The organism is Acinetobacter sp. YH16051 (assembly GCF_013417135.1).
Lineage (GTDB): Bacteria > Pseudomonadota > Gammaproteobacteria > Pseudomonadales > Moraxellaceae > Acinetobacter > Acinetobacter towneri.
In genome coordinates, this window is record NZ_VPEN01000006.1 from 115,344 (window position 1) to 166,122 (window position 50,779).

Consider the following 50,779-nt stretch of genomic DNA (forward strand, 5'->3'; position numbering starts at 1 on the left):
TTGAAGCGTTGGGTTTAACGGTGAAAGCTTTGTGGCTCACTCATGGACATTTAGACCATGCGGGGGCTGTTGGTGCGTTGCAACATTACTGGAATGTTCCTGTGATTGGTCCACAGAAAGAAGATGCTTTTTGGTTAGATCAACTGCAAGAAGTGTCTGCACGTTATGGTTTTCCTATCCCTGAACAAGTCACGGTTACACAGTGGTTAGAGGGTGGTGAAGTGCTGCAATTGGGTCAAGAAAGCTTTGAAGTGCGTTATGCACCAGGGCATACCCCAGGCCATGTGATGTTTTATAATGCAAAATATGGCGTCTTGTGGACAGGCGATGTGCTATTTAAAGGCTCGATTGGACGCACCGATTTTCCACGTGGGAATCATCAACAATTATTAGATTCAATTCAGCGCGAGTGTTTTAGTTTGCCCGATGACACTCAGTTTATTTCGGGGCATGGTCCCATCAGTACCATTGGATTTGAAAAACAGAACAACCCTTTTGTGGCGGGGCAAGCAGGTTAAAAGCAGTGTGTATTTATGCTTTAAGAAAAAGTCAGCAGTCGCTGACTTTTTTATTTGCGAAAGGGATTATTCAGCATTTGTTTGCTTTCAATTGCAAACAGCATTGTGAAAATTGTCAGTAAGATGCCTATGCACAGCATGAGTAAATCATGCGCGTACAGTCCAAAGCCTAAACTGCTGGTAGAGAGTAAAATACACAGCATTACAATTCCTTTTAACATGATTTCCATGGTGAAATGTTCCTAGGTTATTTTTTGCTTTCTTTATTGTTATGTGCAGTGACGGAGTCACGAATAGTGCAAAGTATAACCTGTGCTAATTCTGCTGAAAGCAATTATAGAACAACTAAATTTTGAATAATTTTTCTAAAAATGTGAAAAATTCCATGAAACTGTGTGTAGTTTTAGGCAATATTTGGCGTGGAAATTTATTGCTTATTCCTCAGAGTTTTCTGCTTGCGGAGCATCTTGGGTGGGTAAACGATACTCGTCATTTGCCCATGCGCCTAAATCAATGAGCTTGCAACGCTCAGAACAAAAAGGACGAAATGGATTGTTTTCCCATTGCGAAGGTTCACCACAACGAGGGCAAGGAAAAGTGCGTGGCATGATCAACTCCAAATGAAAAATGCAGGATTGGATTAGGCAAATAGCACCTGACTTGATAGACTTGTGCCGAATTTTGTAAGTTTGATCTGATTATGCCAATTCGTCAATTTCAAGCACAGCGTATGCATGCCCCTCGTGATTTTCAAGCCATTGCCAATGAATCGGTTTGTGTGGAAATTGGGGCCGGAAAAGGTAAACACGCCCTATTGTTTAGCGGGCAGCATCCTGAGCACAAGTTGATTGCAATTGAGCGCACCCGTGAAAAATTTTTGGCGATGCAAAAACAGCATCAGCTTGAAGGTCAGCAGAACTTACAGATTGTGCATGCCGATGCCATTCCATGGATTGTGCATGCTTTATTTCCTGCTCAAGTTGAGCAATTCTTTATTTTATATCCGAATCCAGAACCACATAATGCCACCCAGCGTTGGTTGAATATGCCGTTTTTTGAGTTTCTATTGTCGCGTTTAAAAGCAGGCGGCAGTATTACTTTAGTAAGTAATATTCCTGAATATATTGCAGAAGCACAGCAACAGCTGATTGAAGTGTGGAAATTGCCATTTATTCAGCTGGATGTTCCAGTAGATTCAGCACGCACTCACTTTGAAATCAAATATTTAGCACGTGGTGAGCGTTGTCAGGAACTGCTGATCACCAAACCTGCGGCTTATACAACCCGTTTTGATGATTTTCAGCCTTTGCAAGGACAGCAGCCAACTTTAACACCTGCTGCAGTTGAGGCGAAAGTTTCTGCAGACTCAAGTGCAACAACTGAGTAAACAGGCATGAAACAGCGCATTGCAATTATAGGAGCAGGACCAGCAGGGCTAATGGCTGCCGAAGTGCTGAGTCAGTATGCCTATGATGTGCATGTCTATGAGCAAAAACCTTCCGCGGCACGTAAGTTTTTGATGGCGGGTAAAACAGGTCTGAATATTTCACATGCCGAACCGATTGCACAATTTGTTCAGCGTTATGATCAGACGGAATGGTTGGCGCCGTGGATTCAACAATGGGATGCGGCTTGGATTCAAAACTGGATGCAGAGTTTAGGGATTCAGTCTTATGTAGGTTCATCGGGGCGGATTTTCCCACAAGAAATGAAAGCCGCACCTTTGCTGCGCGCATGGTTAAAACGCTTGGTTGATGCAGGCGTGCAGTTTCATTATCGGCATCAGGTATGTGATTTAAATAATAATCAACTCAGTATTCAAAATCTAAGTACAGGTCACATTGAACAACAGCAATTTGCCGCCATTGTGATGGCATGTGGGGCAGTGTCGTGGTCGAAATTGGGTAGTGATGGTGCATGGCAGCGTTGGTTATCTGCCAATGAAATTCAGCCTTTCCAAGCCAGCAATGCAGGGGTGGAATGTCACTGGTCTAACTATATGCAGCCAGTTTTTGGACAACCTTTAAAACGTGTGCAAGCATGGGTGAAAGGCGCTGAAGCGAGCATGGGCGATATTGTGATTAGCCATTATGGTTTGGAAAGTGGCTTAATTTATAAGCAAGGGCGAGCATTGCGACAGTTGCAGCACGCTCAACAACCGCTGCAGTTACAACTCGATTTGCTACCCGATTTAACCGTTGAGCAACTCTACCAAAAGTTGCAACCTTCCAAAAAACAGTCTGTAAGCAATATTTGGCGTAAGGCAGGTTTGGATGCCGTGAAGTCTGCAGTCGTGCGTGAGTTGGTGGATAAAGCCCTTTGGCAGCAACCTATGCAATTGGCGCAGCAGATTAAAAATTTAACGGTGCCTTTAAAGGGTTTTCGTCCTATTGAAGAAGCAATTAGCTGTGCGGGCGGAGTCAAACGTGAGGTTTTATCTGCACAATTGCAGTTAAATTCCAATCCACACGTTTTTCTCTGTGGTGAAATGCTGGATTGGGATGCGCCAACGGGCGGCTATTTGCTGACAGCCTGTTTTGCTACAGGACGCGCTGCCGCTGAAGGAGTGCATCAGTATTTACAGCAGCGTCCGTAAAACACGTTATTCATCAAGTTGTGGATATTGCCCACGCCAATGTTCTAGTTGTTGCTGCGCCTGTAGCAAGTCTGCTAAGCCTTGCTGACGTTGTTCTTTACTGACAGGATAAGGTGCAGAAGTTGTATTTTGAGTTGCTAGATATTGCGCTTGCTGTTCCCAATAATGACTCATTAGGCCTTGAATATAACGCCCTTGCGGTGTCTTTAAATCCAGTTCTTTGAGCATACTCAAGGCAGATTGAATGTTGTCCTGCAGGCGATTTTGTGCAAATGCAGCATCGAGTTGTTGGCTTTCATGCAAGCGTTCTAACTCATCTTCCAAATCATTGCTCATTTGGTCATGGCGTTGTTCATAATCCATCAGCAATTGAATATCATGCGGGTCATCCGCAGTCATTTCAAAGGGCTGAATCGCGGCTTGCTCGACCTGAGTTTGCATGATTTGATCTTCAGGGCTGAGTTTGTCTGCATGTTCTACTTTGCTGCGCTCGCAAGCGCTGAGGGAGAACGCCAAAAAAATTGTTAAGGGAGCAATCGCGTGTTTAAAGGTTATTTGCATTTATTTGCTCCCTCTCATTCAACTTTTTGATAGACATACAAATGTGTGCAATAGGGAAATTCAATTTCATCTTGCACATGCTTATTCGTATATTCTAATACTAATTGTTCAAATTGTGTTTTGAGTTGTTGTTGCTGTTCAGTTGGCATTGCAGCAATGAAACTGGTCGAAAGCAAACGCTTAGACACGACTTGTTCAACTGTACCAACATGCGTGTGATGAAATTTCTGCTCGTGAGTAAGTTGGAATAAATCTGTATCGGCAAATACCTGACGCCAGTCCTGATTGTGAAAACGCGGTGTATCGCCCTCAAAAGGCAAAATCATCTTTGCCAGTGCATTGACCCAATTGACTGAAATATCACGTTGATTCCAAATTAACAGCAAATGACCTTGCGGTTTTAAGATTCGGTGAATTTCCTTTAAACTTTGCAGATTGGCAAACCAATGAAAAGATTGCGCACAGCTCACCAAATCTGCACATTGATCGTGCAGTGGTAATTGCTCACTTCGTGCTTGAATTGTCTTAACTTGTGGGTAAAGTTGTTCTAATTCGGCTAACATGCTGGCAATCGGATCTACCGCTATAAGCTGAGTTGTCAGTTTGAGCAAATGTGGCAGGAACTTTCCTGTGCCAGAACCCAAGTCTACAATATTGCTATTAAGTGGAACTTGGAGCTGATCTTGCAGGAAAACATCGACTTCTTGCGGGTAACTGGGACGAACTTGTTGATATAGGTTTGCCCCTAAAGCAAAACCTTGTTGTGCGGCAGGATGTAGAGATTGTGTCATATTTTGCGATTTTTAATCTGCTGTGCATCTATAAAATAACATATTCACTTTTGAACTTGCGTAACGTGTATTCAAGTTTAAAGTAACGGTTTAATTCAGCGCCTTGGCGCCGGTGTGGGAATGGACAAACACATAATTTTTGAAGACGGACATATCCGCGCTATTTTCATGAAAGGCTCATCTCAGGAGCTGATTTTTTCTTTTGGCGATTTAATCACTCGTGCCAAAGGAACGTCTATTAACGCCGAAAAATCACTGGAAAAGTTTCATTTTAATGTGATTGGGGTGATGCCAAAGGAAAAATCATGGTTTCCTGAAGCGTCTATGCGTGCCATGTTGGCAGCCATTCAAGAGCTGATTGCCCCGTTTAAAGTCCGTGTGGGCTATGGCGGCTCTATGGGGGGCTATGCGGCAATTAAATATTCCAATTTACTGGATTTAAGCCGCATTGTGGCTTTGGTGCCGCAATATTCAATTGACCCTGAAGATATTCATGACCCACGCTACAACATGTTTTACCATGCCGATGTGAATGCCAATATGCGTATTCAAGCGCAGGATGTATCGGCACAGCGTGAATATATTGTGGTTTATGACCAATACTATCCAGAAGATCGTGGGCATTATTTAAAAATACAGCCATTAATTCCGCATTTACATACCTTGCATTTGCCATTTACAGGGCATGATGCGATTGCGATTTTGGCTAACTCAGAATTATTAAATGACTTTTTGACCCATCCTTTTGATGCGCCGTTTTTTTACCAAAAAATTCGCAAGGTGAAAAAGAACAGTAAGTTTTACTACCGTAAAGTGATTGAAAATGTCTTACCGAATCACCGTTGGTCTTTAGGTCGTATTTTAAAATACAATAACTTACAGCTAGACAGTAACTTTTTTGATGCCAAGTTGAAACAAAACCTGATTCGCTCCTTGCTTAGCAATAAACAGGTCGATCAGCACGATTTAAACAAACTTGGCTTACAAATTCAGTTACCGTATGAAAATCGTAATGTCTTGCTCGACCATTTTGGTCATGGTTTGGTGTTTAACATCATCAGCCAAAAAATTGAGAGCTATGCCGCACATGCAATTGCCTTAAACCATAAATTCCTGATTCCGATTTATGCAAAGGGCAGTGGTTTGGTGCAAATTTATCTGAATGATGAACGCTATTTAATTAGTATGAATGATCGTCATGTCATGAAACTATGCAAAGAACAAGATGCACTTGCTGCAGGCATGCACCCATTAATATTGAAAAAATATAGCGACTATTTTGTGTTGAGCTATAAAGATTTGAACCTGAGCAGTGATGAGTTTGGCGGCAACGACTTTGTGGAAGATTTGCCAGATACTGCCAAATTTACCCTAGAACTGGAACAGTAAGCTGCAAAGTTTGATCCATTATTTAGAAGGTTTAAATTTTAGACACTTGTATTGTTTTGCCATTGGGCTAAGATGATCTTAAAACATGGTTTTGTTGATCATTCCAAGGGTAGTATGTATGACCAAGTTGTTGATGCCTGCTGTGCTTGTTTTGCTGTCCAGTTTCATTTTATCTGCGACTTTGTTTGCAGATGCGCCTGAGCCGAAGGCTTATCTATTTTTTGCTTTAGGTTTGTTGGTATTGTTGGGATTAGGCGCTTATGTATTCCGACAAATTCAAAAATCGATACGCTATCACATGAATAAGCCTGCAGATTAAATGCAGGCTTTTTTATTTGCACTGAGTTGTTTTTATAATTTTGAGCAAACCAATAAATCAAAAAAATTATAGCTTAATCACTTTAATTTCTTCTTCAGTATCTGTACTTGGTGGAGTCTGAGTCTGTGCTTCTTGAGTAGGTGCGGCAATGGTGGCTGCAGGGGCGATATTCTGCGAAGGCGCGCTTAATGGTGCTTGATAGATAGGCACGGCATGATCACTTTGTCCTGTAATCACTTCTTTGGTTTCCTGAATTTTAGTATTTACATTGTTGGCAAGTTGCTGCCCAGTATGTTTGGCTTGAGCCGCACCCTGACTGCCCAATTGTTTGGCGTTGTCTAAAGCTTGATGTGCCGAAGGGCGAATTTTTTCAATACCTTTTTCGGTTACTTCACCGACTTTTTGTGCTGCCTGAATCACACCTTCCTGAGTTTTATATGCCCAAACATGTAAGAGGTTTGGATTGTCTGCATAAGGCTGAATTGGTTTATTACTTTGAGTTTGTGCAGCACTACTTTGTGCCCACACCGAAGCACTACTGAACAATAGTCCAATACAAATGCTGATATTGATCTTTTTCATTGTGCTGTGCCTCTTAGGATGCCGAATACTGGTCGTTGAAAGGTTTTGAATGGAATGTACTGCATTGTATAAAGCCTAGATGATCTGCAGTGTTTATTTTTCGCAAGTATGATGTGTTTTTAGGTGAAATTTACAGTGTTTGAGACTTTAAAGTGCTTGAAACTATGGCAGAGTTTCAGACTTAAAGAAGAAGACCCACATAAAATTGTGGGTCTTGTTACTCTGGAGAGTTGTTAAAGCAGGGCAGCAATGGCTACACTGCTTTTATCATCTTAGTTTGAAATATCAAGCGATGCTGTATTTATATTGAAAGTCCAACAATCTTGCTACATCAAGATACATTCAAAGCTGTTTTTAGCTTAGTTGCATTGTGCAAGCGCATCTTTATGAAAATGGTTGCGTAAGGTGATGAAGTTCTTTTGCACAGTTGCATCATGCAAGTCAAAGTGAGTTGCTATGCTAGTCCCATCTTGTGCAAATGTTGCAGAACCAGCTGAAATTAATGCATTGCCTTTAAATGCCCATTGTTCAATAGAACGACCTGCTTGCAGTGTGCCTGTAAATTCGATCACGCATTTATCAATAAATTTTGTGAGTTTGGCGCTGTTATTGACAGTGTCTGGGTAAACTTCAATATTTTTCACTTCTTGTAAAACACCTGCAGTAAGCTGCGGAATAACAGGTGCAGAAGTACACGCACTAAGAGAAAGGCAAGTTAAACCCGATAAAATGAGTGTTTTAAGTTTCATAAGCTCGTTTTCTTGTTGAGTGTTGTTAGGTTGAGTATAGGGAATCTGAAGTGAAATGCCTATAGATTAATGATTCCAATCTTGTGAACGAATACGTCCAGTTTGATAGTAGATAGAAACCAACTCTATAAAGTTTTTAAAATCCAAGTTTTCAGTCAAAATTCGATTTATTGATTGCCAATCCACCTCTGAACGTCGTCGAGCTGGCAAAAGGATTTCACTTTCTGTTGGATTTTCTGGGTTGAGTAAAATTACACCTATACCATGTAAAGCTGAAAGCATACGCAGTTCTTCTTCAACTTCATTTGTTGAAATAGAGGTTGCTACTAGGTAGCCCTCATTTGCCCAACTGGAATTACTGACTGCTTGGAAAAAGCTACTTCGGATATTTGAGCCTGTTAATTCTTTTTTTACTTCAAATGACCATAAACGCACATTTTGTCCAGAACCATGTTTAACACAAGTTCTTATTAATTCATGCCATTTTTTATCAATGGGTTGCATCGCAACAATATCGGGGTGTAACCATTGATTACCGTTTTGACCACGATTATTTGAAGACTTTTTTTCATCAATTCTCAGGCTATAGAGGTTTAGCTCTTTAGACAAATATTCGATGAGAATAGGGTATAAGTCGTACTCTGAAAATATTTTTTCTTGAATTGGTGGTGGATTATTGTCTTCTGCATCAATAATTAATGAATTATGGAAGTCAATTCCTGTTGTTGGTGAAAGATTTGAAGGGGGGTCATACCAATATTGGCGTGGACGTGGTCTTTCTTGATATTTTACACAAGGATTATTTTGAATTAAGTCTGGGAAAATACTATATAACTCTCGAATAACTTGTTGTTTAAAAGCACCCTCATTGTTTTCAAATTTAATATTATTTCTTTTCTCGATATAATCTTGAGGATATGTAGCAATTAATTTATCAGCAATAAATCTAGCTGTAAATTTTTGATTAGGATTAGATTTTAAAAATTCTAATGCTTTTTGAGCTTGTGATAATTTCATTTTCATCAATATGTAAAAACCCCACTATCAAAATAGCGGGGTTTCTTTTAATTTACAAGTAATTAAGACTTTAGTGCTGCAACACACTTACATCTGCAACACGTGTAAATAAATCACGTAACTGCGCAAGTAAACGTAAGCGGTTGGCTTTCAACTCAGCATCATCTGCCATCACCATGACACTGTCAAAGAAGGCATCAATAGGCGCACGTAATGCAGCCAATTGAGAAAGTGCAGTGGTGTAGTCTTTTGCTGCCAATAATGGCTCAACCACAGGTGTGATTTTTGCAAGTTCAGCGAATAATGCTTTTTCTGCATCTTCTACCAAGTTTACTTCAACGACAGTACCTTCAGGCGCGGTTTCTTTGGCTAAAATGTTGGCAACACGCTTGTTTGCAGCAGCCAATGCAGCCGCTTCAGGCAAGGCACGGAAGTGATTTACCGCATTCACACGCTTATCAAAATCTAGTGGAGATTTTGGTGATAACGCTTGAACGGCTTGAATCACATCTACCGCAACACCTTGATCTTCGTACTTCGCACGGTAACGACCTTCAAGGAATGCGACTGCATCTGCCAAAGTCTTGTCGTGGTCTTTCAAGACATCACCATAAGCAGCCAAGGCTAGTTTAATTAAGTCTTCAATTGAAACATCTAAACCGTTTTCTGTTACAAGGCGCAAAATACCAATCGCAGAACGACGCAATGCAAATGGGTCTTTAGAACCTGTCGGTGCTTGACCAATACCAAAAATACCTGTGAGCGTGTCTAAACGGTCTGCAAGGGCAATCGTCGTGCCTGTTTTGGTTTTAGGAAGCACATCACCCGCAAATTTAGGTAAGTATTGTTCACCCAGTGCTTCTGCAACTTCGTCATTTTCACCTTCAAGACGTGCGTAGTAAGTTCCCGCAATCCCTTGAAGTTCTGGGAATTCACCCACCAATTCAGAGGTTAAGTCGCATTTTGCAAGTAAAGCAGCTTTTTCTGCATCTTGCGGATTTGCACCCGTAATTGGCGCCAAAGCAACAGCCAGTTTGGCAATGCGTTCAGACTTGTTCCACAAAGTACCCAGTTGTGCCTGGAATACCATGTTGGCCAGTTTCTCTTTACGAGAAGCTAATGGCTGTTTTTGGTCTTGCAAGAAGAAGAATTCAGCATCAGACAAACGTGGGCGCACCACTTTTTCATTACCTTCAATAATTTGAGTCGGGTCTTTAGACTCAATGTTTGAAACGGTAATGAAGTAAGGCTGTAATTTGTTTTCAGCATTCACCAGACAGAAATACTTCTGGTTATCCTGCATGGTAGTGATCAGGGCTTCTTGAGGAACGGCAAGGAAGCGTTCTTCAAAGCTGGCACGTAAAGCTACCGGCCATTCAACCAGTGCAGTGACTTCGTCACGTAGATCCGCAGGAACAATTGCAATCGCATTCACTTCATCCGCTAATGCTTTTACTTGCTGATCAATGATCGCTTGACGCTCTTCAAAAGAAGCGACAACGTGCGCTGCTTTTAACTTCTCAAGGTATTCATCTGCATGTGCAAGGGTGATTGCTTCAGGTGCATGGAAACGATGTCCATAAGTGACATTACCTGCCTGATGGTCTTGAATCGTTGCTTCAATTACTTGATGATCTTTAAGTAAAACGACCCATTTTACTGGGCGCACAAATTCAGTACGGCTTGCAGCAGAACGCATACGTTTTGCAATTGGCAGGTTGTCCAATGCTGTTTGTAAAATGTGTGGCAATAACGCATCAAGGCTTTGACCTTTCACGTCTTTTAAGTAGCACACTTTTTCAACTTTACCTGCTTGGAATGTAGATACTTGATCTACAGTAATGCCTTGACCGCGCATAAAGCCTTCAAGGGCTTTGGTTGGTTTGCCTTCGGCATCGTAAGCAGCTTGAACAGCAGGGCCGTCAAAGCGTTTTTGTGTGTCTGCTTGTGCGGCATCAACATTAGCAATTTTAAGTGCCAAGCGACGTGGTGCTGCATAGGCTTCAATTGCATCAAAAGCCAAGCCTGCATCTTTTAAACCTTTTTCAGTTTCTGCAAGTAGTGCATCACGTAAGGTTTTTAAGCTTTTCGGTGGGAGTTCTTCGCAACCGAGTTCAAATAAAACTGTATGTTTAGACATTATTTGCTTTCCTCAGTATTTTGCGCTTTGGCTTCCGCTTCAACCTGTGCTTTTAATTGTGCCAAGACTTCATCACGTAAATGTGGTTCAGCCATTGGGAAGCCTAATTTTGCACGTGCAGCCACATAACTTTGTGCAATAGAACGCGCCAAAGTACGGACACGTAAAATATAACGCTGACGCTCAGTCACAGAAATTGCACCGCGCGCATCCAAGAGGTTAAAGCAGTGAGATGCTTTAATCACTTGCTCATAAGCAGGTAGCGGTAATTCTGCTGCAATTAAACGGCTCGCTTCTACTTCATAGAAGTCAAACAGTTCAAACATTTTTTCTACAGGTGCGTATTCAAAGTTATAGGTCGATTGTTCAACTTCGTTTTGATGGAACACATCGCCATACGTTACAGTACCAAACTGTCCTTTAGTCCAAACCAAGTCGTAAACTGAGTCTACACCTTGCAAGTACATTGCCAGACGTTCAAGACCGTAGGTGATTTCGCCTGTTACAGGGTAGCACTCAACACCACCGACTTGCTGGAAGTAAGTAAACTGAGTCACTTCCATGCCGTTTAGCCATACTTCCCAACCCAAGCCCCAAGCGCCAAGAGTTGGAGATTCCCAGTTATCTTCTACAAAGCGAATGTCATGCACCAATGGGTCAATTCCAATTGCTTTTAAAGAATCTAAATACAACTGTTGAATGTTGTCTGGGTTTGGTTTCAGCACCACCTGAAATTGATAGTAGTGTTGTAAGCGGTTCGGGTTTTCGCCATAACGACCATCTTTAGGACGACGAGATGGTTGTACATACGCCGCGTTCCATGTTTCTGGACCTAAAGCACGTAGGAAAGTGGCAGTGTGGAATGTCCCTGCACCCATTTCCATATCGTAAGGTTGTAAAACGACGCAGCCCTGCTCCGCCCAGTAGTTTTGTAAGGCAAGAATTAAGCCTTGAAAGGTATCAATATGCGATATGGCGCGACTCATGGTCATCCACTTAAAATTAGAGAAAAATTGTGCTCAATTATAAGGATTTTGCGGGGTGCTGGCAAAGGTTAAAGCACAACTAGCGGTTGGTTGTTTGGGGTTTTACAAATTCACTGATAAATGAAAGATATAAAACAAATACATCATTACTAAATGATTGCCTTATAATCTTGTCCAATTGTCACCACTGGATTGCCTGCCCGTGTTTCATTCACAACTTGATTGGCTGAATACGCTGAAACCCAATTTTAAAGTATTGCCGTTAAAAGAACGCCTACTTTGTGGTTTGGGCGCATTATTGGGTTTGGCATTATCTTCCCTGATCAGTTGGTGGGTGTTGGGCGATATTAACGCATGGTATATCGCGCCAATGGGTGCATCTTCGGTATTGTTGTTTGCTGTGCCTGCCAGTCCTTTGGCGCAGCCGTGGAATATTGTAGTTGGGAACAGTATTGCAGCAATTATGGGCGTGAGCTGTGCTTTATATATTCCAAATTTAACCGAAGCCTTTAGTGTGGCTGTGGCTTTATCTATTTTCTTGATGATGACCACCGATTCGCTGCATCCACCGAGTGGGGCAGTGGCTATTACTGCAGTGCTTGGTGGAGATGCTGTGCGTGAGTTGGGTTATCACTTTATTTTTTATCCTGTACTGCTCAATTCAGTTTTGCTGATGGTGATTGCAATTGTATTTAACCGTATGATTGGTAAGCCTTATCCTCAAACGCCACAGTTGAATCAACGTACCCAAGACCCAACGCCTACTCAAAAAGCCACTATTCAGCCGCAAGATATTCAAGATGTTTTAGATGCACAAACACAGTTGCTAGATATTAGTGAATACGACTTACAAAAAATCATTTTAGAAGCGCAACACAAAGCCAGTGAACGACAAACTCAAGCACTGACTTGTGCCGATATTATGAGTAAAGATGTGGTTAGTTTGCAGCAAGATGAGGATATTCACAGTGCTTTAGAAAAATTCAAACACATGAATTTAATGAGTTTACCAGTCATTGATACTGAACAACATTTGGTGGGAACTTTGGCGCTGTATGAAGTGGTGGAATGGTTTAAACACGCAACAGATTTACCTTATAGCTGGAAACATCAAGTAAAACATATCATGTTGCGCCAAGTGGTCACGGTGCAACCGCAACAAAGTATTCAAGACCTTGTACCGTACTTTGTCGAGCGTTCTTTTAACTACATTCCTGTGGTAGAGCAGCAGCTTTTGGTGGGGATTATTAGCCGTGCCGATATGATTGCCGTCTTAAATCAACAGCTTGCTGTAAAGACCAATTGATTGACTTGTATTGTCGATGCGTATTCAACACGACTCAATCCTGAAATGCTGTGACTTTTAAAATATATTGCAGGTTGAAAGGCAAAAAAAAGCTACGATGCTTGGGGGAGCAATCGTAGCGAAAAAGAAGAAAGTTGTGTGAATAGGGTGGTGTCTACGAGTGAATCGGTAAACGATTCAAGCCTATGAATCTTTAAATATGGTCAGTCTTTCAAATTTCAATACCGTTTATCGGTCTTGATCAGGATTGACTGTGCGCACAGGTCTTGTGTAGCCCTGAGTATAGTTTGCTGTATTCGACTGGTTTTGTTTAGGAATCACCAACCACAACACCAAATACACCAAAATGCCAGGAAAGGCAGCGCTCATCACGGAAACAATCACAAAAATTAAGCGCAGTAAATTTGCGTTCCAACCAAAACGTTCAGCAATACCACCCATAACCCCAGCAATCATATTTGAGCGGTTTGAGCGATATAAACCAACATTGGCCATCTAATTCTCCTTAAGAGATCTAAAATTCAAAATAAATACAGGCTGATGTTTAGCTTCACAGCACATCATCTATATATAAAATAAAAATGGTGATGCACTTGGGTTTTTAAAGGGCGGTAAGCAAGGCAATTAGTAAAGTTATGTAACATTTGGTGTTGCTTAAACCAGCATCCACCTAAAATATCCTAAAGAAGCGATGGGCAGAGTAAGCGCTTGACCACAAAGGATTGAGGAAAAGCATGGCTTACATCGAGCTGCCTATTCAGTGGTTTGAATAGGACTGAGTATTCAGTCTGGTCACTCTATATGAGGGATAGTGTGTCAGCTAAATCAAATATTTGCGCAGTTTCAATATGGAGTGCAGTGGCATTGCTTGGATGCGATGATTCACAACTTGAGCAAGCTGCCGTGCAAAAATATACACAACAGGCAGAAACCAAAAGACTGACTGAGGTGGCAGGGCAGGCAATCGCACCCATACAAACGGCTGCAACGGAACATCATATTCCCGAGAATCATCTGACTTATGTGGGACGCTATACCATTCAGATTAGCTGTGAAGATAAGTTTGTTATGTGCGAAAGCGGAAAAGTCGATTATATTCTGACCTTATTGCCTGATGGGACAGCGCATCGTATTTTTGTCAATGCGGGGCAAATCAGTTACGACAATAAAAAAAAATACCGCAAAGATTTATGGTTCTATGATGAAGACGCGCATCAAATTGTGGTGGCACGCGCCTCTGGGGTGAACTTTTACTATAATGTTGATCAAGACCATAATTTAATTATGGATAAAAACAAAATTGCGATTGCAACAGAAAATAATCGTGAATACTTTAAAAGCAATCCCTTACCTTCGCAAAACTATCATTTAATCAGAGCAAGTTAATTATTCGCTCATTCAATTCTTAGCCCATTCGTGAAAAACTTTTGGGCTTTTGTTTTTTTACATCAAGTTTTTATTTGGGATGTGTAAAGTATGATTTATCAATGATGGCACATCGTCTACAACTGAATTGAGCAAGGTGTAGTGGATAAAAGTGTTAGTCAAACAGGGCAGAATACGGGAATTGTATAGTAAATTACGAAACTGCACGATCCACAGAATAGTGCTGTGATGACTGGTAATTTAAAGATTTTTTAGAAGGAATGGTGGGTCGTCCGCGATTCGAACGCGGGACCAACGGATTAAAAGTCCGCTGCTCTACCGACTGAGCTAACGACCCAGAGGAGTAAAAATGATGATGATCATTTTTAGAATATCAACCTTGAAGAAGATGGTGGGTCGTCCGCGATTCGAACGCGGGACCAACGGATTAAAAGTCCGCTGCTCTACCGACTGAGCTAACGACCCATCTAAGGTTGATCAAGGAAATGGTGGGTCGTCCGCGATTCGAACGCGGGACCAACGGATTAAAAGTCCGCTGCTCTACCGACTGAGCTAACGACCCTGAACCAGCAATCAAGCAGGCTTGATTGTGAAGTGCAAGAAAAACCAGAGGGTTTTAAGCACCACTTCGTTTGATGGAGCGTATTGTAGCAAGATATGAAGCGAGCGCAAGTAAAAAATAAAAAAGTTGCCTATGTTTGATTATAAATGCAACAAATTTGTCGTATCTAATCAAAAAATAGGCAACCTGGTGGCTTAGAAGCGATATTGATACTGTTGAATATTGTCGTAAATTTCTTGGGTCAGTTCGCAATAAGCAGATTGGTTTGGCAATAATACCAGAATTTTTTCATCACACTGTTTTAAATCAAAACCTTGAGTTTTCAGGGTGTTCTTCTGATATTTAAATGTACCTGTAGTTTGCATTTGCTTTTGAATGCGTAAAAAAACGGGTACTGCATAAGCGGGCATTGCTTTTTTAAACTCCACCAGCATTTGACGCAAGTCTTGTTCATCTAACTGGCAGCCTTCGTTTAAGGTAATCGCAGCCATACCTGCACGACCATTGGTATGTGGGATTTCAACGCCATACACGACAGCTTCAGCAATTTTTTCATAGTCACTGACAATGTTTTCTACTTCTGTGGTGGATACGTTCTCACCTTTCCAGCGGAAGGTATCACCTAAACGATCAACAAACTGGGCGTGACGGAAGCCAATGTCGCGGACTAAATCGCCCGTGTTAAAATAGGCATCGCCTTGTTTAAACACGTTTTGCATCATCACCGCCTTGTTTTTTTCAGGGTCGGTGTAGCCATCAAACGGTGAGCGACGGGTGATTTTTCCAATCAATAAGCCGACTTCGCCTTTTTTGACTTTCATGCATTTGCCTTTGGCATCGCGTACGGGTTCATTTTTTTCTTTATCAAACTGAATGACCGCATAAGGTGTCGGTGAAAAACCAACCGTGTTGTCAAAGTTAAACACATTGCTAAAGCCGACGTTGCCTTCGCTAGACGCATACAGTTCCAGAATTTCCTGAACACCAAAGCGTGTTTTGAATTTGCTCCAAATATTAGGACGCATGCCATTGCCAATCATTTTGGTCACACGATGCCCACGCTCTAAATCAGAAGCAGGCGCATCCATTAAATAACGGCACAATTCGCCCACATAGCCAATCGCAGAGGCATTGAATTTGTGTACATCTTGCCAGAAGCATGAAGTGGAGTATTTTCTACGGATGGCAAAGGTGGCACTGCCTGCAATTACGCCACACCAGCACACCACAATGCCTGTGGCGTGGTACAGCGGCAGAGTGCAGTACATCACATCATCCTGATTTAAACCCAAGACATGACCATAGGTACCATAAGCCAACGTCCAACGGCTATTGGTGAAAATCACCGCTTTAGGTAAGCCTGTTGTACCTGAGGTATAGATATAAAACAGCCCATCTTTGCCCTGTACTGACTGTGTGGTGGCAGGGTTAAAGCTTGGGAATGATGCAATGCATTGCGCTAAATTTTGAAAACCTTCAGGGGCAGTGCCAGCATCGGTACGGGTATTTTGATCTGCAAACCAATACAGTCGATTTTCTGTAAGCTCAAGTTCTTGGCGAATATCGGCAACGGCTTGACGACATTCTTCCCCCACAATCACGGCAATTGGTTTGACTAAATTGATGCTGTGCGCCAAAACTTTGGCAACTTGTGCGGTATTGACCAAAGCCACGGTAACGCCAATTTTTGCTAAGCCAATGACACTGGCAATTAATTCAGGGCGATTTTCCAACATCACCGCAATGACATCACCTTTACGTGCACCTATGCTTAAATAGTAATGGGCAATTTGGTTGGCCCAAGCATTGAGCTGTAAATAGCTGTACTGCTGATCTTCAAACACTAGTGCACAGCCATGCGGGTTACGATGCACGGCTTTTTCAAATGCTAGACCTAAGCCTGCAGGCGTGTTGGGTGTGCGTAAATAGGCTTGCTTTAACCCTGTGATCAGGTGAGGCACTTTAGTCATAAACTGCGGAATTTTTGCCGCAACATCCGTTAAGCCAATTAAATCGCTTTTTGTCATCTGGTTCATAAGAATCCTGTTTTTGTCATCATCCGTTGCATCTGCACAGCATCACGTCTTGTTGTTTTGTAATCCCTAAGTCCTAGTGCAATCAACCTAATTTTTCAGCTTTGTTAGGTGTTTTTAGAAAAGCTGTTAAAAATCAAAAACACCTAAGTTCAAATTAGCTCGCTTAAATTTAAGTCAGCACCGCGTTGGCTCTAAAGTAGCAAAAAAAATCCAGCCATTAAAATGACTGGATTTTTTTATTCCGCTGCAAAAGTGCGAATTACGACTCAGTTGGCGGAGTTACTTTTTTAGGTGGACGGCCACGTGGACGACGCGGACGCGCAGTTTTCTCTTTCTCTGCTTTGTCCTGTTCAGATTCAGCAGTTTCGACTGGGTCGTCTACAGCCAATTCCGCTTGTACAGGTGCGACCACTTCAACGGCAGTTTCTTCTTGCGCTGCTGCAGTTTCAGTGACAGCTTGTGCAAGGTCGTCTTGCGCGTTCAACTCAGGCTGAGTAGCTTCAGTTGTAGCCACTGCTTCAGGGTTTACTTCTGTAGTTGCTTCGACTTCAGTGCTTACTGTTGCAGACGTTTCTACCGTAGAACTTGCTTCTACAGATCCTTCTGTAGCTGCCACAACTTCAGTCGTTGGCTCTGCTGCAGGTGTGCTTTCCGCTTCAGCTTTTTCTACTGCCTGTGCTTGCTTGGCTTGTTCCAATGCTTGCTCAGCAGCTTGTTTGGCTAAACGACGACGCTCACGCGGATCGTTGGCAACACGCTTATCTGACACTGGTTTTGGTGGTGTTAGGTCTAACACAGGTGCAGGCTCAGCTTCAGGAGCAGCTTTGGCAACTTCCACATCACGAGTGACAGGTTTTTTCTCTGCCACAGGCGCAGTGCTAACAAGGCTTGCAGCATACTCGTCAGTGAACTTCTGCAAAGCACGATTGAACGTTGGAATTAAACCAAACTGTTCAATCAGAACTGAACAATCTTCGCCATATACGTGGCGAATCAGGCTACCAATGCTGTATTGCGCTAAAGTTGGCACCTGTGAAGGTGTTAACTTTGGTGCAGTTACTTGCTGCGCTTGACCTTCACGTTGCTGACGACGACGCTGACGCGGATCGTTGCTGGCACGTTTTGCAGGCGCAGTCGGTTGTGCTTGTACTTCCGCAGGTGCAGCTGTTTCTTCTGCAACAACTGGAGCAGCTTCTACCGCAGCAACAGCTTGAGTTGGTTCAGTAACCGTTTCAGGCACAGTTGCTTCTACTGCTGTGACTGGTTCAGCCGCTAATGGCGCAGCATTCAATGCCACAATTTCAGTTTGAGCCTGATCGACATTCACCACCAAAGCCGTCGTGTTGAACTCTTGACGCGGTGCATCAATTAAGTCCACTTTTGGCTGATTAGAAGCCACTGCGGTAGGTGCTTGCTCATTCAATACGCTTGGGTCGCGGTGACGATTTGGGCGTTCTGGACGAGGCTGGTTACGACGGTCACGACGTGGCACGGCATTTTGCTGCTCATTGTTATTTTGAGCTTCTTGCTGCTGCGGTGCTTGGTCATTGCTGTGCTGACGACGAGAATTGCGTTTGTTTTCACGCGCTTCCTGACGTTGCTCCTGACGCGACATCTGAACCACTTCTTCATGCACTTGATGTTGTTGATTGTCGTGCTGAGTTTGTGGCTCACGTTGCTCTTTGTGCTTGTTGTTATTGTTGTTGCTATGACGCGGCTTTTTGTTGTTGTGACGAGGAGCCGGTTTGTCTTCACGTTCAGCAGATTTCTCTGCAGAGTCACGTTCAGTTTTTTGTGCCACTGTCGATGGTGTAAGGTATACATTTTGACTGCTTGCAGCAGGGGCAGTAGATGCAGTTGCAATTTGACCAAACTGACCACGGCTCACGGCACCGCTATTTACCATTTGCTCAATGGCTGCTGCCGCATTGTTGGCACTACGTGCTTGATCAATGGTGCTGGCTTGCTTTTGAACAAACAGGTTTTCTAACCATGCACATGGGCTTGCAGCTGTTGTGGCTGCCGCAGGTGCAAGCTGCTGTTGTGCAGATGCTTTATTTTGCTGTGCTGCTTGTGGTTTTCTTGCAGAAGTTTTTTCTGCCGCAGGTGCAGCAGCGTGGCTGTGCGATTGATCGGCTTCTTCTAAATGCCATTCAGAAGATTCATAACCCAACTCTTTTTCGCTTGAACGAGTTGCTTCAGTACGTTCATAGCTGGTTGGTGCAAAGCCTTCAGGATTATACGAAATTTCGTAATGCGGGGTTTCTAAGTGTGGGTGAGGTAATACAGTCACACGCACATTTGAAGTTTGCTCAAGGTAAACCAGACTGTGACGTTTTTCATTCAGTAAGAATGCTGCAATTTCAACAGGTACTTCGACTTGAACTTCACCATGACGTTCACGCAGGGCAATTTCTTCCACTTTACGCATAATTGAAAGTGAAAGAGAGCGTAGGTCACGTACCATGCCTGTACCGTGACAGCGTGGGCAAACGTAACCAGTCGCTTCTTCAAGTGATGGACGTAAGCGCTGACGGCTCATTTCCATTAAACCAAAACGTGATAATTGACCAAACTGGATACGTGCGCGGTCACTTTGAGTGGCTTCACGGAGTTTGGCTTCAACCATGCGTTGGTTACGGTCTTTGGTCATGTCGATGAAATCGATAACAACCAAACCACCAATATCACGTAAACGCAATTGGCGTGCAATTTCTTCAGCAGCTTCAAGGTTGGTATTTAACGCTGTATCTTCAACGTCTTGACCACGGGTCGATTTTGCTGAGTTGATGTCAATTGAAACCAATGCTTCAGTTTGGTCAATGACAATTGAACCGCCTGAAGGCAGTTTTACTTCACGCTCATACGCAGTTTGAATTTGGCTTTCAATACCAAAATGTGCAAACAGTGGTTCATTTAAAGTGTAAGTTTTTAGCTTGTCTAACTGACGTGGCATAACCGCTTTCACAAAGTTATAAGCTTCGTTATAGGCTTGTTCTGAGTCAATTAAAATTTCTGCAACATCATCACGCAAATAGTCACGAATGGCACGTGTGACGACACCTGCTTCTTGGTGTACTAGCATTGGTGATGGGCCTGAACTTGCAGTGCTTTGAATTTGTGCCCAAAGGTCCATTAAGTGTTGAAGGTCAAGCTGCAATTCTTCTTGAGAACGACCAATACCCGCAGTACGCACAATCACGCTCATGCCACGAGGAATGTTCAGTGAAGCTAACATCTCTTTCAGTTCTTCACGGACTGAACCCGAAATTTGACGACTGATACCGCCACCTTTCGGGTTGTTTGGCATAAGTACTAAATAACGACCTGCCAAAGAAATGAAGGTGGATAGCGCAGCACCTTTGTTGCCACGTTCTTCTTTTTCTACCTGAACCAAAAGCTCAGTACCTTCAGTAATCAGTTCGCGGATATTTGAAGTTTGGCGAGGATCGGCTTTGTAGTAAGAGTTTGCGATTTCACGCATAGACAGGAAGCCTTGGCGACCTGCACCGTATTCAACAAATACGGCTTCTAAAGAAGGTTCTACACGGGTCACATGACCTTTGTAGATATTCGATTTTTTTTGTTCACGGGTACGATTTTCTAAATCAAAATCGTAAAGACGCTGACCAGTGACAAGTGCAACGCGAATTTCTTCGGCATGTGTTGCATTAATCAACATACGTTTCATGGGTGTAACACCTAATAGTGATACACAGCAAAAAATCGCTAGACACGTAGCGAACATCAAGCATCACGGATCAACTGCTCAGATCTCAAAAAAACTAATTGTGGTCTGAGTTTTTTTTACCGGCCTTTTTGTGTGGGGCTGCGGTGTATGATTCACGTATTGATGATGGCAATACGGCTTTAACCTTTAAACGGATAAAGTCACCTGATCGCTTCACTGGCGGACGAGCGGTGTATTGGATGTGTGTAACTTTCACTGTCACATTGCTCGAAGATCATCTCTTCTTTCATAGATAGAGTGTCTTGATACGGAATTATCGTCGTATCTTTACAAATTGTGCAGATCCAATACATCAAACGCTTTAGCCTGAATGCGACTTCAGGGTGCGACTAATCTGATGTGTATCAGTTTACGTTTAAAAACCAACAAAGTTGGCGACATATTTTTTCAGACAAACTGATTTATGTACCTGAGGTACAATTAAACGCAACAGTTTGCTTTTTTGCCGATATAATAAGCCTTCGGCGTCGGCATAATTCTTTTGGGACCTGCTCGTATATGGTGAGGTATTCAGTTGAGTGTTGTTTCAGAAAATTCTGAATAGATTCAACCTTAACCCACTAACGATGGTTTCCGTGCGCTGACTATATCAAACCTTGCATCATCTGCCTATGGGCTAAGCTTATGTTTCTTGTGTAAAGCATAGCCTAAATGATCAGTTTTTAATCAATTTTAGTATTTTATTAGGTCACTTAACTGTATGAATTCTACCCAACAATGGCAAAGTGTCACTTGGTTTGAAGTGGATGAGCATCAAGCGGGTCAACGCATCGATAATTTTTTGTTTAGTCGTTTAAAAGGGGTGCCTAAAAGTCGCATCTATCGTTTGATTCGCGAAGGGCAGGTACGGGTCAATAAAAAGCGTATTAAAGCAGAAACCAAACTCAATATTGGCGATCAAATTCGTGTAGCGCCTATTCGCTATGAACAAAAAGACGACAGTGCTGCACCTATTTCAGATAAGGTCGCACAAAGCTTATTAAGCCGTGTGATTTATGAAGATGAAGGCTTGATGGTGGTGAATAAGCCTTCGGGCATTGCAGTGCATGGCGGTAGTGGTGTCGCTTATGGTTTGATTGAGGGTTTACGTGCTGCCACAGGTAAAAAATATTTGGAGCTGATTCACCGTATTGACCGTGATACTTCAGGTTTGGTGATGGTATCTAAAAAGCGTAGCACCTTAAAAACGCTGCAGGACTTATTGCGCGAACATAAAATTCAAAAAACTTATGCTGCGATTGTCAAAGGGCAGGTGAGTTTGGATCAACAATTGATTGATGCGCCGTTGCATCGTTATGAATTGGCGAATGGCGAACGTCGTGTACGTGTATCTAAAGAAGGTAAAGAGTCTAAAACCCAGTGGAATGTGGCTGAGCGTTTTATGCATGCAAGCTTGGTATATGCTTCGCCGTTGTCAGGACGTACCCATCAAATTCGTGTGCATGGTTTAAGCATTGGGCATCCGTTGGTGGGTGATGATAAATATGGTCATCAAACTGAATATCGGGGTCCTGCGCCACGTCGTTTGTGCTTACATGCCATGCGTTTGGAAATTCCAGGCTATCCTGTGATTGAAGCGCCTTTACCTGAAGATATGCAGAGTTTGGTGGCGCAGTTGAGAGCGCAAAAGGCGGATAAGCCGACGGCGCCACCTGAGTTTTAATTTTTGTAACTCTCTGTTGTGCGATACCAGCTTGCTTCTTTTTAAAGATGAGGAACATTGTTTCGCAAAAAGGAGATGAGGTTTTCAGGGGTAATTCACTGCCACATTTTAAAGTTTTTAATTTAAATTTTTGGTGTATAGGCTATGCCTTACTTTTCAAAGATGAAAAGTAACAAAAAACTTTTGTTTCGCTGATGGAACATCTCTGTGCCACAGCGAAACGGCGACATCCATGTCGCCCTTCGCGTATCGAATATTTGTTGTGATATATGTGCTGATTCTTGGTCGTTTATCCTTTTGAGTTAAGGTAAAGCGAGGGAATTTAAAAGCCGAATCAAATCTAGGAATCTAATATGAACAAACCTGTAGAACTCATCATTTTTGATTGGGATGGCACCTTATTTAATTCCGTCGGTCAAATTGTGGCGAGTTTGCAGTTCGCAGCACAACAATTTCAGCAACCCCTGACCGATGCTGCGGCTAAAAGTATTATTGGTTTGGGTTTGCCTGAAGTGGCACAGCGTTTATTTCCTGAAGTGCCAGAGCTGCATCAAGCGATTTTGCAGTGCTATTCAGAACACTATGTCGAACACTCAAAAACCGATGCTTGGTTTGAGGGTGTGGCAGATATGCTCGATGAGTTGTCAGGTTTGGGACTGAAATTGGCAGTGGCAACAGGCAAAAGCCGTAAAGGTTTAGACCGAGTGTTGGCGCAAACCCAAAGTCAGGATTTGTTTGTGGCGACACGTGCTGCAAGTGAAACCAAATCTAAACCTGATCCTTTAATGCTGCAGGAAATTTTGAGCAGTACCGATGTGCAGGTCGGGCAAGCGATTATGGTGGGTGACACTTCTTACGATTTAGAAATGGCACAAAATATTGCTATGCCGCGTGTAGGCGTGAGTTATGGCGTGCATAGTGTAGAGGTGTTGCAGCGTTATCAGCCTTTAACCATTGCAGATGATGTGCCGAGTTTGCATGATTTTTTAGTGCAGCAATATCGTTTACGTCAGGCGAGTTAAACCCAGTAAAACAATTTAGATGAATTTGAAATTAGAGTAACTTGAAAAATTTCAGGTTGCTCTTTTTTTATGTACTTTTGGGAGCGTCATAAAAAGGCTTAGCTTTTAGTCTAAAGTTAGGATTAAGACATTTTAAGATTGCTGCGAATTGCCGAGTCAATGACTCGGAAAATAATGTCATAGCCTACAGACAACTGTTTTGCTTGCTTTTTATAAAAATAGATTAATAGCTAATAGCTATTGAAAAAAAGAAAATAAGTATTGGCATAAACCCGCCATTTTTCCGATTCTTAATCAGTTTACATACCTCTGAGCTGGATAGCTTGTCCTGAGAATGGACAAGATCGGGGTCATCATCCCTATTTTCTATTATTACCTTTCCAACATCTCGGGGTATATGCCCAATTTTTGCAGTTTAAGGAAACATTGATGTCGAATTCTGCTGTTGTTGAATCAGTTGCGCAAGCATTACGTACTGCCGAACTCTCTCAAACTGCGATTGCGCCAATCCGCCCAGAACTTGGTGGTGAAAGTGCTGACGTAGATATTGCCTATGCCGTTCAAGAAGTGAATACCGAACGTGCCTTAAAAGAAGGTCGTCGTTTGGTGGGGCGTAAAATTGGTTTGACCTCTAAAGTGGTTCAAGCACAACTGGGTGTAGATCAGCCTGACTTTGGCATGTTGTTTGCCGATATGGCTTATGGTGATGGTGAAGCGATTCCTGCAGGTTTGCTGATTCAGCCAAAAGTAGAAGCAGAAATTGCATTGGTGATTAACCAAGATCTAACCAAAGAAAAACACACGTATGCGGATATTATCAGCGCGACTGAATATGCCTTGCCTGCCATTGAAGTGGTCGATAGCCGTATTGAAAACTGGAAAATTAGTTTGATTGATACCGTGGCCGATAACGCATCTTCTGCTGCATTCGTTCTAGGTTCAAAACCAGTCAAGCTAGAAAATCTGGATTTGGTGAACTGCAAAATGGTGATGACCCGTGGTGAAGAAGTAGTTTCTCAAGGCGTGGGTAAAGCTTGTTTAGCAAATCCATTAAACGCTGCCGTGTGGTTAGCCGATGAAATGGTGCGCCGTGGTCGTCCATTGTTAAAAGGCGACATCATCTTAACTGGTGCTTTAGGTCCTATGGTTGTTGCACAGCCAGGTGAAGAATTTAAAGTCGAAATTGAAGGCTTTGGTTCAGTGACAGCTGCGTTTGCTGCGGAATAAATCGAGATTCTAAGAGAGTACATGCATGAAAAAGATTAAATGTGCAATGATCGGTCCAGGTAATATTGGTACAGATTTGCTTTATAAATTACAACGCAGTGAATGGTTAGAGCCTGTGTGGATGGTGGGAATTGACCCAACCTCTGAAGGTCTAGCTCGTGCGGCAAAAATGGGTTTAAAAACCACAAGTGACGGTGTAGATGGTCTTCTTCCTCACGTACTTGAAGATGACATTAAAATTGCTTTTGATGCAACTTCTGCTTATGTGCATGCAGAAAATAGCCGCAAACTGAATGAGCTTGGCGTGTTGATGATTGACTTAACGCCTGCAGCAATTGGCCCATTCTGCGTACCACCAGTGAACCTTGAAGCGTTGCTACAAGCGGGCGAAGTGCCAAACGTCAACATGGTGACTTGTGGTGGTCAGGCAACAATTCCTATGGTGGCTGCAGTTTCTCGTGTTCAACCTGTGGAATACGGTGAAATTATTGCAACGGTATCGACTAAATCTGTGGGGCCGGGTACACGTAAAAACATTGATGAATTTACCCGTACAACTGCAGGCGCGATTGAAGAAGTTGGCGGTGCAAAACAAGGTAAAGCCATCATCATCATTAACCCAGCTGAGCCACCATTAATGATGCGTGATACCGTTCACTGCTTGGTGGAAGGTGAGCCAGATCAGGCAGCAATTACAGAATCTGTGCATGCCATGATTAAAGAAGTGCAAAAATATGTACCGGGTTACAAACTTGTAAACGGTCCTGTTTTTGATGGCAACCGTGTTTCAATTTTCTTGGAAGTTGAAGGTTTGGGTGATTACTTGCCTAAATATGCAGGTAACCTAGACATTATGACTGCAGCGGCTGCACGTACTGCAGAAATGTTTGCAGAACACGTTTTCAAAACTGCTGAAGCTTAAGGAATACCAAAATGTCTAAGATTATTATTAATGATATGACTTTACGTGATGGTATGCACCCAATGCGCCATCAAACCACACCAGAGCAAATGGTTGCAATTGCCACTGCGTTGGATGATGCAGGTGTTCCTTTAATTGAAGTCACACACGGTGATGGCTTAGGTGGTAACTCTGTGAACTATGGTTTTGCAGCAGCTACTGATGAAGAATATCTGAAAGCAGTGATTCCAAACCTGAAACAGGCAAAAGTTTCTGCACTGTTATTGCCAGGTATTGGAACAGTTGATCATCTGAAAATGGCGCATGATGTAGGTGTGGCAACCATTCGTGTGGCGACACATTCGACTGAAGCAGACGTTTCTGAACAGCACATTACTGCAGCACGTAAACTGGGTATGGATACTGTGGGCTTCTTGATGATGGCGCACATGGCTTCTCCTGAAAAATTGCTCGAAGAAGCACAAAAAATGGTGTCTTACGGTGCAAACTGTATCTATGTAACAGATTCTGCAGGCTATATGTTGCCTCAAGATGTGACTGATCGCGTAGGTATTTTACGTGCCAACCTCGGCTCAGACATCGAAATTGGTTTCCATGGTCACCATAACTTGGGCATGGGCGTTGCGAACTCTGTATCGGCTGTGACCGCAGGTGCAACCCGTGTTGACTTGGCTTCTGCTGGTTTAGGTGCAGGCGCAGGTAATACACCACTTGAATTGTTTGTAGCGGTTGCAAACCGTATGCAAATGGAAACAGGTGTAGACTTGTTTAAAGTACAAGATATTGCTGAAGACTTGATCATTCCAATGATGACGCATCCAATTCGTGCAGACCGTGATGCAGCAACTTTAGGTTATGCAGGTGTTTACTCATCGTTCCTATTGTTCGCAAAACGTGCCGAAGCAAAATATGGTGTATCTGCGCGTGAAATTCTACTTGAGCTTGGTCGTCGCGGTACGGTGGGCGGTCAGGAAGATATGATTGAAGACTTGGCTTTGACTATGTCTAAAGCACGTGAAATGCAAGCCTAAGTTTTAGTTTTAAAGCCAGCTTGAATGAAGCACTCCAAATGTATTTGGAGTGCTTTTTTTATGGCGAAAAATAGACAAATTTATGCAGAATTTAGTGGTAGATTAAAATGATTTTCTTATAAGTGTTGTTTATAGAAAATAACGCTAACACTTTGACTTACATCTAAAAAAGATTACTCAGTAGTATATTACAAAAAATAATGACCCTTTTTAGGTCAAATTGTGCTGTGAATTCAGTGAGAAAGTCATTTGGTGAGGATTCATTGCCAAATGTTTTATCGTTAAAAAGAATTAAAAATATTTAAAAAAAATCATAATGTAAAGAAAGGCTAAAATCTGCTGAAAACCCTAATACTGTGGTCGGATTTTTTTCAATTACAGAGTTTTGCATGATGCGCTAATTCGCTTATTGGATGAATAGGAAAAACTCATGCATCGTCACAATTTATGGATAGCACTTTTTGCTGCGACAGCAACTTTAGGGACATCTGCCACTCAGGCAGATTTTATTGACGACAGCAATGTTCAGCTTAAATTTAAGAATTTTTATTTAGATCGTCAAATTAAGGACAACCCTGCGGGTAATTGGGGTTCGTGGTCACAAGCTGTCACTTTAGATGCTAAATCAGGTTATCACGATTTAGGTGGAATTAAGGTTGGAGCCGATCTTCTTGTTCAGCATGCAGTGAAACTCAAAGGGCGCGATAAAAACCCAGACTGGGTGTTGCCACATAACGGTAAAGAATCAAAAGATCACTTTGGGAAAGTGGGAGCAACGCTCAAAGCGAAAGTATCTGAAACTGAGCTTAAAGTGGGGGAGTTGTTACCTGTATCTCCAGTTTTGGTCTTTGATCCATCACGTCAATTGCTGACCACTTATAGTGGTGCATGGTTAGAATCTAAAGATATTCAGAATACTAAACTATCCGTTGCTTATATTGATAAAATTAACAACCGTTATGACAATCAGTTCCGTGATCTGACTTTATTCGCACCAGGTAAAACCTTGCCAGATGCTTCAAAAGGACATTTTGATCTTGGTCCAACTTCTGATGGTATGTGGATTGCGGGAGTAGATCACCAATTCACAAAAGAGTTGGGTGCAAGTTATTGGTATGCAGATGTGCAAGATATTTACCAACAACATTATGTAGGTTTGAGTTATAACCGCCAATTGGCTGAAAAGACCAAACTCACTAGCCATGTACGCTACTTTGATAACGCCGAATCGGGTGATCAATTATATGGTGAAATTGATAACCAAGCACTTTCGGTAGGTGCAAAGGTGAATCATGGTGCGCATACTTTTGGTGTTGGCTATCAGCAAATGTTTGGCGAAACCAACTTTCCAACATTGGGTGGTTGGGTGCCACAGCCTTATTTAGTGAACTGGGGTGTTGCAACCTTTACCAACCCTGATGAAAAATCATGGGGCTTCACTTATGGCTATGATTTTGCTGAATTGGGTGCAAAAGGCTTAAACGCAACAGCTATGTACATGTTAGGTAAAGATGCGACGTATGCTGCGAAAAAAGACCAAGACTCAGAAGAGTTGAACTTGATTGTCAATTACACCGTACCAGAAGGTAAATTGAAAGGTTTAGGTGTTCAGGCAATGTATATTGATGCAGATTTTGATTACAAATCTGATTTACAAGAGTACCGTGTCGCCACCACTTACACCTATAAATTTTAAAATTTGTACAAAAGAGCGACTTTATATAGTCGCTCTTTTTTTAATATTTACGCACTAAATACCTTATAAAAATTATGACTTTAATTTTATTAAATTTATAAATTTCATAGAGTTGTTTAATCGTTTTTTTGTGGGTTGTGATCGTAAATTTGTATCAGTTCATGCGGCATGAACAGGTAATATAAGCCAGTAAATACGTAATGTTGAATGAGTCCACTTGACGTCAAATTCTATTTTTTAGAGCTAAACGCAAGCTAAAGACTGTACGAGGAGTATATATGAGCACTGTTCAAATCCCTGACTATACAACAGATCCATTCTTTGGCTTAGAAGATAAATGGATTGAAACAGCAGAAGGCGAATTAACGCATTATCATGAAGTGGGTGAAGGTACACCTATTCTATTTTTACACGGTTCAGGTACAGGCGTATCAGCTGCTGCAAACTGGTGGTTAAACTTGCCACAAATTGGTGAGCAAGCACGTTGTATCGCCATTGATACCATCGGCTATGGTCAAACTGTGGTTGCACCGGGCACACAATATGGCATCCGTGCATGGGTAGATCATGCTGTACGTACTTTAGATGCATTGGGCATTGAAAAAACTTGGTTGGTGGGTAACTCGTTGGGTGGCTGGTTGGCATTCCAGTTGGCATTGGATTACCCAGAGCGTGTACTTGGTATTGTGTCTATGGGTACAGGCGGTGCAAAACAGACTGCAGCCCTCAAAGCGCATGCAAATCCTGTATTGACTGAAGAAGGCATCAAAAAAACATTGTCGATGTTTGTAGTGAACAAAGACCTGATTACAGATGAGTTGGTTAAGGTTCGTTTTGCTTCTGCAAAAAATGACTATGCGTCAGACCGTTTAATGGATGTGGTTGGCGCACGTGACCGTGACCGTTTTGAGTTCCCACTCGATTTTGACAAAATGAAAGACATCACAGTACCTGTTTTACTGATTCACGGTACACAAGATGTGGTGATTCCAGTATCGCGTACATGGGATATTTTAAATATTGTGCCACATGCCGATGCACACATTTTCAGCCAATGTGGTCACTGGTCACAGGTTGAAAAAGCGGAAGAATTTAACACTGTGATTAAAAACTACTTAACTGCACGTGGCGTAAATTAAGCGCAGTGAGGTAAAAAAGGATGGCAATTTGCCATCCTTTTTTATGGATGTTTTATGTACCCAATTTAGTGCTGAATAAAGCTCGCGACCAAGTTAATGCAAATTGCCAAAATAGTGGTATTAAAGCTATAAGCCAAAATAATATGTAGCGTGTTCAGTACCCGCATGGGTTGTGAGCTAATCGAGACATCGGCGGTTTGTGCAGATGTACCAATCACATAGCTGAAATATAAAAAGTCAGGATAGGTTGGATGCGACGTCTTGGGAAAATCCAAACCACCTTCTTGCTGCTGTTGCAGTGCCAAATAATAGTCATGCGCATAGTGAATCGCAAAAATGGTGTGCATAAAAGACCAAGCACATAAAATAGTGGTAATGGATAAAATAAAATGTCCCATGCGCACAAACTCACTTTGTGCAAATAAATTCACCTCGACAATGATCGCAATAAAGCACATCACTAAGGTTAGAAATACCAAGAATAAAATCAGCCATTTGCTGGCATCTTGTTGTTGGGCACGTTGTAAAATATGTGCATGATCGCTGTGCCACAAACTGCGCATGGTTAAAACCAAATAGCAGGAAATCGCGATATTCCAGCTAATCAATAAACAGCTTGACCATGACCATGCAGTGAGGGTCTGAAAAATAGCATAAAGCACAATGGTAATCACAAAACTGATAAAAAAATAAGGACGATATTGAATCCCTGTTTTCATTCTGCTGAAGGGTGTTTTTATCATTCTTGATCCTTTCTGGATGTGCAATCTAAAGGTGTTACTGCCTGTTATCATCGGCTTAATTTTAGAAAATAGCGATGGGGTGCCTATTTTAACTTATTAGACTTAAGTTGTAATTTGCAGGAAATGTGGTAGCGAAGCGAGGAAAAAGCAGACTGCAAAAATGCGAATGTTTGAGTGTAAGAATGAGCAGTAGTTCAGAAAAAGATTAAAAAAATAAGTTTAGACTTAAGTCTAAAGCTTTGTTTTAGCATTTAGGATGCACAAAAAAGTGCTTACTACATCAAGCAGCAAGCACTTTTGAAAGGTTGAAAAACGCGAGTGGTTTTAGAATTATTGTTCGCGGTTGATGTCCAAATAGAACACACGTGTGAGCAGTTCCATAAATTTCTGTACCGCAGCGGAATGGCTGTTTTTGCCGTAGCTGACGTACAAATCTAAATACGGAAGTTCTACATCAAGTGGGCGGATGACGGTATTTTCCATGGTGAGGGGGGCAACATAGCCCGGTAAAATGGTGCAGCCCAAGCCCATACCAATCGAGTTGATATTAAATAAAATGTTGTCAGCTTTTTGCACAATGTTTAGTTCAATGTTGTGCTGTTTGGCAAAATCGACAATCAAATGGTGCAAGGTATAAGACGCTTCTGCCGCAGGAATAATAAAATCTACGCCATTTAAAGCTTTAACAGGAATACGCTCATATTTTGCTAATGGATGATCTTTAGGCAAAATAAAAATCAGTGGTTCACGCAGTACAAACTGGCTTTCAATTTCATCACTGTTGATATTGTGACGGGTAAAGGTGATATCGAGTTCACCTTTTTTGATCATCTTCATTTGCTCGGTATTGTTCAAGCTGAGCAATTCAATTTTCAAATCTGGATTTTGTACCCGTAAGTTTGGTAAAACAAAGGGGAAAATTTTCATTTCCGCCACAGGTACAAAGCCAATACGCAGCATTTGCTGTTTGGCTTGTGAAACCTGACGTGCCATGGCAACGGCTTTGTCGGCTTGGGCAAGGGTCAGGCGAGCCTGTTCCAAAAATACAGCGCCTTCTTCGGTCAGTTCAACCTTGCGTTTGGTACGGTTTAACAGTTTAACGCCAACATCTTCTTCTAAGTCTTTAATTTGCTGACTCAGCGAAGGTTGAGCCGTATAAAGCTTAAGTGCCGCTTTACTGAAGTTGAGTTCTTCAGCCACGGTAATGAAGTAGCGAAGGTGACGTAATTCCATACAGCCATTCCAAAGATTAATTCAAAATATGTCTTACTATAGATTAATAAAAGTATAATCTATAAACAACCATCAGATGAAAATTATTGTGTCATTTAGGAAATAAATAGGGTTTTATCATTGTGTAATGTTTTAATCGCATAATATAAAGTTTTATTAATCTATAAAATCTATTAATTGAAACAAAAAAAATATTTCACTAAACGTCCCTAAAAAATCATTATCCATCAAAAGTTGAGTCTATTTACTTTGTGCCGTTGTTGGTCACAGGAGAGCTTTTCATGAGTGGAAAAATTGATGTGCGCGAAATCGACGCTTTGGTCGATGCACAAAATGGACGTATCACTCCATCTATTTATACAGATCCAGATATCTACGAATTAGAACTTGAACGCGTGTTCGGCCGTACGTGGTTGTTCCTGTGTCATGAAAGCCAAATTCCTAAAGCTGGCGACTTTTTCAACACCTACATGGGTGAAGATCCAATTATTGTGGCACGTCAAAAAGACGGTTCAATCAAAGCATTTTTAAACCAGTGCCGTCACCGCTCAATGCGTGTGAGCTTCGCAGACTGTGGTAATACGCGTGCATTTACTTGCCCATACCACGGCTGGTCTTACGGTATTGATGGTTCACTCAAAGATATTCCATTAGAAGAACGTGCTTATCCTCAAGGTGCTTGTAAAGAGCAATGGGGCTTGGTGGAAGTGAACCGTGTGAAGTCTTACAAAGGCTTGGTATTCGGTTGTTGGGATGAAACGACTCCTGACCTAGAAGAATACATGGGTGATATCGCTTGGTACTTAGATGGCGTAGTGGATCGTCGTCCGGGTGGTACAGAAATTATTGGTGGTGTACACAAGTGGGAAATTGACTGTAATTGGAAATTTGCTGCAGAACAGTTTGCCTCTGACCAATACCACGCATTGTTCTCTCACGCATCTGCCATTCAGGTTTTGGGTGCAAAACCAGATGATGACAGCAGTAAACAATTGGGTGCTGCACAAACCGCTCGTCCTGTTTGGGAAACTGCGAAAGACGCACTTCAATACGGTTCACGTGGTCACGGTTCAGGTTTCTTCTTTACAGAAAAACCAGATGCAAACGTATGGGTAGATGGCGAAGTTGCTAACTATTTCCGTGAAACGTATGACGAAGTTAAAGAGCGTTTAGGTGAAGTTCGTGCCTTACGTTTGGCTGGTCACAACACTATGTTCCCAACCTTGTCTTGGTTGAACGGTACAGCAACTCTTCGCGTATGGCACCCACGTGGCCCGAACAAAACTGAAGTATGGGCATTCTGTATTGCTGATGCTGAAGCTTCTCAAGAAGTGAAAGATGCTTTTGAGCGTTCTGCAACACGTGCATTTGGTCCTGCAGGTTTCTTAGAGCAAGACGACTCTGAAAACTGGATTGAAATTCAAAAAGTATTACGTGGTTACAAAGCGCGTCAAAACAAACTGATTGTTGAGATGGGTAAAGGTAACGAAAAAATCCGTGAAGATGGTATTCCGGGTATTACCAACTACATTTTCTCTGAAACTGCAGCACGTGGTATGTACCGCCGTTGGGCAGATTTGCTGATCCATGAAAAATGGGAAGATGTTGAAAAAGCAGCTGACGAATACGAGAAGGAGCTAGTGAAATGAGTCAAATCAGTTTAGAACTTCAACACGAAGTTAGCCAATTCTTGTATCGCGAAGCAAAGTTGCTGGACGACTGGAAATTCCGTGAGTGGTTAGACCTCATGGCAGAAGATATTTCTTATACCTTGCGTACTACACCAAATGCGCAAACCCGTGACCGTCGTCGTTCAGTTGAGCCACCAACCACTTGGGTGTTCAACGACAACAAACACTTGCTTGAGCGCCGTGTAGCACGTTTAGAAACGGGTATGGCGTGGGCAGAAGAGCCTCCATCACGTACCACGCACATGGTTAGCAACGTGATTGTTGAAGCAACAGATGTTGAAGGTGAATACGATGTACACGTAACTTACTTACTGTACCGTACTCAAAAAGAGAAAGACGTGACGATTTACTGTGGTAAGCGTAATGACAAAATCCGTCGTGTTGAAGGTGGCTTAGGCTTCCAAATTTTCAACCGTAAGATTGTGCTTGACCAAGTAACGTATAACTCACACAACCTGAGTGTATTCTTCTAATGAATAAGATTTTTGTTTGCCAAGTTGACGAATTAGACGAAGGCGAAGCGTTAAAAGTGGACTGCGGTGTCAACGGCATCGAAGCACTAGCAGTATTCAACAACGGTGGTGAGTTCTTTGCCATGAATGACCGTTGTTCACACGGTAATGCGTCTATGTCTGAAGGTTATCTTGAAGATGATGGCACGGTTGAATGTCCACTACATTCTGCACGTTTCTGTTTAAAAACTGGTCAAGCTTTATGCTTGCCAGCAACTGACCCAATTCAAACCTTCCCTGTGGTGGTTGAAGATGGTGCGTTATACGTAGAAATGGCAGGAGAGTAAGCATGGGTTGGCTAAAAGGCGAAGTGGCACTGATTACAGGTGGCGGTTCTGGTTTGGGTTGGGCTTTGGTAGAACGCTTCCTTGATGAAGGTGCGCATGTGGGCGTATTACAGCGCTCACAATCTAAAGTAGATGCCTTAAAAGAACGTTTTGGTGATCAAATTGTGGCTATCGCTGGTGATGTTGCCAACTATGCAGACAATGTCCGTGCTGTACAGGCCACTGTGGAGCGTTTTGGAAAACTGGATTGCTTTATTGGCAATGCAGGGATCTGGGACCATTATGCAGATATTGTCAATACTTCGGGTGAACAGCTTGAAAAAGCCTTTGATGAAATCATGGGCATTAACACCAAGGCATTGATCTTGGGTGCAAAAGCGGCACTAGATGAATTGGTGAAATCTGAAGGTTCCATCATCTTAACCTTATCCAATTCTGCGCTGTATTCTTCAGGCGGTGGCCCTGTTTACACTGCATCTAAACATGCAGGTGTTGGCATCATGAAAGAGTTGGCTTATGAGTTGGCACCCAAAGTACGTGTCAATGCCGTTGCGCCATCAGCAATGAATGTCAATATTAAGGGAGCAGCCTCTTTGGGGCAGGAAAACCTTGGCTTACTTGATGCGCGTGACCCTGAAAAAATTGCACGCGGTATGCCGCTGAACTTCTTGCCTGAGCCAGAAGATATGACAGGTTCTTATGTGCTCTTAGCATCTCGTCAAAATAACCGTCCACTGACTGGCGTTCTGATCAATGCAGAATGTGGTCTGGGTATTCGTGGTTTACGTCAACCACGCGCAGGTTTCTTTGACGAATAAAATTGAGTCTAAATTCAATAGACGAATCGGCAGCCTTTCTCTGGGCTGCCTTCCTTATTTAGGAGTCTCTCATGGCCGTTAAACTCATTTGTGCATCGCACAGTCCTTTAATGGAATTTGCAACACCGCAAGATCAATCCAAAGAACAAAAAGTTCGTGCTGCCTTTGAGCAACTTGCTGCAGAAGTCAAAGCTTACGATCCAACCTTAATTATCACGTTTGGTCCAGACCATTTTAATGGTTTCTTTTACGATTTGATGCCAAGTTTCTGTGTGGGTATTCGCGCAACGGCTGCGGGTGACTGGGACTACGGCAAAGACAATGACCGTATTGATGTACCTGAAGACAAAGCGTTGGCTATGGTGCGTCGTGTATTGGATGAAGGCGTAGATGTGGCGTACTCTTATCGTATGCAGGCCGATCATGGGGTGACTCAGCCTTTACACTTCTTGTGCGATGGTCAGTTAGACCGTTACCCAACTATTCCTGTATTTATTAACGGTGCTGCTGCACCAATGCCAACCACTAAACGTACCATTGCTTTGGGTCGTGCAGTGGGGCAGTTTATTAAGTCTTTAAATCTTGAAAACGAACGTGTTCTTGTTTTAGGTACAGGTGGTCTGTCGCACGATCCACCAACACCACAAATGGGTTCAGTGCCACCTGAAGTTGAAGAGTTTTTAATAGCAGGGCGTAACCCAAGTGCTGAAGCACGTCATGCACGCCAAGCCAAAATTATCGCTGTTGGGCAAAAACTTGCAGCGGGTGATACATCGGTCGCAGTGCCACTTAGCCCAGAGTGGGATAAAGCCTTACTTGAGAAATTCAAGCATGCAGATTTTGCGGCAATGGAAGCCATGACTGAAGCTGAAATTCGTCGTGATGGCGGCCGTGGTGGTCAGGAAGTTCGTTCGTGGATGGCTGCTTTTGCGGCATTGGATGAGCTGGGTGCGTATGAAATGACCACGCATTGCTATGAAGATATTAGTGAGTGGATTGCGGGCTTTGGCATCGTATCTGCCGAGTTAAAAGGTTAAGCCCATGAGTGTAGAAACAATTGTGATTGTGGGTGCAGGTCAGGCAGGGGCGAGCGCCATTCTTGAGCTGCGCGGCAATCAATATGCAGGTAACATCATCTTAATTGGCGATGAAATACATTTGCCTTATGAGCGTCCACCGTTGTCTAAAGATGTGATTTTGCGTCCTGAAGAAACCAAAATCGAGATTCTGTCGGAAGAAAAATTGGCAGAACTAGGTGTGACCACTATTCGTGGCAATGGCGTGAGCAAAATCAATGCCGAAGCACATACGGTTGAATTGCAAAATGGTGAGGTTATTGCCTACGACAAGTTGTTACTTGCCACAGGCGGTGCTGCACGTCGCTTGCCAAATTTTGATGCCTTAGGTAAACACGTTTACACGTTGCGTAATCTTGAAGACTCGCAAGCCTTAGTCCCTGTATTACAAGCGGGTCGTCGCATCATCTTAATTGGTGGTGGTGTGATTGGTTTAGAGTTGGCATCTTCTGCACGTTTCAAAGACTGTCGGGTAACCGTCATTGAAATGGGACCAATGGTGATGGGACGTTCATCACCACTCATCTTGAGTGAGTTTTTACTGCAACAGCAGTTATTGGCAGGAGTTGATGTACGTCTGTCTACGCAAATTGCAGATTGCAAGCTAGATGGTGAAGAAATTGTCGTGACCCTAGAAGGTGGCGAAGAACTACGTGCCGATGCGGTGATTTACGGTATTGGGATTATTCCAAACGCACAACTGGCAGTTGAAGCAGGCTTAGATGCAGACTTTGCCGTGCATGTGAATGAAAACTGTCAAACCTCAAACCCAGACATTTATGCTGCGGGCGATGTCGCATCACAACTGCGTGAATGTGGCAATCATCGTCGTGTAGAAACTTGGGAAAATGCCAACCTGCAAGCAGGCATATTCGCGCGTCATGTGATGGGCGTGGAACATCCTGTAGCCAATCCCGCTTGGTTCTGGACTGATCAACTCGACATTAACTACCAATTTGTAGGAGATATGTCAGCAGCAGAATGGCATGTGCGTGGTGAGATGGATGCTTCCAAACGCAGTGAGTCTTCATTCGTATTGTTTGGTGTGACCGATGGCGTGATTGTCGGCGGAATTACCGTCAACGCTGCCAAAGATATGCGTCACTTGAAAAAGCTGATTGCTAAACAAGCTGCTTTTGAAGCAGACAAATATTTAGATGTGAGCCAAGACCTTCGCAAATTGGTGAAGTAAGCTTGAACTGATGAAAAACAGACCTGAGGCAACTTGGGTCTGTTTTTTATCTGCCGAAGAAAAGTGTCCATTTTATGTTGAGCAAGCGATGAATACGAATACATCTCCTGTTGTGGTAACCGCCAGTATTTATGCCTTATTGGTACTCATCTGGGCGACCACGCCATTGGCGATTGTCTGGAGTGTGCAGGAAATTCATCCAATGTGGGTTTTGATTATCCGCTACTTTGGGGCTTCCGTGATTGCGCTGTGCGTGCTTAAACTCATGCGCGATCCACTGCCTTTTGATCACACCTCAATGAAAAGCTATTTGGCGGGTAGTCTGAATTTAATTGGTGCACAGCTATTTATTTACTTGGCCGCCAATTATTTAACTTCAGGCTTAATGGCACTGATTTTTGGTTTTTCTCCTTTAATCGCAGGCTTGATTGGTCATGTGATTTTACGCACGCAAAAATTGATTGCCTTACAGTGGACAGGGATGGCAATTGCGATTGCAGGACTCAGCTTTGTCTTTGCAGACTCTGCCGACAGCAAAGTGAATCCATGGGGCGTGGTGTTGATGTTTATCAGTATGCTGTCCTATATCAGCTCAATTTTTTGGGTCAAACAAATCAATGCTCCTTTAAAGCCGATGTCACAAGCCACAGGTTCTTTATTGGTATCATCGGCAGGGTCATTGTTATTAATTCCCTTTATTTGGTCGCATTTCCCGACTCAAATGCCAAGCAGCCAAGCCATGATTGGTTTTGTATTTACCATGATCATGTCGTCTATTGTCGCCATGCTGTGTTATTTCTGGCTGATTCGTCGTTTAAATGCCTCAACCGTATCTTTAAGTAATGTGATGACTCCCATCATCGCGTTAATTTTAGGTGCGACCTTAAATAATGAACACATCAGCATGAATGCGTTTATTGGCATTGCCGTGGTGATGTTCGGGATTGTGATGTATTTCTGGAAAGAATGGCGCGAACAATATTTTGCTAAACGCTAAGCCCGCATTGCTATACCCGTGTTTAGGTTTTTCTAAAGCCTCGTTTATCTGAGGTGTAAATTTCCGATCATTAACCCGCTGTCGATACGACTTTTTTCTCAAAACAACAAAAACATAAAGGAAATTGCCTGCTTGATTTCGCTACTATGCGTGATAGAGTCAACACATGAACCAAAGCTGTGTTTTTTTCTGAACAGATCAGGATAAAAAGCATCATGGTAGATGCGCTATATATTATTGGGCTTACATGAACAACGTGGAACAAAAGCATTTTCAACTGCCAACGGAAGCCTGTTGGTCGCATACTTGGCGTAAACCCAAGCTGCAGTTTTTGCCTTCAAATCATTATGATGGAGCGCAGTTTTTTAATCCGATTGCGTGTCCTGAGGGGCGCAGCCAAACTGATTTATTGAAATGGTTGCTAAAACGCAAATCGAACAGTTGGAATGTCAATCCGCAACAAGAAGCACAGCAATTTTTTACAGCGCCAAGTGCTTTGCCACAATTACGTCCACACGCCAGTTTGGATGATTGGCAAGTTTGGTTTGTGGGGCATGCAACGGTGCTGATTCAAATTGGACCGTATAACTTTTTAACCGATCCAGTCTGGGCAGAGCATGCCAGTCCGAAACAGGGGCGAGGGCCTAAACGTGCTTGTCCTGCAGGGATTGCACTGGAAGATTTACCCACCATTCATGCCGTCTTCTTGAGCCATAACCATTATGACCACATGGATTTAGCCACCTTAAAATGGCTGAATCATCAATTTGCCATGCCTATTTATACAGGTTTGGGCAATGCTTGGTATTTGCCGCCTGATTTGCATGTGATTGAAATGGACTGGTGGCAATCGGCTTTATTTAAAGAAGTGAAAATTGTCTACACCCCTGCACAACATGGTTCAGGGCGTGGCGCACGTGATCAGAACATGGCGTTATGGGGCGGTTTTTCTATTTTGCATGGGCAAGATCATTGCTTCTTTGCGGGCGATACAGGTTACTCGCCACACTTTAAAGAAATCCAAACCCGCATTGGCGCACCGCGCGTGGCACTTTTACCTATAGGTTCTTACGAGCCACGGAATCTGATGCGTTATATGCATATGAACCCTGAAGATGCTTTTCAGGCCCATAAAGATTTACATTCCAAATGTTCTTTGGCCATTCATTACCGCACTTTTGAGCTGACCGATGAAGGGCGTGAGCAACCAGAGGCAGACTTGCATCATGCCATGAAGCGTTCTTCTAAACTGATGAATCCGTTTTATTGTATTCGTGAGGGTAAGAAATTAATTGTTTAATCTTTTAAAAACTTGACCTTAAATAAAAGTGACACGCTACTTTTCACGCTACTTTTCACGCTACTGAAAAGTGGCAATGATAGATATAGAACACAAAGCCCCTATCGAAATAGGGGCTTTGTTTTGGTGTTTAAAGTCTTGCTGTTTAGACTGACTTGATCTTTAACTACAAAGATTACAGTACGCCAGGCTGACCAAGTGCAGGGTCACTGGCACGTGCTGCTTGCGCATCGGCAACGGTCATGCCTAAAGCTGCTGCAACGCCTTCGCCATAAGCAGGGTCACATGCATAACAGTTACGAATATGACGATACTTAATAAAGTCTAAAGCATCACCCATCGCACGTGCCGTGTTATCAAACAGTGCTTGTTTTTGCTCAGGGTTCATTAAATTGAACAAGGCACGCGGCTGGCTAAAATAGTTGCTATCATCTTCACGATAATCCCAGAAATCTGCATCGCCACGAATTTTTAGCGGTGGTTCGCGGTATTGTGGTTGCTCTTGCCATTGATGGAAGCTGTTTGGCTCATAGTGTGGCAAGCTGCCATAGTTGCCATCCATACGACCCTGACCATCACGACGGTTTGAGTGCACAGGGCAGCGTGCAGCATTCACTGGAATTTGTGAATGGTTCACACCAACACGGTAACGTGCAGCATCGGCATAGTTGACCAAACGCGCTTGTAACATGCGATCTGGCGAGTAGCTAATTCCTGGTACAAGGTTGCTTGGTGCAAAGGCAGCCTGTTCAACATCTTGGAAGTAGTTTTCAGGGTTACGGTTCAGTTCAAATTCACCCACTTCAATCAGTGGATAATCACCTTTCGGCCAAACTTTGGTGAGGTCAAATGGGTGATAAGGGACTTTTTCTGCATCCAGTTCAGGCATGATTTGCACGAACAGCGTCCATTTCGGGAAATCACCGCGTTCAATGGCATTGTAAAGGTCAGTCTGGCTGCTTTCACGGTCACGACCAATCAATTCTGCTGCTTCTGCATCGGTCAGGTTTTGAATGCCTTGTTGAGTGCGGAAGTGGAATTTCACCCAGAAACGCTCATTATTGGCATTAATAAAACTATAGGTGTGGCTACCAAAACCATGCATGTGACGATAACCCACAGGAATACCACGATCCGACATCACAATGGTGACTTGGTGCAGTGCTTCTGGCAGCAAAGTCCAGAAATCCCAGTTATTGGTCGCATTACGCAGGTTGGTGCGTGGGTCACGCTTTACCGCTTTATTCAGGTCAGGGAATTGACGTGGGTCGCGGAAAAAGAACACTGGTGTGTTGTTACCGACTAAATCCCAGTTGCCTTCTTCAGTATAGAATTTTAAAGCAAAACCACGAATGTCACGTTCTGCATCGGCAGCGCCACGCTCACCTGCAACGGTAGAGAAACGAGCAAACATTTCAGTTTTTTTGCCAACTTCAGAGAAAATTTTGGCACGGGTATATTGGCTGATGTCGTGCGTGACCGTAAACGTACCAAACGCACCTGAACCTTTGGCATGCATACGACGCTCAGGAATTACTTCACGTACAAAGTTTGCCAACTTTTCATTGAGCCATAAATCTTGAGTAAGGAGTGGGCCACGTGCGCCCGCAGTCATACTATTTTGGTTATCTACAACAGGTGCGCCTGCATCGGTGGTTAAATGCGTTACAGGGCATTTTTTTATCTCTTGGCTCATCGTTGTTCTCCATTATTGTGATCATCATGTGGTGGGCTGTATTAGAAATTTAGCTTCTAAAACAAGCGGCCATGAACCGTTTTGTTTGTTTAAAAAATCAACTACAACACCACAATACCATGCAGATCGGGCTTTGTAGATGAAAGCTTTTCAAATCTCACCATTTTAATGTAAAACGATTTTTATAATTTTACAAATAGATAAATTTATTGTTTATGATTGGTGTATTCGATAGATCTTTGTAAACTAAATAATCAGTTTTGCTGCACTAAATGTCTGAAACTGCTGCTAAAAACGGTTGAATCGCCAATGAAATATCGGTGTGCAAGGCATCCCAATCTTGATAATGTGGATTGATTAATAAACTTTGCGAAATAAAACCATAACTGATGCGATGCAGATTCAAAGCAAGGCGCAGTTGTTGTTCGGCATTGTGTATGACAGGTGCGAAAATCTGTTGCCACATCTGTAGCATCATGCTGTAACTTTTTTGGTAAGTTTCAATGTGTGATACCTGCCGTTCCAGTAAAAAAGTCTGCGCCCAAAGCCATTGTTGTGCCTGAATTTGCTGAAGCTGAAACTGAATGATGGTTGCAATATAGCGGTTTATTTCAACAACTGTGGATAACTCAAGTTGCTGTTGGGCATAACTTTTTAAGTGTTCTGCATGCTGTTTGACTTGCAGGTGAATCGTCAATGCCAGTAAATCTTCTTTCTTGGCAAAGTATTCATAAAAAGTGCCTAAACCGACACCTGCCAAATTAGTAATTTCACGAATGGTAATTTCAGCTGCCGAGCGTTCATGCAAAAGCCGAACAAAACTTTCCTGTAAAGCCTCTTGAGTCAGTTTAGCCCGCGATTGGCGCGGCTTACGGCGCACTTGAACCTCAGAATTTTTCATAAATAAAGCCGAACACCTGAGCACATATTTTTCTCTATACTAAATGCAATGATAGCATCGCGTTTGTCTAGGAGTGACACAATGCAGACATGGATGACCCATCAAATTCAAAATCAGTTTGATGAATTACAAGACTATAACTTATTTGAAACCGATACGGTTTTACAAGAAATTTTAACCCGTTATGGCAGTCAAGATCAGACTCGACTGAGCGAATTGGGACATATTGCAGCATCGGCAGAATATTATCACTATGCCGATTTAGCCAATCGGCATACGCCTATTTTACATGCCTTCGATGCACGTGGACGCCGTAAAGATGTAGTGGAGTTTCATCCCGCATGGCATCACTGGATGGCGCTGAATCGCAAGTTTGACACGCATGCACATCCATTTAAACAACCGCAATCTACGGCAAAATGGGTCGATTGGGCCAGTCGCTTTTATTTGGCGGGACAGGTTGAGTGTGGCAATTTATGTCCAAATTCCATGACTTTAGGCAGTATTCCGCTCATTCAGCGTGAACCTGAATTATGGGCAAGCATGGGCGAAAAACTGTTATCGCATGAATATGACCCGCGTGATGTGCCGATTTCACAAAAGAAATCTATTTGGTTGGGCATGGGCATGACCGAAAAGCAGGGTGGTTCAGATGTACGTGCCAACCAAACGCTTGCCATTCCAGTCGCAGCAACAGGGCGTGGGCAAGCCTATTTGCTCACAGGTCATAAATGGTTTTTCTCTGCACCAATGTGTGATGCACATTTGGTGGTCGCCAATACCGAACAAGATGGTTTGGCTTGTTTCTTTGTACCGCGTTGGTTAGAAGATGGCAGAAAAAATAATATTCAGGTACAGCGTTTAAAAGACAAAGTGGGAAATCGGAGTAACTCCAGTTCTGAAGTCGAATTTCAGCAGGCGTGGGGCATCATGATTGGCGAAGCAGGGCGCGGTATTCCCACCATTATTGAAATGGCGAACTACACTCGTTTAACCTGTGCTGTGGGCAGTAGTGCCATGCTGCGTCAAGCCTTGGTGCAATGCCTTGCCTATACTCGACAACGTCAAGCATTTGGACAGACTTTGGCGAATCAGCCATTAATGCAGGCAGTCTTGGCAGATTTGGCTTTGGAAACTGAAGCTGCGGTACAGCTCAGTTTTCATTTGGCACATTGTTATGAAAGCGATGATGCTGTGTCTTTGGCATGGAAGCGTTTAATGACCCCTGCTGCAAAGTTCTGGATTTGCAAACGCGCGGTGGAACTTACAGGTGAGATGATGGAAGTTTTTGGTGGCAATGGTTATGTCGATAACAGCATCATGGCACGTATTTTCAAAGAAGCACCTGTAAATACCATTTGGGAAGGTTCAGGCAATGTCATGTGTCTGGATGTACTACGCGCTATGCAGCGAGAACCTGAGCTGATTCAGGTGTTATTGCAGGATTTTGCTCGCACTGCCGTTACTCATCCTATTTTGGGCAGTGAATTAGATGGTTTGCAGCAGTTATTGCAGACCACGAACAGCAACGATTTACAATTTATGGCACGTGCTTTGGTGAGCCGTTTGGTGATTTTGGCACAAGCGGTTTTGTTGTTGCGTTATGCGCCAAGTTTTGTGGCAGAAGGTTTTATTCAGTCGCGTTATAGTGCATTGCATGGGCAAGTGGTGGGTATGCTTAAACCTAAACAGGTCGATGTTGCATCCATCTTGCAGCGTGCATTTTCAGCATAGCATCCCTTGCTACTTGATTCTGCACAAAAAATTCACCCGCTTGGTAAAACCAAACGGGTGAATTGAACCGTATATTGCAGTCGAGTCGTGATCAATCACGCTCGCTTGTAGCAAAGCTGATTGCTTCAGCGAAACTTATTTCGCAGGCTCTTCAGCTTTTACACCTTTTTGATATAGAGTGTAGATGTAAATTGGAATATCCAAATCTTCTAAGTGTTTGTAGATGAGTGGACGTACATCTTCCCAATCTAAACCGCCTACACCTGTTGCAAGACGCGGTAACGCCAAGCTTTCAATTTTCTCTTCTTCAATCAACTGTTTTAAGTTTTTCAAAGTGCGGTTGACGTATTCTGTCGATGCTTTACCTGGTTTTGAACCGTTGTCATAAGCCGCTTCCTGAGTCATCAGGTTGACGATGCGTTGACCTTCGGCATTGACCCAAGTCCATTGCTCACCCGCTTTAGGATGGTAAATATGACAATAGTTGCGGAAGTCTTTATATAGCGCAGGCCAGTGCTCACGCAGACTTAAAGCCAAACCAGTTGCAAAGTTATCGTTAGGGGCAACACCGTGAGCAAGCGCACGTGCTTCGCTCAGTAAAATATCTCCAGAAACTTCATAAATCATGAATTTGACTCCTATTTTTAATGGTCTTGTTAAACTGATCTTCTATATTCATATTAGCCAATCATTGCAGTTTTTCTAGCGGATTTTATAACTACTAAGTCTTTGCAAAGTAATAAAATTTTTTAGAATTTCATGCTATAATTGTATGGGTAAAGCCGCTGAGTATTCTTTAAAATAGCCTTCAAAAATAACCGTCAGAAAAATCTGATAAAGTGGCGCAATAATTTATTTACCCTTCTTTTTATCTTAGCACTATTGAATGAAAGTCGCTTGTAAAATGTACAAAAAAGCGTATGATCGGCTTCCCAATTGAACATGGAACATTGGCGAGAGAATAGTCAGGTTATGCAGAAGCAATTGGCTTGAATTTTCCCTCAACATCTCCATCTATAAAGAGTAGTGACACTGCTCATTTCTATGATCAACCGAAAGGAACAGCGCAATGGCAAAGAAAAAACAGCCTGAGCTTATTCAGCATAACTTTGTGGCCAAACACATGCACGAAGTCAACAAAAGTCAGGTTTTTGTAGACCGTAAGAAAAATGCCAAACGAGGCTATAGCAAACACAAACAAGGGCGATATTCCGATGATTATCGCCCTTGTTGTTTTTGGAGTGAATGGTGTGTTGCTTGAGGCTTAAACTAAGTTTTATGGAGATACGATACGTGTCGCTAGTTTCACCATATCGCCCAAGCCATGGGTTTTAAAATAATATTCCATCAGACTTTTCACCATCAGCGGATTATTCATTTTTAACGCCTGATCTAATAAATGTTGCGCATCGGTCATCGGTACATGACAAATTGCTTTACGCACCCGCAAGATATTACTTGAACTCATCGACAGGGTATTAAAGCCCATTGCCATCAGAATTACCGCAGACAGCGGATCTCCTGCCATTTCGCCACAAACGCTCACAGGCTTGTCATATTTATGACATTCTTTCACCAAGCGGGTTAAGGCGCGCAGTACTGCAGGATGAAAGTGTGAATAGACGTTGGCCACACGCGGATTGTTACGATCCACTGCCAATAAATACTGGGTTAAATCGTTTGATCCTACCGAGAAAAAATCCACCAACGGGGCAAATTCATCAATTTGCAGCAGCACACTCGGTACTTCTACCATAATGCCAATTTTCGGTTTGGTGATTTTAACCTGTTCTTCTTCCTGCACTGCTTGCAAGTCACGATCTAGCAAATACAAGGCTTCTTCAACCTCGCTGACACTGGTGATCATTGGCAGCAAAATATGCAGATTATTCAAACCAATACTGGCTTTGAGCATGGCACGAATTTGCGAAGAAAAAATTTCAGGATGATCTAGCGTGAAGCGAATCCCGCGCCAACCTAAGGCTGAGTTTTCTTCTTCAATTGAGAAGTATGGTAAGTCCTTGTCTGCGCCAATATCTAGCGTACGCATCACCACAGGTTTGTTGGCAAAGTGACTGAGCTGTTGGCGGTAAATGGCACGCTGTTCTTCTTCGCCAGGGAAACGGTCACGCAGCATAAATGGAATTTCAGAACGATATAAACCAACACCTTTAGCACCGCGTTGTACGCCACGCACCACGTCAATCATCAAGCCTGTATTGACATACAATTTTACCGCTACGCCGTCAGGGGTAATGGCATCTTTGGTTTCATATTGCTTGAGGTCTTTGGCAATCTGTTCTTCTTCTTTTTGAATTTCTTTATAGCGCGTCCGCATGCGACGTGGCGGGTTGATAAACACCCGACCTTGGTGCGCATCTACAATCATTTCCACATCGTCTAGGCTGTTGATGGGCAATTCAGTTACGCCAACTACGGTTGGAATACCCAAAGCACGTGCCACAATGACCATGTGAGAATTCATTGCGCCTTCGGTGGTAACAATCGCTGCAATTTTATCGACAGGTAGTTCTACCAAAGCTGCTGTGGAAATTTCTTCGCCAATTAAAATACTTTCATCGGTCAGTTCACGGTGACTGGCATCGGCTTCTTGTAAAGAGGCGAGAATACGACGCCCTAAATCTTTCAGGTCAGAAACACGTTCGCGTAAATAGTCATCTTCCATTTGTGAAAATAGGGCAATGTGATTGTCAATTACAATACGCACTGCACCTTGTGCCCAGTTACCTTCACGAATCAGTTCTTTAATTTCTGCAGGCAGGGCATTTTCATCCAACATGCGTAGGAACACACTGAATAAAGCGCGTTCTTCTGCCATTAAGGCATCCTGCATTTTGTCATCTAGTGCCTGAATTTCTTGACGCACTGCATCTAGTGCGTTGTCTAGTAATTCTAACTCTTCACTAATGTCTTCAGCTTCACGATCAGGTACAGCCGCCAAATCTGCAGGTGGATACAGAATTACCGCACGACCCAGTGCAATCCCACCTGAACCCGATACGCCCTGAAAGGTTTTGTAGGCAGGCAGGTTGTTGGGTTTGCGGAATACATCAATATTGCCCACGGCATGCGCATGCGCAATGACACCAGAAAGCTGGGCGCAGAGCGTCACTAAAAAGGATTCTGCCGCTTCAGAAAAGTCTTGTTTATCCTTGTTTTGCACCACAAGAACGCCCATCACTTTACGACGATACATGACAGGCACGCCAAGGAAGGAATTATAAATTTCTTCGCCTGTTTCGGGTAAATACATGAAGCGTTCGTGTTTGGGCGCATCGTTTAGGTTGACAATTTCTTCACGTTGTCCGACTAAACCGACCAAACCTTCACTGGTATGTAATGACACATGCCCCACGGACTCAGGATTTAAACCCTTTGATGCCATGAGCAAGTAGCGTTGATTGCGTTCATCTAACAGGTAAATCGAGCAGACATCCACATGCATGGCTTCTGCGACCTGATTGACCATAATATCGAGTGATTCATGCAAACTGGTGGACGCATTGATTTCTTGTACAATGCGTCTAAGGGTATCCAGTTGCATGTTCGACATACGCGCTACTCCATATTCCAATCAATGATTTGAGGTCAGTTTTACACCACAGATGACCCTATAACAATAAGCTAAAAAATCTACATCTTCATGCAAATTTTAAGGTTTTTTCAGGGGCAATTGATTGCACAATTCCACCATCGCTTTACGGTAGACGTCACGTTTAAAATTGACGACCTGACCAAGCGGATACCAGTAACTGACCCATTGCCATTGATCAAATTCGGGTGGGTCTGACAAATTCAGCCGAATATGATGCGCTGACGCTGTCAGTTGCAATAAAAACCACTTCTGTTTTTGACCAATACATACGGGATCCGAATCCGTGCGTATATACCGATGTGGCAAACGATAACGCAGCCAACCTTTAGTTTGCGCGATAACTTGGACGTGTTCGGGCAGTAAGCCAACTTCTTCTCTCAGCTCACGATAAAGTGCCTGTTCAGGGGTTTCTCCATATTGGATACCTCCTTGCGGAAATTGCCATGCATTGTGACCAATGCGTTTTGCCCATAAAACTTGTCCAAACTCGTTTGCCAAAATGATCCCGACATTGGGTCGGAAACCTTCTGAGTCGATCATTTGGCTACCTAAATATTGTTTAATTTATGACTTTGCACTCGGGGATGATGATTTCTTTTCTCCAACTCGAAAACGCAAAGTGTAAATAATGTTAAAATTGCTATGATCTTAACGAATTTCTATCGACTAGCGGAGATAGATTTACAATTTTTTTCTTAAATTTCAGTTTTTACGAGTATTTTCATGAAATTGGCGCTATTTGATCTCGATCACACCTTGTTAAATACTGATTCAGATCATTCTTGGGGTGAGTTTTTGGTAAGTGAAGGCTTGGTCGATCCTGTTCGCCATCGCGCCATGAACGACAAGTTTTATGAAGACTACAAAGCAGGGCAACTCGACCCAATTGCATATAACGAATTTGTATTTGAGTTTTTAACCCAGCACGACAATCAGTACCTCACAGATTTGCATGAATTATTTATGCAAAAGGTGATTCGTCCACAAATGCGCCCTGAAGGGTTTAAAGCTATTCAGCGTCATCAAGAATTAGGGCATGAATTGGTGGGGATTACAGCAACATCTGACTTTATTACAGCACCTATTTTCCGTGAGTTTGGTATTAGTGAAATTATTGCCACCAATGCCGAAGTGGTCGATGGTAAATATACAGGCAAAGTCATTAATACTGCGTGTTATCAACAAGGCAAGTTGGTGCGTTTGGAGCAATGGCTTGCAGGGCGTGAAGTGACAGAATCTTGGGCATATTCAGACTCGATTAATGATCGTTTCTTGTTGGAATATGCCGATCATGCCATTGCGGTAAACCCAGATGCACGTTTACAGGCTTTGGCGGAAGAGCAAGGGTGGGATGTGCAGGACTGGTCAATTTAAAGCTTAGATTAGTGCAATTGTTGCTGTATCAGGTGTAACTAGTCGCTTGTTTCTGTTTTGTTTTTATTTGCTGCAATGTTGGATTATGTCATTCATTTTTAGAATAGGCATGCTAAGGTAAGACAAGAATTAAAAATGATCAGGAGTGAAAAAATGAGTGGTGTACGCCCAAGAATGACACATTTATTTGAACAACTGGGTTTGGATGCCAGTGAAGCTGCGATTCAGCAATTTATTGAAACGCATCAATTGAATGCAGAAACAACAATTGCCGAGGCAGAGTTTTGGACGGAAGCACAGCGTCAGTTTATCGTCGAAAAAATGAAATCGGATGGTTCATGGGCAATTGTGGTAGACCAATTGAATGAATCTTTACATGAAGATTCGGTGAATCGTTAAGACCTCACTTGCACCTAAATTAAGCCAATAAAAAATACCCTCAATACAATCGTGTTTGAGGGTGTTTTCATTCAAAAGAAACCATTAATCTTTTAGTGTTTCATCATCTCAATCAATTCTAAAACAGCGCGCGATTGCGTCCGTCCCGGATGCCATACCATGCCCAATTGACGGTTCATTTCTAAGTCAATATCTAACTGTTGTAAGTCCTGATTGACCAACGTTTTAGGTAAAACAGACCATCCCAAACCAATTGACACTAACATCCGAATTGATTCTAACGGATTGTTGCTCATGGTAACTTTGGGTTTGACGCCTTGCTTTTCAAATTCTGCCAAAGTGATTTGACTGGTATAAGTTTGCGCGGCAGGCAACAAACTTGGGTAGGCGAGTAAATCGGTCAATTGCAGGTTTTTCTGATGTGCAAGCGGATGAAAAGGCGCAACCACAAACACCAATGGATCATTCCAAATGGTGACATAAGACAGACGTTCATCTAATTTAGGCGGTAAGGTCAGAAAAGCCAGTTCTAAATCGCCCGCCAAAACTTGTTCATGTGCCTGTTCAGAATCGACAAAATGCACATCTAGCGTGACGTTGGGAAATTCTTGCACATATTCACGCAAATGATTGGGTAAATGGTGTAAACCAATATGATGACTGGTACCAATTTTCAGTTTGCCTTGAACCTGTCCTTGCTCATGACTGAGGGTGTGGTGAATATCGCCCAGTTCATTCAGCCAGTTTTTGACTTTGGGCAATAGTGAGTGTGCTGCATGCGTGGCTTGCACCCCACGACCTGCCGATTCAAAGAGTTTCACGCCAAAATAGTCTTCTAGGCTGTGAATGCGTTTGGTCACCGCAGGTTGGGTAATAAATAACTGATCTGCTGCCAAAGAAATAGAACCTGTTTCCATGACTTTAACAAAGGCTTCAAAGGCTGCAAGATTCATTTGCACCATCCATAAAGATTTTTTATTACTGTGCTTATTATTTAGAAAAAATTAGAATTAATCAAAACAAATTCTACTTATTTTTAAACTATGCATTCGGGATGATCTTGTAGAGATACAGCAGAGATAAAAAAAGATCATCGTGGGCTGCAACCAAGATGATCTCAAACTGAAATGGAATATTCACAAGCAGAATCTATAAAACCATTAAGCGATAATTTTAGAATCTTGCGTTTGTGCTTTCTTTTCCCAAATCCGCTCGTGAATGAAATACGCAACAGCTTGTACTGTCGGTTCGACCAAACTTAAGGTAATGGCCATCCAAATATTGCCTGTGACTATATAACCGACCACCATCGCCACGGTGATGTGCATGATGTAGTAGCTTAAAGTTTTTTTGAACATGCGTTGATTGTTGGCGACAAATTTTTGAATATGGCTCATGTGAATACTCCTTCTGCTGCTTTGACCGTTTTCTGTGTGGATAGCTAAAGGATAATTATTCTTATTTAATTTGTAAAAACGAATAATTTTGTAATTTTGATTGGAAAATTAGATTTTAATAAAAATATCAAAGATAAAAAATTTTAAGTATCTATCATGTTTTGCTTATAGGTAGGTCGTGATGAATCATTGACATCCTCCCCGACCTAAAGGACGGAGATTCCTACTGCTAGACGCTCATGCCCGAGCGCAAGAATATTCAGTGCGGAATTTACATCCCGATCATGGAGCGTACCGCACTCCACACACTGCCATTCTCTTATTCCAAGTCCTGCTCTACCTTCCGGACTACTGGAGCGTGAGCCACAGCACGAACAAATTTGGGTGGTATAGGCTTCATTGACTTCTTCATAACATACCCCTG

The 50,779-nt window shown here is 42.7% G+C and carries 48 protein-coding genes and 3 tRNA genes (1 of these 51 running past the window's edge); 26 read left to right on the top strand and 25 right to left on the bottom strand.

Translation table 11 applies throughout. The annotated features are described in order from the left end of the window. Positions 1–518, top strand: the 3' portion of a protein-coding gene (locus FTV41_RS07245; protein ID WP_131261085.1) for an MBL fold metallo-hydrolase. The gene continues 127 nt to the left of window position 1, outside the view; the window shows 518 of its 645 coding nt (coding positions 128–645); its start codon lies beyond the left edge, outside the window; its stop codon occupies positions 516–518. A gap of 50 nt (positions 519–568) precedes the next feature. On the opposite strand, the gene FTV41_RS07250 is transcribed toward FTV41_RS07245, so the two are convergent. Together FTV41_RS07250 and FTV41_RS07255 are read right to left on the bottom strand one after the other, a co-directional pair. After that, entirely contained in the window at positions 569–748 is a 180-nt protein-coding gene (locus FTV41_RS07250) for a hypothetical protein (RefSeq protein ID WP_004975984.1), read from the bottom strand. Between the two features lie 204 nt (positions 749–952). Further along, on the bottom strand, positions 953–1,126 hold the full coding sequence (locus tag FTV41_RS07255; protein ID WP_004975985.1) for a DNA gyrase inhibitor YacG: 174 nt from the start codon (positions 1,124–1,126) through the stop codon (positions 953–955). An 86-nt stretch (positions 1,127–1,212) separates the two neighbouring features. Here FTV41_RS07255 and FTV41_RS07260 point away from each other — a divergent pair, with 86 nt between their 5' ends. After that, entirely contained in the window at positions 1,213–1,905 is a 693-nt protein-coding gene (locus FTV41_RS07260) for a tRNA (guanine-N(7)-)-methyltransferase (protein ID WP_257221930.1), read from the top strand. Positions 1,906–1,911: 6 nt separating this feature from the next. Beyond that, complete coding sequence (locus tag FTV41_RS07265; protein ID WP_131261082.1) at positions 1,912–3,114, top strand: TIGR03862 family flavoprotein; 1,203 nt, start codon at positions 1,912–1,914, stop codon at positions 3,112–3,114. A gap of 6 nt (positions 3,115–3,120) precedes the next feature. Here the strand turns inward: FTV41_RS07265 and FTV41_RS07270 are convergent, their stop codons facing one another. Then, entirely contained in the window at positions 3,121–3,675 is a 555-nt protein-coding gene (locus FTV41_RS07270) for a hypothetical protein (protein ID WP_096901318.1), read from the bottom strand. Positions 3,676–3,689: 14 nt separating this feature from the next. Next, on the bottom strand, positions 3,690–4,466 hold the full coding sequence (locus FTV41_RS07275) for a class I SAM-dependent methyltransferase (protein ID WP_167845740.1): 777 nt from the start codon (positions 4,464–4,466) through the stop codon (positions 3,690–3,692). A 120-nt stretch (positions 4,467–4,586) separates the two neighbouring features. Here FTV41_RS07275 and FTV41_RS07280 point away from each other — a divergent pair, with 120 nt between their 5' ends. Both FTV41_RS07280 and FTV41_RS07285 read left to right on the top strand, forming a co-directional pair. Beyond that, positions 4,587–5,855, top strand: coding sequence for a hypothetical protein (locus FTV41_RS07280; RefSeq protein WP_179996342.1), 1,269 nt, complete (start codon positions 4,587–4,589; stop codon positions 5,853–5,855). A gap of 118 nt (positions 5,856–5,973) precedes the next feature. After that, on the top strand, positions 5,974–6,174 hold the full coding sequence (locus tag FTV41_RS07285; protein ID WP_131261079.1) for a hypothetical protein: 201 nt from the start codon (positions 5,974–5,976) through the stop codon (positions 6,172–6,174). 66 nt (positions 6,175–6,240) lie between these two features. Here the strand turns inward: FTV41_RS07285 and FTV41_RS07290 are convergent, their stop codons facing one another. The 5 genes from FTV41_RS07290 to glyQ all read right to left on the bottom strand — a co-directional run bounded on the left by FTV41_RS07290 (position 6,241) and on the right by glyQ (position 11,648). Further along, positions 6,241–6,756 (bottom strand): hypothetical protein, encoded by a 516-nt coding sequence (locus FTV41_RS07290; RefSeq protein WP_154321091.1) that lies wholly within the window; start codon positions 6,754–6,756, stop codon positions 6,241–6,243. A gap of 359 nt (positions 6,757–7,115) precedes the next feature. Then, the gene (locus FTV41_RS07295) at positions 7,116–7,505 is read right to left on the bottom strand and encodes a hypothetical protein (RefSeq protein WP_004976007.1); all 390 of its coding nucleotides are present in this window, start codon (positions 7,503–7,505) and stop codon (positions 7,116–7,118) included. Between the two features lie 66 nt (positions 7,506–7,571). After that, the gene (locus FTV41_RS07300) at positions 7,572–8,522 is read right to left on the bottom strand and encodes a COG2958 family protein (protein WP_179996343.1); all 951 of its coding nucleotides are present in this window, start codon (positions 8,520–8,522) and stop codon (positions 7,572–7,574) included. Positions 8,523–8,592: 70 nt separating this feature from the next. Beyond that, positions 8,593–10,662: a glycine--tRNA ligase subunit beta gene (glyS, locus tag FTV41_RS07305; RefSeq protein ID WP_179996344.1), complete on the bottom strand. Its 2,070-nt coding sequence runs from the start codon at positions 10,660–10,662 to the stop codon at positions 8,593–8,595. After that, on the bottom strand, positions 10,662–11,648 hold the full coding sequence (gene glyQ / locus FTV41_RS07310; protein ID WP_004976017.1) for a glycine--tRNA ligase subunit alpha: 987 nt from the start codon (positions 11,646–11,648) through the stop codon (positions 10,662–10,664). The genes glyS and glyQ overlap by 1 nt, the downstream gene beginning before the upstream one ends. Positions 11,649–11,850: 202 nt before the next feature. Here glyQ and FTV41_RS07315 point away from each other — a divergent pair, with 202 nt between their 5' ends. After that, a complete protein-coding gene (locus FTV41_RS07315; protein ID WP_179996345.1) occupies positions 11,851–12,954 on the top strand; it encodes an HPP family protein in 1,104 nt (367 codons plus the stop codon). A gap of 228 nt (positions 12,955–13,182) precedes the next feature. Here the strand turns inward: FTV41_RS07315 and FTV41_RS07320 are convergent, their stop codons facing one another. Then, positions 13,183–13,449, bottom strand: a complete 267-nt coding sequence (locus FTV41_RS07320) for a PspC domain-containing protein (RefSeq protein WP_004976022.1) — start codon at positions 13,447–13,449, stop codon at positions 13,183–13,185. Positions 13,450–13,812: 363 nt separating this feature from the next. On the opposite strand from FTV41_RS07320, the gene FTV41_RS07325 reads away from it, so the two are divergent. Then, positions 13,813–14,340, top strand: a complete 528-nt coding sequence (locus FTV41_RS07325; protein ID WP_373682952.1) for a hypothetical protein — start codon at positions 13,813–13,815, stop codon at positions 14,338–14,340. Positions 14,341–14,601: 261 nt separating this feature from the next. On the opposite strand, the gene FTV41_RS07330 is transcribed toward FTV41_RS07325, so the two are convergent. The 5 genes from FTV41_RS07330 to FTV41_RS07350 form a co-directional block, all read right to left on the bottom strand. Beyond that, positions 14,602–14,677, bottom strand: a tRNA-Lys gene (locus FTV41_RS07330). Positions 14,678–14,729: 52 nt separating this feature from the next. Then, positions 14,730–14,805: transfer RNA gene (locus FTV41_RS07335), tRNA-Lys, on the bottom strand. Between the two features lie 21 nt (positions 14,806–14,826). Continuing rightward, positions 14,827–14,902: transfer RNA gene (locus FTV41_RS07340), tRNA-Lys, on the bottom strand. Between the two features lie 194 nt (positions 14,903–15,096). Further along, positions 15,097–16,938, bottom strand: coding sequence for a long-chain-acyl-CoA synthetase (locus tag FTV41_RS07345; protein WP_096901309.1), 1,842 nt, complete (start codon positions 16,936–16,938; stop codon positions 15,097–15,099). Positions 16,939–17,197: 259 nt separating this feature from the next. Continuing rightward, positions 17,198–20,629, bottom strand: a complete 3,432-nt coding sequence (locus FTV41_RS07350) for an Rne/Rng family ribonuclease (RefSeq protein WP_179996347.1) — start codon at positions 20,627–20,629, stop codon at positions 17,198–17,200. A gap of 760 nt (positions 20,630–21,389) precedes the next feature. On the opposite strand from FTV41_RS07350, the gene FTV41_RS07355 reads away from it, so the two are divergent. The 7 genes from FTV41_RS07355 (at position 21,390) to FTV41_RS07385 (ending at position 29,389) form a co-directional block, all read left to right on the top strand. Continuing rightward, entirely contained in the window at positions 21,390–22,352 is a 963-nt protein-coding gene (locus tag FTV41_RS07355; RefSeq protein ID WP_179996348.1) for an RluA family pseudouridine synthase, read from the top strand. Positions 22,353–22,705: 353 nt separating this feature from the next. After that, positions 22,706–23,374, top strand: a complete 669-nt coding sequence (locus FTV41_RS07360; RefSeq protein WP_154321084.1) for an HAD-IA family hydrolase — start codon at positions 22,706–22,708, stop codon at positions 23,372–23,374. A gap of 429 nt (positions 23,375–23,803) precedes the next feature. Next, complete coding sequence (locus FTV41_RS07365; protein WP_004976036.1) at positions 23,804–24,601, top strand: 2-keto-4-pentenoate hydratase; 798 nt, start codon at positions 23,804–23,806, stop codon at positions 24,599–24,601. 25 nt (positions 24,602–24,626) lie between these two features. Continuing rightward, complete coding sequence (locus FTV41_RS07370; protein WP_178866053.1) at positions 24,627–25,523, top strand: acetaldehyde dehydrogenase (acetylating); 897 nt, start codon at positions 24,627–24,629, stop codon at positions 25,521–25,523. 11 nt (positions 25,524–25,534) lie between these two features. Then, positions 25,535–26,554 carry a 4-hydroxy-2-oxovalerate aldolase gene (gene dmpG, locus FTV41_RS07375; RefSeq protein ID WP_179996349.1) on the top strand — a complete coding sequence of 340 codons (1,020 nt, stop codon included), beginning with the start codon at positions 25,535–25,537 and terminating at the stop codon, positions 26,552–26,554. A 430-nt stretch (positions 26,555–26,984) separates the two neighbouring features. Further along, a complete protein-coding gene (locus FTV41_RS07380) occupies positions 26,985–28,250 on the top strand; it encodes an OprD family outer membrane porin (RefSeq protein ID WP_178866055.1) in 1,266 nt (421 codons plus the stop codon). Positions 28,251–28,528: 278 nt separating this feature from the next. After that, on the top strand, positions 28,529–29,389 hold the full coding sequence (locus FTV41_RS07385; protein WP_179996350.1) for an alpha/beta fold hydrolase: 861 nt from the start codon (positions 28,529–28,531) through the stop codon (positions 29,387–29,389). 65 nt (positions 29,390–29,454) lie between these two features. On the opposite strand, the gene FTV41_RS07390 is transcribed toward FTV41_RS07385, so the two are convergent. Continuing rightward, positions 29,455–30,132 carry a DUF1345 domain-containing protein gene (locus tag FTV41_RS07390; protein ID WP_179996351.1) on the bottom strand — a complete coding sequence of 226 codons (678 nt, stop codon included), beginning with the start codon at positions 30,130–30,132 and terminating at the stop codon, positions 29,455–29,457. A 330-nt stretch (positions 30,133–30,462) separates the two neighbouring features. Beyond that, the gene (gene hcaR / locus FTV41_RS07395; RefSeq protein ID WP_179996352.1) at positions 30,463–31,365 is read right to left on the bottom strand and encodes a DNA-binding transcriptional regulator HcaR; all 903 of its coding nucleotides are present in this window, start codon (positions 31,363–31,365) and stop codon (positions 30,463–30,465) included. A 281-nt stretch (positions 31,366–31,646) separates the two neighbouring features. Between hcaR and hcaE the strand changes: the two genes are divergently transcribed. The 8 genes from hcaE (at position 31,647) to FTV41_RS07435 (ending at position 39,238) form a co-directional block, all read left to right on the top strand. Then, positions 31,647–33,014, top strand: a complete 1,368-nt coding sequence (hcaE, locus tag FTV41_RS07400; RefSeq protein ID WP_154321080.1) for a 3-phenylpropionate/cinnamic acid dioxygenase subunit alpha — start codon at positions 31,647–31,649, stop codon at positions 33,012–33,014. After that, positions 33,011–33,529 carry a 3-phenylpropionate/cinnamic acid dioxygenase subunit beta gene (hcaF, locus tag FTV41_RS07405; RefSeq protein WP_168417521.1) on the top strand — a complete coding sequence of 173 codons (519 nt, stop codon included), beginning with the start codon at positions 33,011–33,013 and terminating at the stop codon, positions 33,527–33,529. Before hcaE ends, hcaF begins: the two co-directional genes overlap by 4 nt. Continuing rightward, positions 33,529–33,855: a 3-phenylpropionate/cinnamic acid dioxygenase ferredoxin subunit gene (hcaC, locus tag FTV41_RS07410; protein ID WP_004976057.1), complete on the top strand. Its 327-nt coding sequence runs from the start codon at positions 33,529–33,531 to the stop codon at positions 33,853–33,855. Before hcaF ends, hcaC begins: the two co-directional genes overlap by 1 nt. A 2-nt stretch (positions 33,856–33,857) precedes the next feature. Next, on the top strand, positions 33,858–34,673 hold the full coding sequence (gene hcaB / locus FTV41_RS07415; protein WP_179996353.1) for a 3-phenylpropionate-dihydrodiol/cinnamic acid-dihydrodiol dehydrogenase: 816 nt from the start codon (positions 33,858–33,860) through the stop codon (positions 34,671–34,673). A gap of 71 nt (positions 34,674–34,744) precedes the next feature. After that, complete coding sequence (locus FTV41_RS07420; RefSeq protein ID WP_179996354.1) at positions 34,745–35,710, top strand: 3-carboxyethylcatechol 2,3-dioxygenase; 966 nt, start codon at positions 34,745–34,747, stop codon at positions 35,708–35,710. A 4-nt stretch (positions 35,711–35,714) separates the two neighbouring features. Next, positions 35,715–36,941, top strand: a complete 1,227-nt coding sequence (gene hcaD / locus FTV41_RS07425) for a 3-phenylpropionate/cinnamic acid dioxygenase ferredoxin--NAD(+) reductase subunit (RefSeq protein ID WP_179996355.1) — start codon at positions 35,715–35,717, stop codon at positions 36,939–36,941. 88 nt (positions 36,942–37,029) lie between these two features. Continuing rightward, positions 37,030–37,938: a DMT family transporter gene (locus tag FTV41_RS07430; RefSeq protein WP_096902690.1), complete on the top strand. Its 909-nt coding sequence runs from the start codon at positions 37,030–37,032 to the stop codon at positions 37,936–37,938. A 247-nt stretch (positions 37,939–38,185) separates the two neighbouring features. Continuing rightward, complete coding sequence (locus FTV41_RS07435; RefSeq protein ID WP_096902684.1) at positions 38,186–39,238, top strand: MBL fold metallo-hydrolase; 1,053 nt, start codon at positions 38,186–38,188, stop codon at positions 39,236–39,238. A gap of 175 nt (positions 39,239–39,413) precedes the next feature. On the opposite strand, the gene FTV41_RS07440 is transcribed toward FTV41_RS07435, so the two are convergent. Further along, a complete protein-coding gene (locus tag FTV41_RS07440; RefSeq protein WP_096902685.1) occupies positions 39,414–40,934 on the bottom strand; it encodes a catalase in 1,521 nt (506 codons plus the stop codon). A gap of 268 nt (positions 40,935–41,202) precedes the next feature. Continuing rightward, positions 41,203–41,835 carry a TetR/AcrR family transcriptional regulator gene (locus FTV41_RS07445; RefSeq protein ID WP_131261060.1) on the bottom strand — a complete coding sequence of 211 codons (633 nt, stop codon included), beginning with the start codon at positions 41,833–41,835 and terminating at the stop codon, positions 41,203–41,205. Positions 41,836–41,916: 81 nt separating this feature from the next. On the opposite strand from FTV41_RS07445, the gene FTV41_RS07450 reads away from it, so the two are divergent. After that, positions 41,917–43,569 (top strand): acyl-CoA dehydrogenase family protein, encoded by a 1,653-nt coding sequence (locus tag FTV41_RS07450; protein WP_131261059.1) that lies wholly within the window; start codon positions 41,917–41,919, stop codon positions 43,567–43,569. A gap of 135 nt (positions 43,570–43,704) precedes the next feature. Here the strand turns inward: FTV41_RS07450 and FTV41_RS07455 are convergent, their stop codons facing one another. Beyond that, positions 43,705–44,196 carry a macro domain-containing protein gene (locus FTV41_RS07455; protein ID WP_154321076.1) on the bottom strand — a complete coding sequence of 164 codons (492 nt, stop codon included), beginning with the start codon at positions 44,194–44,196 and terminating at the stop codon, positions 43,705–43,707. Positions 44,197–44,638: 442 nt separating this feature from the next. Here FTV41_RS07455 and FTV41_RS07460 point away from each other — a divergent pair, with 442 nt between their 5' ends. Further along, on the top strand, positions 44,639–44,830 hold the full coding sequence (locus FTV41_RS07460; RefSeq protein WP_004976081.1) for a hypothetical protein: 192 nt from the start codon (positions 44,639–44,641) through the stop codon (positions 44,828–44,830). A gap of 15 nt (positions 44,831–44,845) precedes the next feature. Here FTV41_RS07460 and ptsP read toward each other — a convergent pair whose 3' ends face one another. Together ptsP and FTV41_RS07470 are read right to left on the bottom strand one after the other, a co-directional pair. Next, positions 44,846–47,143 carry a phosphoenolpyruvate--protein phosphotransferase gene (gene ptsP / locus FTV41_RS07465; RefSeq protein WP_004976082.1) on the bottom strand — a complete coding sequence of 766 codons (2,298 nt, stop codon included), beginning with the start codon at positions 47,141–47,143 and terminating at the stop codon, positions 44,846–44,848. Between the two features lie 99 nt (positions 47,144–47,242). Continuing rightward, a complete protein-coding gene (locus tag FTV41_RS07470) occupies positions 47,243–47,725 on the bottom strand; it encodes an RNA pyrophosphohydrolase (RefSeq protein WP_004976084.1) in 483 nt (160 codons plus the stop codon). Positions 47,726–47,908: 183 nt separating this feature from the next. On the opposite strand from FTV41_RS07470, the gene FTV41_RS07475 reads away from it, so the two are divergent. Together FTV41_RS07475 and FTV41_RS07480 are read left to right on the top strand one after the other, a co-directional pair. Further along, on the top strand, positions 47,909–48,559 hold the full coding sequence (locus FTV41_RS07475; RefSeq protein WP_070155338.1) for an HAD family phosphatase: 651 nt from the start codon (positions 47,909–47,911) through the stop codon (positions 48,557–48,559). Positions 48,560–48,712: 153 nt separating this feature from the next. Further along, the gene (locus tag FTV41_RS07480; protein WP_136144729.1) at positions 48,713–48,958 is read left to right on the top strand and encodes a DUF2789 family protein; all 246 of its coding nucleotides are present in this window, start codon (positions 48,713–48,715) and stop codon (positions 48,956–48,958) included. 92 nt (positions 48,959–49,050) lie between these two features. Here FTV41_RS07480 and FTV41_RS07485 read toward each other — a convergent pair whose 3' ends face one another. The 3 genes from FTV41_RS07485 to FTV41_RS07495 form a co-directional block, all read right to left on the bottom strand. After that, positions 49,051–49,911, bottom strand: coding sequence for a LysR family transcriptional regulator (locus tag FTV41_RS07485; protein ID WP_136144730.1), 861 nt, complete (start codon positions 49,909–49,911; stop codon positions 49,051–49,053). A gap of 207 nt (positions 49,912–50,118) precedes the next feature. Beyond that, positions 50,119–50,355: a DUF2061 domain-containing protein gene (locus FTV41_RS07490; protein WP_004976091.1), complete on the bottom strand. Its 237-nt coding sequence runs from the start codon at positions 50,353–50,355 to the stop codon at positions 50,119–50,121. Between the two features lie 206 nt (positions 50,356–50,561). Further along, on the bottom strand, positions 50,562–50,779 hold a 218-nt coding region (locus FTV41_RS07495; protein WP_179991410.1), incomplete at its 5' end, for a zinc ribbon domain-containing protein.

What these genes read in the sequence shown, in the direction of transcription:
- hcaR (WP_179996352.1), bottom strand. Translation starts at nt 31,365, where the DNA reads ATGGAATTACGTCACCTTCGCTACTTCATTACCGTGGCTGAAGAACTC.
- FTV41_RS07345 (WP_096901309.1), bottom strand. Translation starts at nt 16,938, where the DNA reads ATGAACCAGATGACAAAAAGCGATTTAATTGGCTTAACGGATGTTGCG.
- FTV41_RS07365 (WP_004976036.1), top strand. Translation starts at nt 23,804, where the DNA reads ATGTCGAATTCTGCTGTTGTTGAATCAGTTGCGCAAGCATTACGTACT.
- FTV41_RS07285 (WP_131261079.1), top strand. Translation starts at nt 5,974, where the DNA reads ATGACCAAGTTGTTGATGCCTGCTGTGCTTGTTTTGCTGTCCAGTTTC.
- hcaF (WP_168417521.1), top strand. Translation starts at nt 33,011, where the DNA reads ATGAGTCAAATCAGTTTAGAACTTCAACACGAAGTTAGCCAATTCTTG.
- FTV41_RS07490 (WP_004976091.1), bottom strand. Translation starts at nt 50,355, where the DNA reads ATGAGCCATATTCAAAAATTTGTCGCCAACAATCAACGCATGTTCAAA.
- FTV41_RS07390 (WP_179996351.1), bottom strand. Translation starts at nt 30,132, where the DNA reads ATGATAAAAACACCCTTCAGCAGAATGAAAACAGGGATTCAATATCGT.
- FTV41_RS07350 (WP_179996347.1), bottom strand. Translation starts at nt 20,629, where the DNA reads ATGAAACGTATGTTGATTAATGCAACACATGCCGAAGAAATTCGCGTT.
- FTV41_RS07270 (WP_096901318.1), bottom strand. Translation starts at nt 3,675, where the DNA reads ATGCAAATAACCTTTAAACACGCGATTGCTCCCTTAACAATTTTTTTG.
- FTV41_RS07460 (WP_004976081.1), top strand. Translation starts at nt 44,639, where the DNA reads ATGGCAAAGAAAAAACAGCCTGAGCTTATTCAGCATAACTTTGTGGCC.
- FTV41_RS07265 (WP_131261082.1), top strand. Translation starts at nt 1,912, where the DNA reads ATGAAACAGCGCATTGCAATTATAGGAGCAGGACCAGCAGGGCTAATG.
- FTV41_RS07450 (WP_131261059.1), top strand. Translation starts at nt 41,917, where the DNA reads ATGCAGACATGGATGACCCATCAAATTCAAAATCAGTTTGATGAATTA.
- FTV41_RS07435 (WP_096902684.1), top strand. Translation starts at nt 38,186, where the DNA reads ATGAACAACGTGGAACAAAAGCATTTTCAACTGCCAACGGAAGCCTGT.
- ptsP (WP_004976082.1), bottom strand. Translation starts at nt 47,143, where the DNA reads ATGTCGAACATGCAACTGGATACCCTTAGACGCATTGTACAAGAAATC.
- FTV41_RS07385 (WP_179996350.1), top strand. Translation starts at nt 28,529, where the DNA reads ATGAGCACTGTTCAAATCCCTGACTATACAACAGATCCATTCTTTGGC.
- FTV41_RS07380 (WP_178866055.1), top strand. Translation starts at nt 26,985, where the DNA reads ATGCATCGTCACAATTTATGGATAGCACTTTTTGCTGCGACAGCAACT.
- dmpG (WP_179996349.1), top strand. Translation starts at nt 25,535, where the DNA reads ATGTCTAAGATTATTATTAATGATATGACTTTACGTGATGGTATGCAC.
- hcaC (WP_004976057.1), top strand. Translation starts at nt 33,529, where the DNA reads ATGAATAAGATTTTTGTTTGCCAAGTTGACGAATTAGACGAAGGCGAA.
- FTV41_RS07275 (WP_167845740.1), bottom strand. Translation starts at nt 4,466, where the DNA reads ATGACACAATCTCTACATCCTGCCGCACAACAAGGTTTTGCTTTAGGG.
- FTV41_RS07430 (WP_096902690.1), top strand. Translation starts at nt 37,030, where the DNA reads ATGAATACGAATACATCTCCTGTTGTGGTAACCGCCAGTATTTATGCC.
- FTV41_RS07475 (WP_070155338.1), top strand. Translation starts at nt 47,909, where the DNA reads ATGAAATTGGCGCTATTTGATCTCGATCACACCTTGTTAAATACTGAT.
- glyQ (WP_004976017.1), bottom strand. Translation starts at nt 11,648, where the DNA reads ATGAGTCGCGCCATATCGCATATTGATACCTTTCAAGGCTTAATTCTT.
- FTV41_RS07320 (WP_004976022.1), bottom strand. Translation starts at nt 13,449, where the DNA reads ATGGCCAATGTTGGTTTATATCGCTCAAACCGCTCAAATATGATTGCT.
- FTV41_RS07485 (WP_136144730.1), bottom strand. Translation starts at nt 49,911, where the DNA reads ATGAATCTTGCAGCCTTTGAAGCCTTTGTTAAAGTCATGGAAACAGGT.
- FTV41_RS07255 (WP_004975985.1), bottom strand. Translation starts at nt 1,126, where the DNA reads ATGCCACGCACTTTTCCTTGCCCTCGTTGTGGTGAACCTTCGCAATGG.
- hcaB (WP_179996353.1), top strand. Translation starts at nt 33,858, where the DNA reads ATGGGTTGGCTAAAAGGCGAAGTGGCACTGATTACAGGTGGCGGTTCT.
- FTV41_RS07445 (WP_131261060.1), bottom strand. Translation starts at nt 41,835, where the DNA reads ATGAAAAATTCTGAGGTTCAAGTGCGCCGTAAGCCGCGCCAATCGCGG.
- FTV41_RS07420 (WP_179996354.1), top strand. Translation starts at nt 34,745, where the DNA reads ATGGCCGTTAAACTCATTTGTGCATCGCACAGTCCTTTAATGGAATTT.
- hcaD (WP_179996355.1), top strand. Translation starts at nt 35,715, where the DNA reads ATGAGTGTAGAAACAATTGTGATTGTGGGTGCAGGTCAGGCAGGGGCG.
- FTV41_RS07295 (WP_004976007.1), bottom strand. Translation starts at nt 7,505, where the DNA reads ATGAAACTTAAAACACTCATTTTATCGGGTTTAACTTGCCTTTCTCTT.
- FTV41_RS07440 (WP_096902685.1), bottom strand. Translation starts at nt 40,934, where the DNA reads ATGAGCCAAGAGATAAAAAAATGCCCTGTAACGCATTTAACCACCGAT.
- FTV41_RS07360 (WP_154321084.1), top strand. Translation starts at nt 22,706, where the DNA reads ATGAACAAACCTGTAGAACTCATCATTTTTGATTGGGATGGCACCTTA.
- FTV41_RS07300 (WP_179996343.1), bottom strand. Translation starts at nt 8,522, where the DNA reads ATGAAATTATCACAAGCTCAAAAAGCATTAGAATTTTTAAAATCTAAT.
- FTV41_RS07470 (WP_004976084.1), bottom strand. Translation starts at nt 47,725, where the DNA reads ATGATCGACTCAGAAGGTTTCCGACCCAATGTCGGGATCATTTTGGCA.
- FTV41_RS07370 (WP_178866053.1), top strand. Translation starts at nt 24,627, where the DNA reads ATGAAAAAGATTAAATGTGCAATGATCGGTCCAGGTAATATTGGTACA.
- hcaE (WP_154321080.1), top strand. Translation starts at nt 31,647, where the DNA reads ATGAGTGGAAAAATTGATGTGCGCGAAATCGACGCTTTGGTCGATGCA.
- FTV41_RS07290 (WP_154321091.1), bottom strand. Translation starts at nt 6,756, where the DNA reads ATGAAAAAGATCAATATCAGCATTTGTATTGGACTATTGTTCAGTAGT.
- FTV41_RS07355 (WP_179996348.1), top strand. Translation starts at nt 21,390, where the DNA reads ATGAATTCTACCCAACAATGGCAAAGTGTCACTTGGTTTGAAGTGGAT.
- FTV41_RS07250 (WP_004975984.1), bottom strand. Translation starts at nt 748, where the DNA reads ATGGAAATCATGTTAAAAGGAATTGTAATGCTGTGTATTTTACTCTCT.
- FTV41_RS07280 (WP_179996342.1), top strand. Translation starts at nt 4,587, where the DNA reads ATGGACAAACACATAATTTTTGAAGACGGACATATCCGCGCTATTTTC.
- FTV41_RS07455 (WP_154321076.1), bottom strand. Translation starts at nt 44,196, where the DNA reads ATGATTTATGAAGTTTCTGGAGATATTTTACTGAGCGAAGCACGTGCG.
- FTV41_RS07480 (WP_136144729.1), top strand. Translation starts at nt 48,713, where the DNA reads ATGAGTGGTGTACGCCCAAGAATGACACATTTATTTGAACAACTGGGT.
- glyS (WP_179996344.1), bottom strand. Translation starts at nt 10,662, where the DNA reads ATGTCTAAACATACAGTTTTATTTGAACTCGGTTGCGAAGAACTCCCA.